At 57.9% G+C, this 41,860-nt stretch carries 36 protein-coding genes and 1 pseudogene; 34 read left to right on the forward strand and 3 right to left on the reverse strand.

The genetic code is table 11. From position 1 onward, the window contains the following. From AC33YF_RS04565 to AC33YF_RS04730, 34 genes and pseudogenes are all read left to right on the forward strand, one after another. Positions 1–192, forward strand: a pseudogene (locus AC33YF_RS04565) (NADH-quinone oxidoreductase subunit C); the annotation flags it as partial. Then, positions 189–638, forward strand: coding sequence for a thioesterase family protein (locus AC33YF_RS04570; protein WP_491776018.1), 450 nt, complete (start codon positions 189–191; stop codon positions 636–638). The pseudogene AC33YF_RS04565 and the gene AC33YF_RS04570, both read left to right, overlap by 4 nt. Next, a complete protein-coding gene (locus AC33YF_RS04575) occupies positions 638–1,906 on the forward strand; it encodes an NADH-quinone oxidoreductase subunit D (protein WP_491776019.1) in 1,269 nt (422 codons plus the stop codon). Before AC33YF_RS04570 ends, AC33YF_RS04575 begins: the two co-directional genes overlap by 1 nt. Positions 1,907–2,028: 122 nt before the next feature. Next, the gene (gene nuoE / locus AC33YF_RS04580) at positions 2,029–2,709 is read left to right on the forward strand and encodes an NADH-quinone oxidoreductase subunit NuoE (protein WP_491776020.1); all 681 of its coding nucleotides are present in this window, start codon (positions 2,029–2,031) and stop codon (positions 2,707–2,709) included. Further along, complete coding sequence (gene nuoF / locus AC33YF_RS04585) at positions 2,709–4,007, forward strand: NADH-quinone oxidoreductase subunit NuoF (RefSeq protein WP_491776021.1); 1,299 nt, start codon at positions 2,709–2,711, stop codon at positions 4,005–4,007. Before nuoE ends, nuoF begins: the two co-directional genes overlap by 1 nt. A gap of 7 nt (positions 4,008–4,014) precedes the next feature. After that, positions 4,015–6,120 (forward strand): NADH-quinone oxidoreductase subunit NuoG, encoded by a 2,106-nt coding sequence (gene nuoG, locus AC33YF_RS04590; protein ID WP_491776022.1) that lies wholly within the window; start codon positions 4,015–4,017, stop codon positions 6,118–6,120. Continuing rightward, positions 6,113–7,135 (forward strand): NADH-quinone oxidoreductase subunit NuoH, encoded by a 1,023-nt coding sequence (nuoH, locus tag AC33YF_RS04595; protein WP_491776023.1) that lies wholly within the window; start codon positions 6,113–6,115, stop codon positions 7,133–7,135. Before nuoG ends, nuoH begins: the two co-directional genes overlap by 8 nt. Before the next feature lie 13 nt (positions 7,136–7,148). After that, a complete protein-coding gene (nuoI, locus tag AC33YF_RS04600) occupies positions 7,149–7,640 on the forward strand; it encodes an NADH-quinone oxidoreductase subunit NuoI (protein ID WP_491776024.1) in 492 nt (163 codons plus the stop codon). A gap of 120 nt (positions 7,641–7,760) precedes the next feature. Beyond that, positions 7,761–8,369: an NADH-quinone oxidoreductase subunit J gene (locus AC33YF_RS04605; protein ID WP_491776025.1), complete on the forward strand. Its 609-nt coding sequence runs from the start codon at positions 7,761–7,763 to the stop codon at positions 8,367–8,369. Beyond that, positions 8,366–8,674 (forward strand): NADH-quinone oxidoreductase subunit NuoK, encoded by a 309-nt coding sequence (gene nuoK, locus AC33YF_RS04610; protein ID WP_491776026.1) that lies wholly within the window; start codon positions 8,366–8,368, stop codon positions 8,672–8,674. The genes AC33YF_RS04605 and nuoK overlap by 4 nt, the downstream gene beginning before the upstream one ends. A 12-nt stretch (positions 8,675–8,686) precedes the next feature. Then, positions 8,687–10,612 carry an NADH-quinone oxidoreductase subunit L gene (gene nuoL / locus AC33YF_RS04615; RefSeq protein ID WP_491776027.1) on the forward strand — a complete coding sequence of 642 codons (1,926 nt, stop codon included), beginning with the start codon at positions 8,687–8,689 and terminating at the stop codon, positions 10,610–10,612. Continuing rightward, a complete protein-coding gene (locus AC33YF_RS04620; protein WP_491776028.1) occupies positions 10,609–12,123 on the forward strand; it encodes an NADH-quinone oxidoreductase subunit M in 1,515 nt (504 codons plus the stop codon). The genes nuoL and AC33YF_RS04620 overlap by 4 nt, the downstream gene beginning before the upstream one ends. A gap of 11 nt (positions 12,124–12,134) precedes the next feature. Beyond that, a complete protein-coding gene (nuoN, locus tag AC33YF_RS04625) occupies positions 12,135–13,568 on the forward strand; it encodes an NADH-quinone oxidoreductase subunit NuoN (RefSeq protein WP_491776029.1) in 1,434 nt (477 codons plus the stop codon). A gap of 72 nt (positions 13,569–13,640) precedes the next feature. Beyond that, on the forward strand, positions 13,641–14,414 hold the full coding sequence (locus tag AC33YF_RS04630; RefSeq protein ID WP_491776030.1) for a biotin--[acetyl-CoA-carboxylase] ligase: 774 nt from the start codon (positions 13,641–13,643) through the stop codon (positions 14,412–14,414). A gap of 4 nt (positions 14,415–14,418) precedes the next feature. Continuing rightward, complete coding sequence (locus AC33YF_RS04635; RefSeq protein WP_491776031.1) at positions 14,419–16,107, forward strand: ribonuclease J; 1,689 nt, start codon at positions 14,419–14,421, stop codon at positions 16,105–16,107. Positions 16,108–16,186: 79 nt separating this feature from the next. After that, on the forward strand, positions 16,187–16,591 hold the full coding sequence (gene mce / locus AC33YF_RS04640) for a methylmalonyl-CoA epimerase (protein WP_491776032.1): 405 nt from the start codon (positions 16,187–16,189) through the stop codon (positions 16,589–16,591). Positions 16,592–16,594: 3 nt separating this feature from the next. Next, the gene (locus AC33YF_RS04645) at positions 16,595–16,882 is read left to right on the forward strand and encodes a DUF1467 family protein (protein WP_491776033.1); all 288 of its coding nucleotides are present in this window, start codon (positions 16,595–16,597) and stop codon (positions 16,880–16,882) included. Positions 16,883–17,582: 700 nt separating this feature from the next. After that, positions 17,583–18,932 (forward strand): proline--tRNA ligase, encoded by a 1,350-nt coding sequence (gene proS / locus AC33YF_RS04650; protein WP_491776034.1) that lies wholly within the window; start codon positions 17,583–17,585, stop codon positions 18,930–18,932. Further along, positions 18,929–20,230, forward strand: coding sequence for a lipoprotein-releasing ABC transporter permease subunit (locus AC33YF_RS04655; protein ID WP_491776035.1), 1,302 nt, complete (start codon positions 18,929–18,931; stop codon positions 20,228–20,230). The genes proS and AC33YF_RS04655 overlap by 4 nt, the downstream gene beginning before the upstream one ends. A 17-nt stretch (positions 20,231–20,247) precedes the next feature. Then, positions 20,248–20,958 carry an ABC transporter ATP-binding protein gene (locus AC33YF_RS04660; protein WP_491776052.1) on the forward strand — a complete coding sequence of 237 codons (711 nt, stop codon included), beginning with the start codon at positions 20,248–20,250 and terminating at the stop codon, positions 20,956–20,958. 80 nt (positions 20,959–21,038) lie between these two features. Then, positions 21,039–24,497 (forward strand): DNA polymerase III subunit alpha, encoded by a 3,459-nt coding sequence (dnaE, locus tag AC33YF_RS04665; protein ID WP_491776036.1) that lies wholly within the window; start codon positions 21,039–21,041, stop codon positions 24,495–24,497. Between the two features lie 209 nt (positions 24,498–24,706). Next, positions 24,707–25,522: a 30S ribosomal protein S2 gene (rpsB, locus tag AC33YF_RS04670; protein WP_491776037.1), complete on the forward strand. Its 816-nt coding sequence runs from the start codon at positions 24,707–24,709 to the stop codon at positions 25,520–25,522. Between the two features lie 52 nt (positions 25,523–25,574). Further along, positions 25,575–26,504 carry a translation elongation factor Ts gene (gene tsf / locus AC33YF_RS04675; RefSeq protein WP_491776038.1) on the forward strand — a complete coding sequence of 310 codons (930 nt, stop codon included), beginning with the start codon at positions 25,575–25,577 and terminating at the stop codon, positions 26,502–26,504. Between the two features lie 115 nt (positions 26,505–26,619). After that, positions 26,620–27,354, forward strand: coding sequence for a UMP kinase (gene pyrH / locus AC33YF_RS04680; RefSeq protein ID WP_491776039.1), 735 nt, complete (start codon positions 26,620–26,622; stop codon positions 27,352–27,354). A gap of 84 nt (positions 27,355–27,438) precedes the next feature. Then, entirely contained in the window at positions 27,439–27,996 is a 558-nt protein-coding gene (gene frr, locus AC33YF_RS04685; protein WP_491776040.1) for a ribosome recycling factor, read from the forward strand. A 50-nt stretch (positions 27,997–28,046) separates the two neighbouring features. Beyond that, positions 28,047–28,802 (forward strand): isoprenyl transferase, encoded by a 756-nt coding sequence (locus AC33YF_RS04690; RefSeq protein WP_491776041.1) that lies wholly within the window; start codon positions 28,047–28,049, stop codon positions 28,800–28,802. Further along, positions 28,799–29,668: a phosphatidate cytidylyltransferase gene (locus AC33YF_RS04695; protein ID WP_491776042.1), complete on the forward strand. Its 870-nt coding sequence runs from the start codon at positions 28,799–28,801 to the stop codon at positions 29,666–29,668. Before AC33YF_RS04690 ends, AC33YF_RS04695 begins: the two co-directional genes overlap by 4 nt. A 10-nt stretch (positions 29,669–29,678) precedes the next feature. After that, positions 29,679–30,914 (forward strand): 1-deoxy-D-xylulose-5-phosphate reductoisomerase, encoded by a 1,236-nt coding sequence (gene dxr / locus AC33YF_RS04700; RefSeq protein ID WP_491776053.1) that lies wholly within the window; start codon positions 29,679–29,681, stop codon positions 30,912–30,914. A 114-nt stretch (positions 30,915–31,028) separates the two neighbouring features. Beyond that, entirely contained in the window at positions 31,029–32,171 is a 1,143-nt protein-coding gene (gene rseP, locus AC33YF_RS04705) for an RIP metalloprotease RseP (protein WP_491776043.1), read from the forward strand. 155 nt (positions 32,172–32,326) lie between these two features. After that, a complete protein-coding gene (gene bamA, locus AC33YF_RS04710; protein WP_491776044.1) occupies positions 32,327–34,732 on the forward strand; it encodes an outer membrane protein assembly factor BamA in 2,406 nt (801 codons plus the stop codon). Positions 34,733–34,800: 68 nt separating this feature from the next. Further along, a complete protein-coding gene (gene lpxD / locus AC33YF_RS04715) occupies positions 34,801–35,871 on the forward strand; it encodes a UDP-3-O-(3-hydroxymyristoyl)glucosamine N-acyltransferase (protein ID WP_491776045.1) in 1,071 nt (356 codons plus the stop codon). A gap of 28 nt (positions 35,872–35,899) precedes the next feature. Further along, positions 35,900–36,379: a 3-hydroxyacyl-ACP dehydratase FabZ gene (fabZ, locus tag AC33YF_RS04720; RefSeq protein ID WP_491776046.1), complete on the forward strand. Its 480-nt coding sequence runs from the start codon at positions 35,900–35,902 to the stop codon at positions 36,377–36,379. Between the two features lie 7 nt (positions 36,380–36,386). Then, positions 36,387–37,193 carry an acyl-ACP--UDP-N-acetylglucosamine O-acyltransferase gene (gene lpxA, locus AC33YF_RS04725; protein ID WP_491776047.1) on the forward strand — a complete coding sequence of 269 codons (807 nt, stop codon included), beginning with the start codon at positions 36,387–36,389 and terminating at the stop codon, positions 37,191–37,193. Beyond that, positions 37,171–38,073 carry an LpxI family protein gene (locus tag AC33YF_RS04730; protein ID WP_491776048.1) on the forward strand — a complete coding sequence of 301 codons (903 nt, stop codon included), beginning with the start codon at positions 37,171–37,173 and terminating at the stop codon, positions 38,071–38,073. Before lpxA ends, AC33YF_RS04730 begins: the two co-directional genes overlap by 23 nt. 15 nt (positions 38,074–38,088) lie before the next feature. On the opposite strand, the gene gltA is transcribed toward AC33YF_RS04730, so the two are convergent. The 3 genes from gltA to lexA form a co-directional block, all read right to left on the reverse strand. Then, the gene (gene gltA / locus AC33YF_RS04735; RefSeq protein ID WP_491776049.1) at positions 38,089–39,405 is read right to left on the reverse strand and encodes a citrate synthase; all 1,317 of its coding nucleotides are present in this window, start codon (positions 39,403–39,405) and stop codon (positions 38,089–38,091) included. 160 nt (positions 39,406–39,565) lie between these two features. Further along, a complete protein-coding gene (gene gltX / locus AC33YF_RS04740; RefSeq protein ID WP_491776050.1) occupies positions 39,566–40,993 on the reverse strand; it encodes a glutamate--tRNA ligase in 1,428 nt (475 codons plus the stop codon). Between the two features lie 230 nt (positions 40,994–41,223). Then, a partial coding sequence (gene lexA, locus AC33YF_RS04745; protein WP_491776051.1) for a transcriptional repressor LexA occupies positions 41,224–41,860 on the reverse strand: 637 nt, incomplete at its 5' end.

Genomic DNA, 41,860 nt, shown 5'->3' on the forward strand with positions numbered 1-41,860 from the left:
AAGGACTTCCCGCTTACGGGATTTGTGGAACTCCGCTACGACGACGAGCAGAAGCGCGTCGTCTATGAGCCGGTGCAGCTCATGCAGGACTATCGCGACTTCGACTATCTCAGCCCCTGGGAGGGCATGGGAACGGCAATCCCCGGCGACGAGAAGGCCAGTGTCGTCGAAGAAGGGGAAGGTAAGTCGTGAAGTCCACTCTTCGCCCTGGCCTAAAGCACAGCTTCTCTTACACGGTGCCGTCCAATAAGACAGTGCCCTATGTGTATGAGGAATCGCCCGAGCTCCAGGTCATGCCTGAAGTCTTTGCGACAGCCTTCATGGTGGGGCTGATGGAGTGGACCTGCATGCAATTGCTTGAGCCACACCTGGAAGAGGACGAGGGAAGCCTTGGTGTCCATATCGACGTCTCTCATGTTTCGCCGACACCGCCGGGCCTTACGGTCACGGTCCAGGTGGAATGTATCGAAGTTAAGGGGCCTCGAGCCAATTTTCGGGTCCGCGCGCATGACGGCGTCGATGAGATCGGAGCGGGAAATCACAACCGCTTTATCGTGACGTGGGATCGGTTGGAGCGGGGGGTCGAGCAGAAGCGCACGAACACCCTCGACAACCCCTTGGAGGAGTCTCCCGCCTAATGGCCGACACCAAAACCGACGCCCACGCTGAAATCGTCCCGGACTTTGATCACAAACCGGCAGGTGGCAATCCGGACGCTGGAATTCCGCAGGACGGCGACCGAACCTTCACCATCAATTTTGGCCCGCAGCATCCTGCTGCTCACGGTGTGTTGCGTCTTGTTCTTGAGCTGGACGGCGAAGTCGTCGAACGCGTTGATCCGCATATTGGCCTGCTTCACCGCGGAACGGAAAAGCTGATCGAGCACAAAACCTACCTGCAGTCGGTGCCCTACTTCGATCGGCTGGACTACGTCGCACCCATGAACCAAGAGCATGCCTTCGCGCTTGCGGTTGAAAAGCTTCTTGGGATGACTGTGCCGAAGCGGGCGCAGCTAATCCGTGTTCTGTATTCTGAGATCGGCCGCCTCCTGTCTCATCTTCTGAACATCACGACACAGGCACTCGATGTCGGCGCGCTTACCCCGCCGCTATGGGGCTTCGAAGAACGCGAGAAGCTCATGGTCTTTTATGAGCGCGCGAGTGGCAGCCGTATGCATGCAGCATATGTCCGTCCCGGTGGCGTCCACCAAGACCTTCCGCCAGAACTCGTGGATGACATTTACGCGTTCTGCGATCCCTTCCTTCAAGTCTGCGACGACATCGAAGGGTTGCTCACCGACAATCGAATCTTCAAGCAGCGCAACGTGGATATTGGTGCTGTTAGCCAAGAGGACGGTTGGGCCTGGGGCATGAGCGGCGTGATGATCCGCAGCACGGGAGCGGCCTGGGATTTACGCAAGAGTCAGCCCTATGAGTGTTACGACGAACTCGAATTCGACGTCCCCATTGGCAAGAACGGCGACTGCTACGACCGGTATCTAATCCGCATGGAAGAGATGCGCCAGTCGATCCATCTGATGAAACAGTGCTGCGAACTGCTGACCGAGACGCCAGGTGAGGTTGCGGTCGACAACTACAAGATGGTGCCCCCTAAGCGGGCGAAGATGAAGGGCTCTATGGAGGCCCTTATTCATCACTTCAAACTCTACACCGAGGGCTATCATGTGCCGCCCGGCGAGGCCTACGCAGCCGTCGAAGCCCCAAAGGGCGAGTTCGGCGTTTATTTGGTGTCTGACGGTACGAACAAACCGTATCGCTGCAAGATCCGAGCGCCCAGTTTCGTGCATTTGTCGGCGCTCGAGTTTCTGACCAGGGGACATATGTTGGCGGACGTCTCGGCCGTACTGGGATCGATCGATGTGGTCTTTGGGGAGTGTGACCGATGACACATTGTGCAGTTGCGAAATCTGCTTAGATCGGCAAGACTCTAAGTGCTGGGGAAGTCAACGTGAGGCGGCTTGTCATTGCTCGTTGGGCAGGGCAGCCGCATCCAGAAAAGTAAGCTGAGATGAGCGTCCGACGCCTTGCTGCGGAACAGCCTGACGACTTTGTCTTCACGCCCGAAAACCTTGAATGGGCTCAGGCTACTGTTCAGAAATATCCGGAGGGGCGTCAGGCTTCAGCGGTGATTCCGCTTCTGTGGCGGGCGCAGGTACAAAATGGCGGCTGGGTTTCCGAGCCCGCACTGCGCTACGTCGCGGAGATGCTCGGTATGGCCTATATCCGCGTATACGAGATTGTCACGTTCTACACGATGTTCAATCTGCAGCCCGTGGGCCGCTACTACGTGCAGGTTTGTGGAACGACGCCTTGCATGTTGAACGGATCTGAGGACCTCAAAGAGGCATGCCGTAAACATATCGGGCCCAAGGATACCGTCAGCGATGATGGCAAGTTTTCCTGGACCGAGGTGGAGTGTCTTGGCGCATGCGTCAACGCACCAATGGTTCAGATCAACAAGTACTACTACGAAGACCTGACCGAAGAGTCGCTCGGCAAGATCATTGAACGTCTTCGCAAGGGCGAGAGCGTTCCGCCGGGTCCGCAGGATGGCCGCCAGGGCTGCGCTCCGAAGAGCGGTCCCAACACACTGATCGACTCTTCGATCTACGGTGCGGATAAGTCGGGTCCTGAACCGGGATATGCAGGCACGTCCGATTCCAAGGCGAAGATGCCGGGGCCTTACTAATGCTTCAGGACCAGGATCGCATCTTCAAGAACCTATACGGACTGCACGGCTGGCAGCTGCCGGCAGCCCGTGCGCGCGGCGCGTGGGATGGCACTAAGGACATTATCGCCCGCGGCCATGACGCGATCATCGAAGAGGTCAAGGCGTCGGGTCTGCGCGGGCGCGGTGGAGCCGGCTTTCCGACGGGCCTCAAGTGGTCCTTCATGCCCAAGGATGATCCCCGACCGAGCTATCTTGCGGTCAACGCTGACGAGTCGGAGCCTGGGACCTGCAAGGACCGTGAGATCATGCGTCACGACCCCCATCTGTTGATCGAGGGGGCGATGTTGGCCGCTTTCGCTATGCGAGCGCACGTGGCTTACATCTACATCCGCGGCGAATTTATCGCCGAGCGCGAGATCCTCGAAGCGGCAGTCGCCGAAGCCTACGAGGCAAGGCTTGTCGGCAAAAACAATCTCAACGGATGGGACTTCGATGTCTACGTCCACCACGGCGCCGGCGCGTATATCTGCGGTGAAGAGACCGCGATGTTGGAAAGCCTGGAAGGAAAGAAGGGACAGCCGCGCCTGAAACCGCCTTTCCCAGCGAATTGCGGCCTATACGGCGCGCCCACGACCGTCAATAACGTGGAGACCATTGCCTCGGTGCCAGACATCATGCGACGCGGCGCTTCGTGGTTTGCCGGTCTTGGAAAACCCAACAACACTGGGACCAAGCTTTACTGTATCTCAGGCCATGTGAACGAGCCTTGCACGGTTGAGGAAGAGATGGGCATTCCGTTGCGGGAGCTCCTCGAGAAATACGCCGGTGGTGTACGAGGCGGTTGGGACAAGCTTCTTTCCGTGATTCCCGGAGGTTCATCCGTACCGTGCCTAACGGCTCAGGAATGCGATGACGTCACAATGGACTTTGATGCCCTGAAGGCCCTTGGTTCCGGTCTTGGTACGGCGGGGATCATTGTCATGGACAAGTCCACGGACATCATCCGGGCCATTTCCCGCATATCCTATTTTTACAAGCACGAATCCTGCGGTCAGTGCACGCCTTGCCGTGAGGGGACGGGCTGGATGTGGCGCGTGCTGGAACGCATGGCCGACGGCAACGCCCAACGCCATGAGATCGACATGCTGTTCGAGGTCACAAAACAGGTCGAAGGGCACACGATCTGTGCTCTCGGCGATGCTGCCGCGTGGCCTATTCAGGGTCTGATCAAGAACTTCCGTCACATCATCGAAGAGAGAATCGATGCGCGCGCAACGGAGCCATTGTCGCCGTCTGTGCCGGAAGCGGCGGAGTAGAAACGTCATGCCGAAGCTCATAATCGACGGAAACGAGCACGACGTCCCAGACGGCATTACGTTGATCCAAGCGTGTGGGCTTGTAGGGGTGGAAATCCCGCGCTTCTGCTTTCACGAGCGGCTATCAATCGCCGGCAATTGCCGCATGTGTTTGGTCGAAGTCGTCGGCATGCCGAAACCCATCGCCTCGTGCGCCATGTCGGTGAGCGACTTGCGTCCTAGTCCGGATGGGATGCCGCCCACGATCAACACCAAGTCCGAAACGACACGCCGTGCGCAGGAAGGCACGATGGAGTTTCTGCTGGTCAACCATCCGCTGGACTGCCCGATCTGCGATCAGGGCGGGGAGTGCGACCTCCAGGACCAGGCCATGGCTTATGGCTTCAACGCGGGCCGTTTCAAGGACAATAAGCGCGCAGTTGAGGACAAGTATCTCGGGCCGCTGATCAAGACGGCCATGACCCGCTGCATTCACTGCACGCGCTGCGTCCGTTTCATGACTGAGGTCGCTGGTGTGCCTGAGCTTGGTCTAATTGGACGGGGCGAGGATGCCGAGATCACCTCATACCTTGAGCATGGTCTGCACTCGAATCTTTCGGCCAACGTCGTTGACCTGTGCCCAGTCGGTGCATTGACCTCGAAGCCCTATGCGTTTCAGGCACGGCCCTGGGAGCTCACCAAGACGCCGTCGATTGACATCATGGATGCCGTCGGCTCTGCGATCCGCGTCGACTCGCGCGGCAAAGAAGTGCTGCGAATCCTGCCGCGTATCAACGACGCAGTGAACGAGGAGTGGATTTCCGACAAGGCACGACATGTCTGGGACGGTCTCCGGTCGCAACGCCTGGATCGGCCGTATATCCGGAAAGACGGCAAGCTCTCGCCGTGTAGCTGGGACGAGGCAATCGCTGCTATCGCCGAGCGCGTAAAGGGCGCTGATGGGGCGAAGTTCGGCGCCATTGCAGGCGACCTCGCTGCAGCCGAGGAAATGTTCGCGCTGAAGACTCTGGCCGACCAGTTGGGCTCACCGAACATCGACTGCCGCCAAGACGGTTCGAAGTTCGATCCCGGGCTCGGGCGCGCCACTTACCTCTTCAATACGAGCATCAATAGAATCGAGGAGGCAGACGCTGTTCTTCTCGTTGGCAGCGACCCGAGAGTGGAAGCGCCAGTGTTGAATTCGCGCATTCGCAAGCGCTGGAAGCAATTGGACGGGAAATTGCCTGTTGGCCTCATCGGTTCGGACGTGGATCTGACGTATCCTTATGTAAGACTTGGCGCAGGCCCTGAGACCTTGGCTGATATCGCAAACGGCAAGCACGACTTTGCCAAGACGCTCACAGAGGCCAAGAAGCCCATGGTGATCTTGGGTCCGCCAGCCATGGCGCGCCCCGATGGCTATGAGATCCTTTCTTTGGCTGCGAAAGTCGCAACCGGGGTCGGCGCGCTCGACGACGGGTGGAACGGCTTCAATATTCTGCACGCGGCTGCGGCGCGCGTTGCTGGACTCGATCTCGGCTTCGTTCCCGGAAAGAATGGTCTCGGCACGACCGACATGATTGCAGCGGCAGGTCGTGGCGATCTCGATGTCCTATACCTTCTCGGTGCTGATGAAATAGACATGTCGGCCCTCGGGGAGACGTTTGTCATTTACCAGGGTAGCCACGGCGACAATGGCGCGCATCGCGCGGACGTTATCCTGCCAGGTGCGGCGTACACGGAAAAAGAGAGCACGTACGCCAACACAGAGGGTCGGGTGCAAATGACGGCCCGTGCAATCTTTCCCCCGGGCGATGCCCGCGAGGACTGGAGCATCGTAAAGGCCGTCTCTGACGCTATCGGCAAATCGCTTCCATTCGGAACGCTGCAAGAATTGCGCGGCAAGATGTATGCATCGGCGCCTCAGTTGGCGCAGCTAGATACGTTTGAAGCGGCTCAGGAAAGCTCAGTTGCCAAGATGGCGGAGCACGCCGCAAAGCCGTCTGATGAGCCCTTTGGGATCGCGATAGACGACTATTATCTCACCAATGCGATCGCTCGAGCCTCTGCCATCATGGCAAGCTTGAGTGCGATGGGCGCAGACGCCGAGAAAGCGACCGGGACTGATGGCTGAGTTTTGGACCAGCTATGGGTGGCCGACCACCCTGATCGTCATGCACAGCGTTGCAATCATGGTCGTGTTGCTGGTCTTCATCGCTTTTGCACTTTTGGCCGACCGCAAGATTTGGGCGGCCGTGCAGATGCGCCGCGGCCCCAACGTCGTGGGTCCATTCGGTCTCTGGCAGTCCTTTGCCGACCTTCTGAAGTTCTTCTTCAAGGAGTTCATCGTTCCCGCAGGGTCCAATAAGGGGCTTTTCGTTATTGCCCCGATCATCACGGCGGGTCTTGCAATATCGGCATGGGCCGTGATCCCCGTTTACGAGGGCTGGGCGGTTGCCGACATCAACGTGGGCATTCTCTACGTTTTCGCGATCGCCAGCTTAGAAGTTTACGGGGTCATCATTGCAGGCTGGGCGTCGAACTCGAAATACGCCTTTTTGTCTGCGCTGCGGTCCGCCGCCCAGATGGTGTCCTATGAGGTATCCATCGGTTTCGTGATCATCACTGTGCTTCTCTGTGCAGGCACCTTGAACCTTACCGAGATCGTCCTCGCGCAGGACAGGGGACTTGGCATGTTCGGCTGGTACTGGCTGCCGCTGTTCCCGATGTTCGTGATCTTCTTTATCTCGCTTCTGGCGGAGACCAACCGGCCGCCGTTCGATTTGCTGGAGGCGGAATCAGAACTCGTGGCCGGTTACATGGTCGAGTATTCGTCAACGCCGTACATGCTGTTCATGCTTGGTGAGTACGTCGCCATCATGCTGCTTTGCAGCCTCGGAACGATCCTGTTTCTTGGTGGCTGGCTGCCGCCAGCTCAGATCGCACCGTTTACCTGGATCCCGGGCGTTATTTGGTTCGTCCTCAAGGTCTGCTTTCTGTTTTTCCTGGTCTCAATGGTCAAGGCGTTCGTCCCGCGCTATCGCTATGATCAGCTGATGCGGCTTGGCTGGAAGGTCTTTCTTCCTATCTCTCTTGCAGCCGTCGTGATCGTTGCCGCTGTCCTGCGGGTCTGGCAGCACGGTATCTAGAAGGAGAAGACGCGTGACACGCTTCGCTCAAGCTGCCAAATCGCTTCTGCTGCTGGAGTTCGTGTCGGCCTTTTGGCTCGCAATGAAGTACTTCGTAAAACCGAAGGCCACGCTCAATTATCCTTATGAGAAGGGCCCACTGAGCCCGCGTTTCCGCGGTCAGCATGCTTTGCGTCGCTATCCAAATGGCGAGGAACGCTGTATCGCATGCAAGCTCTGTGAGGCGATCTGTCCAGCTCAGGCCATTACGATCGAGGCCGGCCCGCGCCGCAACGACGGCACGCGCCGCACGACACGCTACGACATCGACATGGTGAAGTGCATCTACTGTGGCTTCTGCCAGGAGGCCTGTCCGGTAGAGGCCATCGTCGAAGGACCGAATTTCGAATTCGCGACGGAAACGCGCGAAGAATTGTATTACGACAAGGCACGCCTGCTCTCGAATGGGGATCAGTGGGAGCGGGAAATAGCGAAGAACATCGAACTGGATTCGGCTTACCGCTAGGCCAATTTGGGATCAAGTTGGCCAGTTGAGTCATGTACTGGGGGCAGCGTCTTTGACTTGTGACGGGGAGTATGCGGGACAGCTTGAGGGCTGTCTCTCCATCATTGGGGAGACAAGCTGATGCTCGTTGCGCTTTTCTTCTATCTTTTCGCAACTGTGCTCATCGCCTCGTCCGTTATGGTCGTCTCGGCGAAGAATCCCGTGCATGCGGTCCTCTTCCTAATCCTCGCTTTCTTCAACGCCGCCGGATTGTTCGTCCTGCTCGGCGCCGAGTTTCTCGCGATGATCTTGGTGGTCGTTTACGTCGGCGCAGTGATGGTGCTGTTTCTCTTCGTCGTGATGATGCTCGACGTGAATTTTGCCGAGCTTCGCGCGGGCGTTCTGAGATATCTGCCTATCGGCCTGATTGTCGGCCTTATCCTGCTGTTCGAGCTGGTCTTCGTCGTTGGCGCCTGGGTTACGGCACCGCAGCTGGCCAGCGACGCACCCACGCCGCCGCCCTCTGAGGTTAGCAACACCGAAGCGTTGGGCCGGCTGCTTTACACCGACTACGTCTATTTGTTCCAAGCGGCCGGTCTTATCCTGCTCGTTGCCATGATTGGCGCGATCATCTTGACGCTGCACCACAGACGCGACGTGAAGCGCCAGAATATTAGCGATCAGGTTGCGCGCTCGCCGGAGACGGCCATCGAAGTCGTCAAGGTTGAGACGGGTAGGGGGCTGCAATGACCATCGGTCTGTCCCATTACCTGACCCTGGCTGCGGTGCTCTTCACCATCGGGGTGTTCGGCATATTCCTGAACCGCAAGAACGTGATCGTCATTCTGATGTCGATCGAACTCCTCTTGCTTGCGGTGAACATCAATCTTGTTGCTTTCTCCTCATTCCAGGGCGATCTCGTCGGCCAAATCTTCACCCTAATCGTCCTAACCGTCGCCGCGGCAGAAGCAGCCATCGGGCTTGCTATCGTCGTCGTGTATTTCCGCAATCGTGGCACGATCGATGTGGCCGACATCGATCACCTAAAGGGCTGAGGGCAGCATACGATGTATCATGCAATCCTCTTCCTTCCGCTTATAGGCGCGCTCTTCGCGGGGCTATTCGGCCGCTTCGTTGGCGCGCGCGCCTGCGAGATTGTCACGACCTCGCTGATGTTCGTCGCGGCATTCCTGTCCTGGATCGCATTCTATCAGGTGGCGATCGAAGGCAATGACATACGCATCGCGCTTATCGGCTTTATGCAGTCCGGGACCTTCGAGACATATTGGTCCATACGCGTCGATACACTTACCGCGGTAATGCTTGTCGTCGTCAATACGGTGTCATCGCTCGTGCATCTGTATTCCGTCGGCTATATGGATCACGATCCACATAGAGAGCGCTTCTTCTCCTATCTCTCCTTGTTCACCTTTGCCATGCTGGCGCTGGTGACGGCGGACGATCTGGTACAGCTCTTCTTCGGCTGGGAGGGCGTTGGCCTGGCATCTTATCTGCTGATCGGCTTTTGGTACAAGAAGCCCTCGGCCAATGCCGCCGCCATCAAGGCATTCGTGGTCAACCGTGTCGGCGACTTTGGCTTCCTGCTCGGCATCTTCACCGTCTTCTACGTCTTTGGCGCCGTTCAGTACGACACGATCTTCGCGGCGGCTGAGGGGAAGGTCGGCACCACGATTAAGTTCCTCTCCTGGGAGGTGCCCGCTCTTGAGCTGGCGTGTTTCCTGCTCTTCATGGGCGCGATGGGCAAGTCGGCTCAGTTCCTGCTCCATACGTGGTTGCCAGATGCCATGGAGGGCCCAACACCCGTCTCTGCTTTGATCCATGCAGCCACGATGGTGACCGCCGGCGTCTTTTTGGTTGCCCGGATGTCTCCGCTTTTCGATTTGGCGCCTTACGCTCTGGCGTTCGTGGCCATTATCGGAGCGACCAGTGCCTTCTTTGCAGCTACGGCCGCGGTCGTACAGACCGACATAAAACGCGTCATCGCTTATTCAACATGCTCGCAGCTCGGCTACATGTTTGCGGCCGAAGGGGTAGGCGCCTATGGGGCAGGCGTCTTCCATCTCTTCACCCACGCCTGCTTCAAGGCGCTATTGTTTCTGTGCGCAGGCGCCGTGATCCATACGCTTGCCGACAATCAGGACATGCGCCGCATGGGTGGCTTACGGAAGGTTATTCCGTTCACATGGGTGATGATGCTGATTGGCTCACTCGCCCTGACTGCTTTCCCGCTAACGTCCGGCTTTGTCTCTAAGGACTACATCATCGAGACAACGTGGTTCGACCACACGCCAGTCGGACAATACACCTATTGGATGGTGCTCATCGCCGCCTTCCTGACTTCGCTTTACACATGGCGCTTAATGTTCCTGACGTTTGAGGGCAATTTCCGTGGCCCAAAAGAAGTGCGCGACCACGCCCATGAACCGCCTTGGACGATGTCGGTCCCGCTTATCGTTCTCGCGGCAGGCGCACTGTTTGCCGGTTTCGGCTTCCGTCATCTTTTCATTGGCGCGGACAAGGCGAGCTTCTGGCGCGACTCAATCGTGGTGTCGTCAGTCGCACATCACGACGTCCCGCTCTGGCTACTGCTGTCGCCAACGATAGCGATGACGCTCGGCTTCCTTATCGCTTGGTACTGCTATATGTGGCGGCCTCTATTGCCCTTTGGGCTGCTCAAGCGTTTCCCGGCTGCAAACCAGTTCCTGTTCCACGCTTGGTACTTCGATGCACTCTATGATCGGATATTTGTGCGCCCGACCAAATGGCTCGGCAACTTCCTTTGGAAGGTGGGCGACGGGAAGATCATCGACGGCCTCGGACCCAATGGTATTGCGGCACGGGTGCTTGACATCACCAGAGGCGTGGTGAAGCTCCAGACGGGCTACATCTTCCACTACGCCTTCATCATGCTGATCGGCGTCGCGCTCTTGATCACCTACTTCATCGTGGCGGGGGGCGCGTTGCAGCCATGAGCTACGGGTGGCCCATCTTATCTACGGTGACGTTCTTGCCGCTGGTCGGCGCGCTTCTGATCTTTGCGCTCCGCGGCGACGACGAAAGTGCCGCTCGAAATGCGCGCTATATTGCGCTGTGGACAACGCTGATCACCTTCGCCATCTCGCTGCTTCTTTGGATCGACTTCGATTCAACCACACCGAAGTTTCAGTTCGTCGAGGAGCGGGCCTGGCTGGGTCCAATTAGATTCCATATGGGCATCGATGGCATTTCGATGCCATTCGTTATCCTCACAACGCTGTTGATGCCGCTTACGGTTCTATCGACCTATGGCGCGATAAAGACCCGCGTTCGCGAATTCATGATCGCGTTTCTGATGCTGGAAACGTTGATGCTGGGCGTGTTCTGTTCTCTCGACCTGGTGATGTTCTACCTCTTCTTCGAGGGCGGCCTCATTCCGATGTTTCTCATCATCGGCATCTGGGGCGGTTCGAACCGGGTCTATGCGAGCTTCAAGTTCTTTCTCTATACGCTTGCGGGTTCGCTCCTCATGTTGATCGCGATCCTTGCCATGTACTGGGAGGCGGGAACGACAAACATCCCTGAGCTTCTCGCCTATGACTTCCCGCCGGAAATGCAAACGTGGCTTTGGCTCGCATTCTTTGCATCGTTTGCGGTTAAGCTTCCGATGTGGCCTGTCCATACGTGGCTTCCGGACGCACATGTTCAGGCGCCTACGGCTGGCTCGGTGGTCCTGGCCGGCATTCTCTTGAAGCTCGGCGGCTACGGCTTTCTACGTTTCTCCATTCCAATGTTTCCTTTGGCGTCGGTTGACTTCGCGCCGCTTATTTTTGCGCTGTCGGTTATCGCGGTGATCTACACGTCGCTGGTGGCGTTCGCACAGGAAGACATGAAGAAACTCATAGCCTATTCATCGATAGCCCATATGGGTTTTGTGACGATCGGGATATTCACGCTTAACATGCAAGGCCTGCAGGGTGCCATCTTCCTGATGCTCTCGCACGGCATCGTCTCGGCCGGACTGTTCTTGTGCGTCGGCGTCCTCTACGACCGAATGCATACGCATGAGATCTCTATCTTTGGCGGGCTTGTGAACCGCATGCCGCTCTACGCCGCGGCGTTCATGATATTCACGATGGCCAATGTGGGCTTGCCCGGTACGTCCGGCTTTGTCGGTGAGTTCCTTAGCCTCTTGGGCGTCTATCAGGTGAATACGTGGGTGGCGTTACTCGCGGCGACCGGTGTCATTCTCTCGGCCTGTTATTCGTTGTGGCTCTATCGCCGCGTTATTTTCGGCGAAATCACAAATCCCGCTTTAAACCTTATCCAGGACCTTTCCTGGCGCGAAATCGTGGTGATAGCGCCGCTTATCCTTATGACTATCTTCTTCGGTTTCCACCCGAACCCGATCCTCGACGTCACGGCAACCTCCGTCGAGGCGCTCATAGCCGACTTCAACGCGAACCTAGCAGCTGCCGAGCAGGGCAGCCCGGCGCAGGCAGAGTGAGGGAGGCTGCAATGACCGAGCCACTGAATCTTCTGCCAGCTCTTCCTGAGATAACACTCGCGGTTGGCGCCATGGCGCTTCTCATGATTGGCGTAGGCGGCCGCAATGAAGAACGCGGCGAACTCGTGCTGTGGCTTTCTGTTGCTGTTCTCGCCCTAGCGGGCGTCTTCGTCACCATGGGTCAGGGCACGAGCATCATCTTTGCCAACGGTTTTATTGTCGATCCGTTCGCACGAATGCTGAAAGTTCTCGTCCTTACGGGCGCGGCCATTGCGCTAATCATGTCGCAGGACTTCTGGCGCCACGAAGGCGGGGTGAAATTCGAGTATCCGGTGCTCTTGCTGCTCGCGACCACAGGCATGCTGATGATGATCTCGGCCAACGATCTCATTGCGCTCTATGTCGGCCTCGAGCTGCAAAGCCTTGCGCTCTATGTGGTTGCCGCATTCAAGCGAGACTCCGTTCGCTCCTCGGAAGCCGGGATGAAGTACTTCGTCCTCGGTGCGTTGTCATCAGGTATGCTGCTCTACGGCGCTTCGCTCATATACGGGTTCACCGGATCCACCGTGTTCTCCGAAATAGCCAACGCGGCGCAGCCCTCGGGCGCCAATCTCGGCCTGATCTTTGGCATGGTCTTCCTGCTAACGGGGTTCGCTTTCAAGATTTCCGCGGTGCCGTTTCATATGTGGACGCCAGATGTCTACGAAGGCGCACCAACCCCCGTCACGGCCTTCTTTGCTGCCGCGCCGAAGATCGCGGCCATGGCCTTGTTCATCCGTGTCGTAGTTTCAGCATTCCCCGCCATAACCGACCAGTGGCAACAGATCGTGATCTTCCTATCGCTCGCTTCTATGGCGCTCGGTGCCTTTGCAGCAATCGGACAGCGAAACATCAAGCGGCTGATGGCTTACAGCTCGATTGGTCATATGGGTTTTGCGCTCGTAGGGCTCGCAGCGGGCACGGAGCAAGGCGTCCAAGGCGTGATTATCTATCTCGCAATCTATCTTGTGATGACGCTAGGCACATTCGCCGTCGTCCTATCGCTCCGCCGGGATGGCGTCATGGTCGAGGAAATCGATCAGCTCGCCGGGTTGTCTCGAACCAGTCCGCTAATGGCGCTCGCGCTGGCCATCTTGTTGTTCTCACTTGCAGGCATACCACCGCTCGCGGGCTTCTTTGCTAAGTTCTATGTCTTCCTTGCCGCAGTTGAAGCAGGCCTTTACGCGCTAGCGATCATCGGCGTTTTGCTCAGTGTGGTGGGCGCCTTCTACTATCTCCGCATTGTGAAGATCATGTATTTCGACGAACCTGCTCAGGAGTTTGAGCCGATGCCCCGGCTGTTGGCGGTCATTTTGGGCGCCGCTGGACTTCTCATCATGTTCTTTTTCGTCTATCCGTCGCCGCTTGTTGCGGCTGCCGACGCCGCAGCAAAGTCACTTTTCTAAACGCAGCACAATTCTCAGATGGCGCCCCGTTTCCGGCGCGCCGCCCATTTGATCCTGTAACCGCAACGACGCATGAAACAGTTCGCGCGTAACACGCCCAAGCTTCCTCCCGGCTACCGCCTGGTTCAGTTGGATACGGTGGACTCGACCAACGAAGAGGCCAAGCGCCGCGCGGATATGGGCGAACCAGGGCCATTGTGGATTTGGTCTGCGCGGCAGTCCAAAGGGCGAGGACGGGCGGGGCGCCAGTGGACATCGCAGGTGGGCAACCTCTTCGCCAGTATACTTCTTCGCCCAAACTGCACACACCAGACAGCGGGCCAACTCGCTCTTGTCGCCGGCATAATCACCTACGATACAATCTCAAAGTTGATTGCATATGAGGGCCGCTCAAGACTGCTCCTCAAATGGCCCAACGACGTTCTGCTGGCCGACGAGAAGGTCGCTGGGATGTTGCTTGAGAATCTCGGCATGGCTGAAGACGCACGTTCTGCTGTCGTCATCGGCACGGGCATTAACCTTGCGAATTATCCTGAGGACATCCCGCAGCCGGCGATCTGCCTTGAGGCTTATGGACTGACAATCACACCTGCACACGCGCTGGAAGTCCTGGCGGCAACAACGGATGAGTGGCTGAAACGCTGGAATGAGGGTGCTAGCTTTCCGTCCATCCGGCGCGCCTGGTTGGATCGTGCAGGGCCGGTGGGACGCAAGCTCGTCGTCCAGCTCGGCGACGAAACAATCGAAGGCAGCTATGCAGGCCTCGATCTGGGCGGCGCACTCCAGTTAAAGACAGAACACGGCACGCGCACCATCATGGCCGGCGATGTCTTCTTCGCGCCCTGACGCCATGGCCAAGAAGGAAGACAAAGCCAAGAACAAGTTCGTTTTCGTGCCGCTCGGTGGCGTGGGCGAGATCGGCATGAATCTGTATCTCTATGGCTATGGCAGAGACAACGCCTACACCTGGCTCGTCGTCGATATGGGAGTCACATTTGGCGGCGAGTATGAGCCAGGGATCGACGTCATCCTGCCCGACATTCGCTTTCTGGAGGAGGAACGGCGCAATATCGCCGGCCTCGTACTAACGCACGCACACGAAGACCACTATGGCGCTATCCCGGACCTATGGCCGTTGATCGGACGCGCGCCCATCTATGCCACGCGCTTCACCTCCGAGATGTTGCGCGGGAAGCTTAATGAGACGGCGCTGGAGGAGAGCGATCTGCCGCTGGAGGTCTTGCCGCTGGGTGCAGAACGCCAGATCGGTCCTTTCCACGTCGAGCTCGTATCCATGTCCCATTCAATTCCGGAGCCGACAGCGCTGGCAATCCGGACACCGCTAGGGACTGCGCTCCATACCGGGGACTGGAAGCTAGACGAGACACCACTGACCAGCCCGCCCACAGATGAAAATCGCTTGCGGGAACTTGGCGATCTCGGTGTCGATGCCGTGATCTGCGACTCAACAAACGCGATCCGGGAAGGCGTGTCACCGTCCGAGGCCGACGTGGCTAAAAACCTACTCAAGCTCATCAGACAAGCACCCAATTGCGTTGCGGTCACCACGTTTGCATCGAATGTGGCCCGGTTGATTTCAGTCGCGAATGCGGCAAGGGCTGCCGGGCGCGAACTCGTTGTCGTAGGGCGCGCCATGTACAGGGTCATAGAGGCAGCCCAGATTACGGGCTATATCGATCCCGACCTGCGTTTCCATCCAGAGACAGCGTTCTCCCAGTTCCCGCGCAACAAGGTGGTGGCGCTATGCACGGGGAGTCAGGGCGAACCGCGCGCCGCGATGTCTCGGATAGCAAGTGGTGAGCATCCTAATGTCACGCTCAAGAAGGGCGACTGGGTGATCTTCTCGTCGCGGACAATCCCGGGCAACGAGAAATCGGTAGGGCGCGTTCAGAACGACCTTTCCGACAACCGCATCGAAATCCTCACAGATCAGGATGCGTTGGTGCATGTCTCTGGCCACCCCCGCCGTGGAGAGCTTGAACAACTCTATGCTTGGGTCAAGCCAGACATCGCCGTGCCCATGCATGGTGAAGGCCGCCATCTGGAGGCGCATGCGGAACTAGCCGAGGACTTGGGTGTCGAGGAGGTCGTCCGTGCGCGCAATGGCACGATGGTGCAGCTTCTACCGAAGCCTGCCGCCATTATCGACGATGTACCTGTCGGCCGACTTTACCGTGACGGCTATCTGCTCACGTCCGCAGATGAGGGCCAAGTGCGCGATCGGCGTAAACTTGCCTTCGCCGGCATTGCGTCCGTTTCACTTGTCTTGACCACGAGAGGCGAGCTCGTCGCAGATCCTGAGGTATCGCTAACGGGACTGCCGGAGGAAGACTACGACGGGGTGCCTCTAGAGGAAATCGCGCGCGATGCAGCAATCGGGACAGTCGAGAGCATTCCGAGACCGCGCCGCAAAGATCCAAAGCTTGTGTCGGAAGCGGTACGCCGCGGCGTACGGGCGGCTCTCCGTCAAGCCTGGGGCAAGAAGCCTATCTGCACCGTATTGACGACCATACTCTAACCGCCTCAAAAAGAGCGTCTAACGCCTCATTTGCCATTTAGATTGTCCTCGAAGCGTTTTGAAACTGGAGCAGAAATTCATGATTGGCCGTTTGAACCATGTTGCCATCGTCGTACCGGACCTAACCGCGGCGACTGCTGTTTATCGCGATACGCTAGGCGCTAAGGTTTCTCCTGAAGAAGATCAACCCGAACACGGTGTGCGGACGGTCTTCATTGAACTGCCCAACACCAAAGTTGAACTCCTGGGCGTCCTTGGCGACGGCTCCCCAATCCAGGCCTTTCTTGAGCGCAACCCCAGCGGTGGCATTCACCACATCTGCTATGAGGTGCCAGACATCCTGGCCGCGCGCGATCAGCTGATGAAAGATGGCGCGCGCGTTCTCGGAGACGGAGAGCCCAAGATCGGCGCCCATGGTAAGCCCGTGCTCTTTCTGCACCCGAAAGACTTCTGCGGCACCCTGGTTGAGCTCGAAGAGGCGTAGGCCATGAGTCTCGCCTTCGGCATCGCCATCTACTTTGTGATCTGGTGGGTGTTGTTGTTTGCCATTCTTCCGTTCGGCGTCCGCACTTCAGAAGAAGCGGGCGAAAGCAGCAATCCTGGCTTCGCCGAGAGTGCTCCGCATAGGCCTAGGCTGCTGCCGAAGATTATCGCCACGACCATCATCTCGGGCATCGTCTTCGCATTCATCTATGCAATCCTGGAGCACAAAATATTCGGGCTCGACGACATTCCCTTCTTCCCGCGTTATGAGCAGGTGCAGCAGAAGCCGTAAGGCCCACGGGCTCCCGCGACGAAGTAACTAACAAAAAAAGCAAGGCCCCAAGGGACCTTGCTTTTAAAGTTATTGCTCCTTGTCATACCCGCCGGGACAGCTCGAAAAGAGAGCGGCGGGGACGCGGAAGCGCTTGTCCATCGGGTAGAACGCGCGCCTGAAGCCTTTCCTCCCAAGACTTGGACCGAATAGCCAACAGCGTGTTTTTGGTTGCTGACAGTGTCCAATCTCTAAACGCTTCACGTCACAAACCGCAAAGGGGTTCGAGCGCTCTTGCGTTGTGTCGGGACACTAGCTTGGCCGCGCCAAATTGTCACCATGATTGTGACGGGTCGACGCAGATTGGATCACTTTTATTGAATGGCCCATTGGCACTTCGCAACCAAACCGACGATCCTCGCGTTCAACTGGAGAAAACTGCCTTGCAGAAGGGCAGCGGGCCCCACTGATCAAATTTCATGCGTTTTTTCACCCGTTTTCATTGGTATGACCGCGCTGGCTCGCATATCCCGGGATTGCCGGAGAATCACGATACAAGTTTGATAAAGCTTAAGCCGGTCGTTTGCCTCACTGGGCGATCTTGGCTATTAGCCCAACCCAGGGTGCGTCCTGGTGCTATCGCCGCCGCCTACGGGCCCGAGATCAAACGCGGTCGGCCATTCTTGGAATTGGCCAAACCAATTGCCGACAGAGCCTCACGATGCGCCTCAGCCGTTTCTTTCTGCCGATGCTACGCGACGATCCCAAGGAAGCGGAGATCGTGTCTCACCGGCTCATGCTCCGCGCCGGCATGATCCGCCAGTCCAGTGCGGGCATCTATAGCTGGCTTCCCCTTGGATATCGCGTGTTGAGCAAGATCGAGCAGATCGTGCGGGAGGAGCAAGACCGCGCCGGGGCCCTGGAGCTATTGATGCCGACGATACAGTCGGCAGATCTCTGGCGCGAGAGCGGTCGCTATGACGACTACGGCAAGGAGATGCTGAGGATCCAGGACCGCCACGAGCGCGATCTACTTTTTGGTCCCACGAATGAGGAGCTGATCACGGCGATCTTTCGAGACGGCGTGAAATCGTACAAGGACCTGCCGCGCATCCTGTATCACATACAGTGGAAGTTCCGGGACGAGATCCGGCCGCGGTTTGGCGTCATGCGTGGACGCGAGTTTCTGATGAAGGATTCCTATTCCTTCGATCTCACCCAAGAAGAAGCGCGCCGATCCTACAATCGGATGTTTGTTTCGTATTTGCGCACTTTCGCACGTATGGGTCTGAAATCGATCCCCATGGCCGCTGAAACGGGACCGATCGGAGGCGACCTCTCTCATGAGTTCATCGTCCTTGCTGAGACCGGCGAAAGCGAGGTTTACTGCCACAGCGATTACCTTGCGATGCAGTCACCAGGCGAAGATCTGGACTACGACAGCGACCTCGCGCCGCTTGTGAAAACCTGGACGAGCCAATACGCAGCAACGGCGGAGATGCACGACGCAGCGCGTTTTGAGTCCGAAGTTGCGGAGGCAGAGCGGGTCACAGCGCGCGGAATCGAAGTCGGCCATATCTTTTTCTTCGGCACGAAGTACTCGGAGGCGATGGGCGCAAAAGTGCAGGGCCCTGATGGCGGACTGACACCTGTGGAGATGGGGTCGTATGGTATCGGCGTTTCCCGGCTGGTCGGTGCAATCATCGAAGCCTCACATGATGAGGCCGGTATTATCTGGCCGCAATCGGTGGCGCCATTTGATGTGGGTTTGATCAACTTGAAAGCCGGCGATGCCGAGACTGATGAGGCTTGCGAAGGTTTCTACACGCAGCTCCAAAACGCGGGTTTTGATGTGTTGTATGACGACCGTGAAGACCGCGCAGGCGCGAAATTCGCAGCCATGGACTTGATTGGTCTGCCATGGCAGCTGATCGTCGGACCCAAGAGCTTAAAGGCGGGGGAGGTCGAGTTGAAGGAGCGCGCGACGGGTGCCCGCCATAGTCTCACCTTCGAGTCAGCGTTGAATATGCTAACCAATGCCGGGGTTGGCGAAGTTGGGGTAGGTGCATGAGCGCGAGCGAGACCGTCGTTGAAGCTGCGGAGGAGACTGCTGCGCCGTCCACCCGCGCCTTCGCGCCCTTTGAATGGCTTGTTGCACTTCGCTATTTGCGCTCACGCCGAAAGGAAGGCTTTGTTTCGGTCATCGCCGGCTTCTCCTTCATCGGCATCATGCTCGGGGTTGCAACCCTCATTATCGTCATGGCGGTGATGAACGGCTTTCGGCAGGAGCTATTCGACAAGATGCTTGGGCTCAACGGCCATGTCGTGGTGCACAGCGTTGGGCAGTTCACGGACTATGACGACGTGGCCCAGCGTGTGCGCGATGTACAAAATGTGAAATACGCGCTCCCGCTCGTTGAAGGACAAGTTCTTGCCTCGACACCCCTCGGCTCGACCGGCGCACTGGTCCGTGGTCTCCGCGAGAATGACCTGAAGAGCCTCAAAGCTATTTCAAGCAAGGTTCGATTTGGTACGCTGGATGGCTTTGACGGCGATCCAGGCGTCGCCATAGGCAGCCGCATGGCTAATACACTCAGTGTCAAAGTCGGCGACAGCATCTCAATTCTGACACCACGCGGCGCGTCGACCCCCTTGGGTACGGCGCCCCGCATAAAACGATATCCGGTCGTTGCGATTTTCGAGATCGGCATGTCCGAGTACGATGCAAGTATTATGTTCATGCCGCTGAACGAGGCGCAGATCTACTTCAATCAACCGGACTCCGTGTCGGTCCTGGAGGTCGTCCTTGAGTCTCCCGATGAGGTTGCCACGCTCGCACCCAAGATTGTTGAAGCCGGCGGCGAGACCATTTACGTCACCGACTGGCGCCAACGGAACGCGACTTTCTTCTCGGCGCTCCAAGTCGAACGTAATGTCATGTTTTTGATCCTGACACTGATTGTTTTAGTGGCTGCGCTCAACATTATCTCCGGCCTCAAGATGCTCGTGAAGGACAAGGCGAGGGACATTGCCATTCTGCGCACGATGGGTGCAACGCGTGGCTCGGTCATGCGTATTTTCCTCATCGCCGGGGCCACGATTGGCGTCACGGGAACCTTGGCCGGGCTTATCCTTGGCGTCCTCGTTTGCGCGAACATCGATCACATCCGCTGGTTCGTGTCCTGGCTCACCGACACAGAGCTTTTCCCTGCGGAGCTCTACTATCTATCTGAATTACCAGCAAAAATGGACATGGGTGAAACCGTCTCCGTGGTGGTCATGGCCCTGACATTGTCGGTTCTTGCCTCCGTCTATCCCGCCTGGCGGGCCTCCCGTCTCGATCCAGTCGAAGCGCTCCGTTACGAGTAGGGGGGACCGTGGCCGCCATCGAAAGAACGCCAGCGCTGGAACTCGTCGATCTCGAACGGGGATTCACGCAAGGCGACCGCCGCATCGATGTCCTTAAGAAAGCCAGTGCGCGATTCCATTCGGGAGAGACCGTGGCGTTGCTCGGCCCATCGGGCGCCGGCAAGTCGACGCTTTTGCACATTGCGGGCCTACTCGAGAAACCCGACGCAGGTAGTGTGATGATCGGCGGAACCGACTGCGTGGCCTTGGGCGACAACGAGCGTACCCGGATCCGGCGAATGGAAGTCGGATTCGTCTATCAGTTCCACCACCTGCTCCCAGAGTTCTCGGCGTTGGAAAACGTTATGCTCCCTCAGCTTGTCTTGGGTTGCCCGAAAGAGTACGCGCGGGCCAGAGCCCAAGCGCTCTTGAACCCGTTGGGCCTTGAAGAAAGATGCGAACATCGGCCGGCAGAACTGTCGGGCGGCGAGCAGCAGCGTGTGGCGATTGCCCGCGCGCTGGCGAACAAGCCTCGCATATTGCTTGCCGACGAACCGACTGGGAACCTCGACCCGCACACCGCCGATAAGGTCTTCGACGAGATGATGCGGCTGGTGCGGGACGAAGGGGTTGCCGCTGTGATCGCGACCCACAATCTCGATCTCGCAGCCCGGATGGACCGGGTTCTGCGCCTCACCGAAGGATTGCTTGTGGAGGAAGAGGTCGCCGTGGTGGAAGCGGTGACCTGAGCGCCTTGCCAAAAGCGGGCAAAGGTCCACTATTCCGTCTAACAGCCAGGTGAGTCGACCACCTTCTCAGACGGACGATTATGAGCGAACAGCAGCCCTTCGTGCACCTGCGCGTACATTCCGCTTACTCCTTGCTGGAGGGGGCGCTCAAGATCCCCAAGCTCGTTGAGTTGGCAAAGGCGGATGCGGCGCCAGCGCTGGCGCTGACAGACTCCAACAATATGTTCGGCGCACTGGAGTTCTCCGAGGCCATGTCGGGCGCCGGAATACAGCCCATCATCGGCTGCACGCTGAATATAACCTTCGAAAAGCCTGGCAAACCCGGCACGGCAGACCCTCAGAGCCCAACGCCCGACGGGTCTATTGCGCTTCTCGCTAAGGATGAAGCTGGCTATCGAAATTTGATGGAATTGACGAGCCGCGCCTATGTGGTTGCGGCCGAGGTGGGGCAGGCTTTTGTCACTGTCGATGAACTAGAAGCGCACTCCAAGGGTCTGATCGCTCTCAGCGGCGGTCCTGAGGGCCTCGTAGACACCGCCTTCGCCGAAGGGAACACAGAACTTGCGCAAAGCCGTACCAAGGCCCTGCATTCAATCTTCGAAGACCGCTTTTACATAGAGCTCCAACGGCATGGCATTGCTCAAGAAAAGTCTGTTGAGCCTCATCTTCTGCAGCTAGCCTATGCGATGCAGATACCTCTCGTGGCAACGAACGAGCCGTTTTTCGCGGTGCCGGATGATTTCGAGGCCCATGACGCTCTGATCTGTATTGCTCAAGGCAGCTATGTCGCCATCGATGAGCGTCGGCGCCTCAGTCGGGAGCACTACTTCAAGTCAGCAGACGAAATGCGGGCACTTTTCGCTGACTTGCCTGAGGCAATTGAAAACACGGTTGAGATCGCGCGGCGTTGTGCATACCGCCCAAAGACGCGAAGCCCGATCCTCCCGGCTTTTCTGTCTGGCGGAGAGGCCAGCGCTGAACTCGCGCAAACGGAGGCCGACGAGCTGAATCGGCAAGCGGAGGCAGGTCTCGCCGCGCGTCTCGCTCGGCACGGCGTCGCCGCAGGTTTCGACGAAGCGGCCTATCGGGAGCGACTTGCCTCCGAGCTCGAAATTATCACACGCATGAACTACCAGGGCTACTTCCTGATCGTTTCCGACTTCATCAAGTGGACGAAGGGGCAGGGCATCCCCGTGGGGCCAGGCCGCGGCTCCGGCGCGGGCTCGCTGGTGGCCTACGCGCTGACGATTACAGATCTCGATCCCATCCGCTTCGGACTTCTCTTCGAGCGCTTCCTCAATCCCGAACGCGTGTCCATGCCCGACTTTGATATCGACTTTTGCCAGGATCGGCGCGACGAGGTCATCGCGTATGTCCGTGATCGGTACGGCGCCGATCGGGTCGCGCATATCATCACATTCGGAAAGTTGCAGGCACGAGCCGTCCTTCGCGACGTGGGACGCGTACTGCAAATGCCCTACGGCCAAGTGGACCGGCTTTGCAAACTTGTGCCCATGAACCCTGCAAACCCCGTGACATTACCCCAAGCCATTGCCGGCGAGCCCCGGCTGCAAGAGGAGCGCGACAAGGAGCCCATCGTCGCCAAATTGCTCGATATTGGGCAGCGCCTCGAAGGACTTTACCGACACGCATCGACCCATGCGGCAGGTGTTGTGATAGCGGACAGAACACTCACGGAGCTTGTGCCGCTTTACCGAGACGCGCGCGCGCAGCTGCCGGCGACCCAGTTCAATATGAAATGGGTTGAAGCTGCTGGCCTGGTCAAGTTCGACTTCCTCGGCCTCAAGACGCTCACGGTCATCGAAATGGTTCGGAGGCTTATTGCCCGCGACGGAACGAGCATGGATCCGTCCAAAATCCCACTCGATGACGCCAAAACATTTGAGCTCATTCAGCACGCGGAAACGGTCGGGGTCTTCCAGTTGGAAAGCCAGGGCATGCGCGACGCCTTGCGCAAGCTGAAGCCCGACCGGTTTGAAGACATAATCGCCATGGTCGCGCTCTACCGGCCAGGCCCGATGGACAACATCGAGACCTTCGTCAACCGCAAACACGGCAAGGAGAAGATCGAAACGCTTCATTCGATGATCGAGCCGATCCTCGCCGAGACCTACGGGGTCATCATCTACCAAGAGCAGGTTATGCAGATTGCCCAGGTGCTATCCGGCTACTCACTGGGCGAGGCCGACCTTCTGCGCCGGGCTATGGGCAAGAAGATTAAGGCGGAGATGGACAAGCAACGCGCGCGTTTCGTCGAAGGCGCCGTGGCTAACGGTGTTGAGAAGGGCCGGGCGGAGTACATATTCGAGCTGGTCGCAAAGTTTGCCGGCTATGGCTTCAACAAATCCCACGCGGCTGCGTATGCGCTCATAGCCTATCAAACGGCCTATCTCAAAGCGAACCACCCGACAGAGTTCTTGGCAGCGTCTATGACGCTCGATATGGGCAATGCCGACAAGCTGAATAGTTTCGCACAGGAGGCCCGGCGGCTCGGCATTCAGCTAGAGCAACCTTCGGTCAACTTTTCGGAAGTCGGCTTCCTGCCAGGTGGGAACGCAATTCGCTACTCCCTTGCCGCACTTAAGAATGTTGGCCAGCACGCCGTCGAATCTATCGTCGCTGAGCGGAATGCCAACGGCCTCTTTGGCGATATCTCGGACTTCGCGCGCAGGCTGAATCCGCGCCAAGTCAACAAACGGGCACTGGAGACCCTCGCAACGGCCGGCGCGTTTGACGAGCTTGGCATCGATCGAGCAACCGCACTGGAGAACGTCGATAGAATAGTTCTTGCCGGGAACAGCGCGCAGGAAGCCCGCGCCGGCGGTCAGAACGACCTCTTTTTCTCAAGCGGCAATCAAGCGCCACCGCCTATTGAGTTACGTAAGACGTCCCGTTGGCTGCCGACCGAACAACTGTCACACGAGTTCGAGGCCGTTGGCTTTTTCCTGACGGGCCATCCGCTCGATGAGTACAGCGAAGTCCTGAAATCGCTTGGTGTGGAGACTTGGACTGATTTCGCTGCGAAGGCGCAGAAGAAACGTGTGGTGGGCCGCCTCGCAGGCACCGTGCTGTCTTCCCGCGAGCGCAAAGGCAAGACGGGTAACCCCTATGCTTTCGTCGCCTTTTCGGATGCCACGGGGCAGTTCGAGGCGGTGATCTTCTCCGAGGCTCTAATCGCTGGCCGGCATCTTCTCGAGGCGGGTTCTGTCGTGCTTCTTGATGCCGAAGCCGAAGCGGATGGCGAAAACATTCGCGTCCGGGTTCAAGGACTCTCCTCGCTCGATAGCACCGCCGAGGAGCGGGTTGCCGGCATGAGCGTGACAGTGGACGATCCCAACGCGCTCACCGAGCTTGCCGCGGTCATCGGCGGGGAAGGAGGCCAGGGACGCCTCCAGCTCCGCCTTCGTGTCGAAGGCAAGGAAGTGGAGTTCGACCTGCCGCAGGGGGTCAATTCGACGCCCCGCCAGCGCAACACGCTTATGCTGCTGGATGGCGTTCGGGAGGTCACCGCACTTTAGGCCGGTACGGGCCCAATAGGGCCTTCTTTCTAAGGATCTTCCGGGCTTGCAAAGCGCGAAGCAGCCCCCTATAACCCGGCCCATCTCACACGCGGGGACTAAGCGTCACAAAGGCCATCTATAACCTTTGCGCTCGCTCCGGTGACCGGAAATTCCGGTCTCTCATCGCCCCGCGGCGGAAAAAACCGGAAAAAGGAGTCTGCAGTCCCATGGCACTGCCCGATATCTCTATGCGTCAGCTCTTGGAAGCTGGCGTTCACTTCGGTCACCAGACACATCGTTGGAACCCGAAAATGGCGCCGTTCATCTACGGCTCCCGGAACAACATCCACATCATTGACCTGACCCAGACAGTACCGCTGCTGCACCAGGCTCTAGTTGCGATATCCGACACGGTAGCCAAGGGGGGGCGTGTGTTGTTCGTAGGCACGAAGCGCCAAGCCACCGAAGCTATCGCTGAAGGCGCGCGCTCCTCGGCACAGTACTTCATCAATCACCGCTGGCTCGGCGGCACACTGACGAACTGGCGCACTATTTCGCATTCCATCAAACGCCTGAAGGCATTGGAGGAGCTTCTCGAGGGCGAACATCGCGGTCTCACTAAGAAGGAGCTGCTTCAGCTCACCCGCGAGAAAGATAAGCTCGAAATCTCGCTGGGCGGCATCAAGGACATGGGTGCTCCACCGGACGTCATCTTTGTCATCGACACCAACAAGGAATCCATCGCGATTGCGGAGGCCCGTAAGCTGAATATCCCCGTCGTTGCGATCGTTGATTCCAATTGCGATCCGGATGGCATCACCTTTCCCATTCCCGGTAACGACGACGCCGGCCGCGCCATTACGCTGTATTGCGATCTGATCGCCCGTGCAGCCATCGACGGTATCGAGCGTGGTCAGGGTTCGATGGGTGTTGATCTCGGCGAGGCTGAAGAGCCGATAGCCGAGCCGGCGATCGAGGAAGAGGCCGCGACTGAGGCTGCTCCAGCCGAGACCGCCGAGGCGGAGTCGAAGGAAAACGCGTAACCAAGCCGCTTAGTCAATGAGGCTCGGCGAAAGCTAAGAGATAGAGGAACGGATGGCGACGATCACGGCAGCCATGGTCAAAGAGCTCCGCGAGAAGACCGGCGCGGGCATGATGGATTGTAAAGCGGCGCTGAACGAGAACGACGGCGATATGGAAGCCGCCATTGATTGGCTCCGCGCAAAGGGCCTAGCCAAGGCCGCGAAGAAAGCTGGCCGCGTAGCCGCTGAAGGTCTCATCGGTTTGCACGAGACAGACACCGAGGCAGCGCTCGTCGAAGTTAACTCAGAGACGGATTTCGTGGCGCGGAACCCGAGCTTCCAGGAAATGGTCAACACGATCTCAAACTCGGCTATCAAGGCCAAGGGCGACATTGAAAAGCTTGGTGGAGAGACCTATGCCGACGGCGGAAACTCTGTCGCCGAGACGCTGAAGGAAATGGTCGGCTCCATCGGAGAGAACATGACCTTGCGCCGGACGGCTCATCTGGCCGCCGACAACGGCGTGGTGGCGAGTTACATGCATAACCAAGCGGCTCCGGGTCTCGGCAAGATCGGCGTCATCGTTGCACTGGAATCGACTGGCGACGCGGATGCTGTGAAGGGCTTCGGTAAGCAGGTCGCCATGCATATTGCCGCAACAAATCCGCAGGCTATCGATATCGACAGCCTCGACCAGGATCTCGTCGAGCGTGAACGCGCCGTTCTGACCGAACAAGCTAAAGAGTCGGGCAAACCCGACAACGTCATCGAGAAGATGGTTGAGGGACGCTTGCGGAAGTTTTACGAGGAAGTGGTCCTCCTCAAGCAACCGTTCGTCCACGACCCAGATAACACGGTCGCCAAGGCTATGGAGGCGGCTGGAAACAACGCGGGCGGACCGATCAAGATCATCGGATTCTATCGCTTCGCGTTGGGCGAAGGCATCGAGAAGGATGAGGGCGACTTCGCTGCCGAGGTTGCCGCGGCCGCCTCTGGCGCATAGGGTTCGGGCGGCGACTCCTGAGGCGTCGCCGGTCCAGGCCTAGAAGGACCGAGGCCGCATTGGTCGGGCCATTTGAGGGGTTCATCCTGTATAGGACAGCCGGAGCCAAACGTTGATGGACACACCGTCTGCCGCGAGATCGCGCTACACGCGCGTACTTGTCAAACTCTCCGGAGAGGCGCTCGCCGGGGACAAAGGCTACGGAATCGATCTCGACATTATCGAGCCGATTGCGAAGGATATTGCTGCGGCTGCGGCTACGGGCGTTGAGCTTTGTGTTGTCATCGGCGGAGGCAATATCTTTCGTGGCTTGATGGCGGCTGAGGGCGGGATCGATCGGGCGCGCGCCGACTATATGGGCATGCTGGCCACAGTGATGAACGCACTGGCTCTGCAGACAGCGATCGAACGGGCAGGACAAACCGCCCGCGTTCTGTCAGCCATTCCGATGCCAACGGTGTGCGAACCCTATATCCGCGATAAGGCACTCGACCACCTGTCGAAGGGACGCGTGGTAATATTTGCGGGCGGGACCGGCAACCCGTTTTTCACCACCGACACGGCGGCCGCCCTGCGCGCCGCGGAAATGGAATGCGAGGCTCTGTACAAGGCCACTCAAGTTGATGGCGTCTACAGCGCCGACCCCCAGAAGGTACCAGATGCAAAGCGTTATGAGCGCCTAAGCTATGCGGATGTCCTCAAGCAAGATCTTAGGATCATGGACGGGGCTGCAATCGCCCTTGCCCGAGACAACGGTATTCCGATAATTGTCTTTTCGATCAAGAACCATGGGAACTTAGCTCTTGAACTTCAGGGGCAGGGAGCCTCGACGACGATCGACGGCGGATAGGCGGTCCCACTTATTCGGAAGCTTTAAAGCAACGCGCCAAGTCCGGTATGGGATTTCCGGAGGATGGCCGCTAGGGAAAGCAAAATGTCTGACTTCGACTTGGATGAAATTGAACGGCGAATGCGCGGCGCGCTGACGGCCGTAAAGCATGAGTTCAGCGGACTTCGCACTGGCCGCGCCAGCGCTAGCCTCCTGGATCCGATCATGGTTTCAGCCTACGGAAGTCCTATGCCGCTGAACCAAGTGGCGACTGTAAACGTTCCGGAGGCACGGATGATTACTGTGCAGGTCTGGGACAAGAGTCAGGTTGCAGCGGTTGAAAAGGCCATCCGGGAGTCCGATCTAGGGTTGAATCCAGTTGTCGAGGGTCAGCTGTTGCGGCTCCCCATCCCAGAACTTAATGAGGAGCGGCGTCAGGAACTGGCGAAGGTTGCTCACAAATACGCGGAGCAGGGCCGCGTAGCGGTAAGGAATGTGCGCCGGGACGGCATGGAACATCTGAAGAAGGCTGAGAAGGACGGCGACATGGGCAAAGACGAGCACCATGCGCTGGCCAACAAGGTTCAGGACCTGACCGACAACGTCATCAAGGATATCGACGAGGCGCTGGCAACAAAAGAAGCGGAAATCATGCAGGTCTAATTGGGACCAGCGTATGGACGCATTTGAAGCTTGCTACGGAGAGGCTGGCCGTGACGCTCGTAGTGGACAACAAGTGGGGTGACGAGACTCGTCCGGGCCCTTCCCATGTGGCCATCATCATGGATGGCAACGGCCGATGGGCCGCGGAGAGACGCCTGCCGCGGGTCGAGGGACACCGGCGAGGCGTGGAAGCCGTTCGCAGGGTCGTCGAAGCATCGAGAGACCTCGGCGTCACGCACCTTACGCTCTTCAGCTTCTCCTCCGAGAATTGGTCGCGCCCAGCCAAGGAAATCAGTGATCTCTTTGGTCTTTTGAGGCGGTTTATTCGACGCGATCTCGCCGATCTGCACAAAAACGGTGTCCGCATACGTATCATTGGATCCCGCGGCGGCTTCGACGCCGACATTCAACGCATGTTGGATGACGCCGTGGAGCTCACGAAAGACAATGGAACGCTCCATCTCACTATTGCTTTCAACTACGGCTCTCGCAATGAGATCATGCGTGCTGCCGAGCGCTTTGCAGAAGACATCAAAGCAGGTGTGCGTGCTCCGGGGGATATGACAGAGGATCTGTTTGGAGCCTATCTCGACACAAACGAACTACCCGACCCAGACTTACTTATACGCACATCGGGAGAGTTGCGGTTGTCGAACTTTCTTCTGTGGCAACTGGCCTATGCCGAGTTCGTTTTTGTCGATACGTACTGGCCCGACTTCGATAAGGCTGACTACGAGGAGGCACTTGCTGAATTCCGGCGGCGAAACCGGCGTTTCGGTGGTCGCAGTGTGAGATCGATGGCGTGACGTCCCCAACGCCCTCCCACGACACGTCCTCCCAGCCTCAGCGCGAACAACCGCCCGAATTGTGGCGCCGCATCGGATCAGCCGTATTCCTTGCGGCTTTGGCGCTTGTAGCACTTGTCGCTAGCCCTTGGAGTTTTCTACTGCTGGTGATTGCATCGGCGACCATTCTCTTCTGGGAGTGGGGAGCCGCTACACGCTCAACAGGCGGCGATGCCACCACAATAATTCATGTAGCGTGCATGACAGCGGTAGTGATTTTCGTAGCGGTACATAAGTTCGAGCTGGCAGCGATCATCTTCGCGGCAACGGTAGCCACGCTCTTCATCTCCGGCTACCGAAAGAGGACCCCTCGAGAGGCACAGCTCGATGCAGGCGGTCTGGTCTACGTCCTGCTTCCCGCAGCGGCTCTCATCTGGCTTCGCAGCGACCCAACTTACGGCCTGTCAGCAGTTTTGTTCGTACTCGTCGTGAGTTGGACTACAGATACGGCGTCTTATGTTGGTGGCCGTACGTTCGGTGGTCCGAAGTTTGCGCCGACAATATCGCCAAAAAAAACATGGAGCGGCTTCTTCGTTGGCGTCGCGACGCCCATCGCGGTTGGTATTCTATTTGCCCTGTATCTCGGCAACACCTCACCGGTAGTCTTAGCGCTTGTGGCATTAGTGCTTGCCTTCTCTTGCCAGATGGGTGACTTGCTTGAGAGCGCGGTGAAGCGAAACTTGGGCATAAAGGATATGAGCCAGCTCATACCTGGGCATGGAGGCTTTTTCGACCGAATCGACAGTCTGCTGATGGCGGCTGTGGTCGCAGCGCTGATCGCCATGCGGAATCCAAGCGCACCGGGCACGGCGCTACTTATTTGGTGAGGTGCGTAAGCTGACACCGGTAGAAAAAGAGACAGCCTCCAGGCCGCGCGCAAGCGTCAAGCAGCCGAAGCGGATTAGCGTGCTCGGGGCGACAGGGTCTATCGGAGAAAGCACGCTCGATCTCGTTGGGCGCAACCCGAACGACTACGATGTTGTGGCGCTGACCGGCAACAAGAACGTGGAGCGTCTGGCCGAGCTCGCTGTGAAGCATCGAGCCAAGCTCGCTGTTGTCGCAGACGCCGCGAGCTACAAGGACCTCTTGCTGGCATTGGCGGGCACCAATATTGAAGTCGCCGCTGGCCCCAAAGCTCTCCTAGACGCCGCGTCTCGACCCGCCGATTGGGTTATGGCAGCCATCGTCGGCGTCGCAGGCCTGCGCCCCACCTTGCGCGCTGTGAAGCAGGGTACCGCGGTTGCGCTTGCCAACAAGGAGTGCCTCGTCTCCGGCGGTGAGATCTTCATGCGCGAGGTCGCGCGGCACAACGCGACCCTCTTGCCTGTGGACTCGGAGCACTCTGCAGCGCTCCAAGCTATGACAGGGACGGAGCCAGAGAAAATCGAAACTGTATGCCTGACGGCATCTGGCGGCCCATTTCGGACCTGGAGCGTTGACCAAATGGCGTCGGCCGGCCCCGAGGAAGCGCTGAAACATCCAAATTGGTCTATGGGCGCAAAGGTCACGATCGACTCTGCTTCCCTGATGAACAAGGGATTGGAGCTCATCGAAGCCCATCATCTCTTCGCACTGCCACCTGAGAAGCTGGACGTGCTTGTACATCCCCAGTCGATCGTTCATTGCCTTGTGCAAATGACCGATGGGGCTGTTCTGGCGCAACTTAGCTGCCCAGACATGCGGACTCCCATTGCCTACAGCCTTGCTTGGCCGGAGCGTATGCATGTTCCCAACGAGCGCATCGATCTCGCAGCCCTCGGGTCGCTGACATTCGAAAAACCCGACCCCGAGCGGTTCCCTGCACTCCGCTTGTCCAAAGAGGTGCTCGAAACAGGCGGCAGCGCTGGCGCGGTCCTCAACGCCGCTAACGAAGTTGCGGTTGCGGCATTCCTCGAGAAGCGTCTAGGATTCCTAGGTATCGCCGGGCTGGTGGAGACGACGCTGGCCGATTGTGCTGATTTGATCGCTCTTCCGCTAGAAACCGCAGAGGACATTTACGAGATTGACGCGGAAGCCCGTCGGCGCGCGCGAGACCGGCTCCCCCGCTGGGCGGCAGCGGAGGCAGGGAAATAAACTAGCGATCAACAAATTCTATTCGGGCGACACCGAGCAAACCGAAGGCGGCCTGAGCGCGCTGGCGCTCATGTGCTGACTAAGAAGGGCCCAATTCTCTAGGTAACTCAACTCATGGACATATTCTCATATCTCACCGGCTTCGGCGGGAACTTTCTAGGCTACCTCATTCCGTTTTTGTTTATTCTGACAATCGTGGTCTTCGTCCACGAGATGGGCCACTTCCTTGTGGCGCGATGGTGTGGCGTTGGCGTCAAGGCGTTTTCCATCGGTTTCGGTCCAGAGATTTTCGGCTTCGAAGACCGGCAAGGTACGCGCTGGCGCGTCGCGTGGATTCCGCTTGGCGGCTATGTGAAGTTCATCGATGACGAAAATGCCGCCAGCGCAGGGCAAAAAGACTTGGAGTCGTTGCCCGAGGCGGATCGGGACAAGACGTTTCAGGGAAAACCGCTGGGTCAGCGCGCCGCAATTGTCGCTGCAGGCCCCATTGCGAACTTCATTTTCGCAATTCTCATATTCGCCGCGATCTTCACTATTTTTGGTGAGCGCATCACAGCTCCGAAGGTGGACTCTATCAATCCGGGCAGTGCAGCGGAGCGGGCGGGATTCAAGGCGGGCGATCTCGTTACCAGCATTGATGGCACCAAGATCGTGAATTTCTCGGAGATGCAGCGGATCGTAGCGACCAGCCCTGGCCGAGAACTGGATTTCTTGGTCGACCGGGATGGCAAATCCGTCGCTCTGACGGCGACGCCAGAACGGAAAGAAATCACAGATCGCTTTGGAAACACGTTCAAAATTGGTCTTCTGGGGATCCAACGCAGCGCGTCGCCGGACGATTGGACCTTAGAGCGTCACGATCCGGCCACGGCCTTCGTAATGGGTGTCAAGGAATGCTACTTTGTCGTGTCCCGGTCACTAGGCTACCTCTACGATGTGATTGTGGGGCGGGAGGATGCCGATCAGCTCGGTGGCCCACTCAGAATTGCGCAAGTATCGGGGCAAGTTGCTTCGGTCGGATTTCTTGCACTTCTTAACCTCGCCGCCATCATCTCAGTGAGTATTGGGCTTATAAACCTTTTCCCAATACCTATGCTGGATGGTGGTCATCTTTTGTTCTACGGAATTGAAGCTGTAAGAGGGAAGCCGCTGAGCGAAACGACGCAGGAAATCGGTTTTCGGATTGGCCTTGCCCTGGTCCTCATGCTAATGATTTTTGCGACCTGGAACGATCTGATTCATTTGAAGTTTCTGTGATAATGGCAGTGGCGGCTAGGGAACGAATCGAGCCGCTGAAATACATTCAAGAAGAGAGCAGGCGCATCTAAAATCGGCCACAAACAGATGGCCAGCTAGCAGGAACAACCGCATACCTAAGAGGGGTTTGGGGTTAACGGGGGATTACACCAGAAATGGTGCGGTGGACGTTGGAAAGAGGGCTCTACGCAGTCCTCCTGGTTCTTTGTAGCGTCCCGCTCTCGCTGGGTCTCAGCGTGGGCTCGGGCAGCCTTACAGCCGCTGCCCAAAGCGGCACCATCAGCTCGGTCATCGTCCAGGGCAATCAGCGCGTCGAAGCCGAAACCATCCGGTCCTATCTCACCTTTTCTGCGGGAGACCCCTATGACCCCGGTGAGATCAACCAATCTCTAAAGACGCTTTTCGCGACCGGACTTTTCAAGGACGTTCGCATTCGGCGCCAATACGCCAACGTCGTGGTTGTCGTCGTCGAAAACCCAGTCGTGGCTCGCGTTCGGTTCGAGGGGAACCAAGACGTTGACAGCGATACACTTCGCGCCGAGGTGCAGCTAAAGCCGCGCTCGGTTTACACGCAAGCCCGCGTGCAGGCGGACGAGCAGCGAATTCGGGACGTCCTCGCACGCCAAGGGCTCTACGACGCCCAAGTAAGCGCCCAAGTGATCCCACTTGGCGGCAACAGGGTTGAAGTCGTTTTTCAGATCGGAGAAGGGATAAAGACCAAGGTCAAGGCGATCAGGTTTGTCGGCAACGACTCATTCAGCTCTTCCCAACTGCGTTTTGTGATTACGACCAAACGCACAGGCTGGCTGAGCTTTCTCAAGAACGACAATATTTACGACCCCGATCGTCTTGCTTTGGACCGTGAACTTCTCCGGCAATTCTATCTCAAGAATGGCTATGCGGACGTCCAAATTCTCTCGTCGAACGCTGACATAGAACCGGGCGGGGGTGGCCTCTTTAATCGCGACAAGAGCGGCTTTGTGATCACTTTTGAGATCTACGAAGGACCGCGTTACAGATTTGGCTTCATCGATATCGAAAGCGCGTTGCCGTCGCTGGATGTCGGTGCGCTCAGCAGTGCGCTGCTTACAAAACCAGGCAAACGCTACGACATCGAGAAGATACAGAAAACGATCGAAGCCTTGACCGTCAAGGTATCCGAGCAAGGCTATGCCTTCGGGCAGGTTCGGCCCCGATTCGATCGCGACCCGACAACGCAGACCATCAACGTTACCTATGTCATTGACGAGGGGCCGCGGGTCTATATCGAGCGGATCAACATTGTCGGCAACTATCGGACTGAAGATCAGGTCATTCGCCGCCAATTCCGTCTGGCCGAAGGCGATGCCTACAATCGCCTCTTGATCGAGGCAGCTCGAAAGCGCCTGCGCGCTCTGGGCTTCTTCAAGACGGTTGACATCGAGACAGAGCCTGGAAGCGCACCCGATCGCGTTGTCATTAACGTCGTTGTAGTGGAACAGCCGACGGGTGAGTTCTCCTTTGGTGTGGGTTACTCCACCGTCGAGGGCGTCATCGGCGATGTCAGCATCTCAGAGAGAAACCTAATGGGCCGCGGCCAGTATGTCCGTCTCGGATTGGCCGGCAGTCTCGAGCGCTTTCAGATTGATTTTAGCTTCACTGAACCTGCGTTTCTTGGGCGCAACATCGCGGCTGGCTTTGACCTCTTCCACAAAGAAGTCGACCTGACCAATGTGGCTTCGTTCAAACAGCGCGACACGGGCGGCAATCTGAGAATCGGTTTTCCGGTGGCCAACAACACACAGCTTGGATTGCGTTACCGGTTGAACCGTGAGGAAATCTATGACGCAGCGAGAAATGCCTCTCTCGCCGTCAAGCAAGCGGCGGACGAAGGAGCCGTGATCGTGTCGTCGCTCGGATATACGCTGGCGTATGACACGCGCAACTTGCCCCAGCAGCCGACGAGCGGCATCTTCGCGTCAATCTCTCAGGACTTCGCGGGCGTCGGCGGCGACGTGCAGTACAATCGACTCATCCTTGATACCCGCGGGTACTATCCTGTGACCAATAAGATCACCCTTGTGGGTCGGGTGCAGGGCGGCATTATCGACCCTTGGGGAGGCGAGGATCTGCGCCTCACTGATCTATTCTTTAAAGGCGGCGAGACAATCCGCGGCTTCGAACGCGCAGGCTATGGACCCCGCGATGCCTGCCGCGACCCCGCAACCGGCGAAAGAGTGCCGAACTGCCGCCAGGACGCATTAGGGGGCAAATACTTCTGGGCCTCGACCGCCGAGGTGCGCTTCCCGATTCCACTCGTGCCGGAGAACCTCGGCCTGCAAGGGGCTGTGTTCGTCGACGCCGGCTCGCTCTGGGAACCGGGTGAGGCCGCCATCCAGGCAGTCAATGTCGACGAGGGAAGTTTCATTGAGGATACCGCAGATGTCCGGCTTTCAACGGGTGTCAGCTTGATTTGGCAGTCTCCGCTCGGGCCCCTCCGCGCAGATCTCGCCGAGGCCTTGCTCAAGGCAGACTTTGATAAGACCGAACTCTTCCGCTTCGGCGCATCGACCCAGTTTTAGGGGTTGCCGCTCTTGGTCGCAGCGTTTCATTATCGCGAGCGCTTGAGCGCGACCCGCCAGGAGACTCCATGGAACATCCGGGATTTTTCAATCGCGCCGGTCCGTTCTCTTTAGGCCTGGTTTCGGAGACTGTGGGCGCAGAGGTCGGGGCTAATGCTTCGCTCGATACACAGGTCATCGACGTTCGCCCACTTGATGATGCGGGCGATGGCGACTTGTCTTTCATAGATAACGCCAAGTACTTGCCGGCGCTAGAAAAAACCAGTGCCGCCGCATGCATTATTGCCCCAAAGTTCGTCCGTAAACTTCCCTCGGAGACGGCTGCTCTGACAATGCGCGAACCCTACCGGGGTTTTGCAAGGGCGATTGCTCTGTTCTATCCGGAGTCGCTCCGGCCGAAGACGGCCGGACCCGCTGGGCAAGCGGTGTCAGAAGGCGTTCATCCCTCAGCCGTGCTTGAGGACAACGTGATTGTGGAACCAGGGGCTATCGTCGGCTCCGAAGCTCATATCGGATGCGGTACGACAATCGCGGCAGGGGCTGTCGTCGGCTATCGCGTCTATATCGGCCGTGACAGCTATATCGGCCCGAATGCGTCTGTAACCCATGCCTTGATCGGAAACAACGTCGTTATCCATGCTGGTGTGGCCATCGGTCAGGACGGTTTCGGCTTCGCAATGGGCCGCAACGGCCATATGAAGGTGCCTCAGATCGGTCGTGTTGTGATTCAGGATGATGTAGAGATCGGAGCGAATTCCACCGTTGATCGCGGGGCGCTTCGGGACACGATCATCGGAGAAGGCACGAAAATTGATAATCTTGTCCAAATCGGGCACAACGTGGTCGTCGGAAGGCATTGCATTATCGTGTCACAGACGGGTATCTCGGGCAGCTCGGAACTCGGTGATTTCGTGGCTCTTGGTGGACAGGTTGGCGTAGTCGGCCACCTGAAAATTGGCGCTGGGGCACAAATCGCCGGAAGCAGCAACGTCCGGGGCGATGTGCCAGCAGGGGCGCGTTGGGGCGGTACGCCAGCTAAACCTGTCCGGCTCTGGTTCAGAGAGCTGACGCTGCTGCGGCAGCTCGCCGAACGTAAGGATGTGAAGATTGACAAAGAAGAGGGCGGGGACGGCGCGTAGCCGAACCGCATCCAAGGAGCCGGTCCGAATGAACGAGAGCGGAGAAGTCCAGAGGCCCGATCGGGTAGAAGCCGCCGATATCATGAAGCTTCTGCCCCATCGCTACCCATTCCTGCTTGTCGACCGAATTGTTGATATGGATGGCGATCGGGCCGCGACCGGCATTAAGAACGTGACGGCGAATGAACCCTATTTTCAGGGCCACTTTCCTGGAAACCCGGTTATGCCCGGCGTCCTGTTGGTCGAGGGTATGGCACAAACGGCCGGTGCTTTATGCATGCGGTTCCTGGACGAATTTGACGAGCCTCCGCTCGTCTATTTCATGGCAATTGATAAAGCGCGCTTCCGCCGCCCCGTGATCCCAGGAGATACGGTTCTCTACCACGTGGAAAAGATGCGCAGCCGTGGCAAGGTCTGGCGCTTCAAGGCAAGGGCGGTCGTCGACGGAAACTTGGTCGCTGAGGCGGAAGTCAGTGCAGTGATCGTGGATACGATCGAGGCAGAGTAAGAGTTCAATGTCCAATATTCATGCGACCGCGCATGTCGACCCGAGCGCAAAACTTGGGTCAAACGTGGAGATCGGCCCGTTTTGCGTTATCGGCCCAAATGTTGAGATCGGCGACGATGTGATCTTGCGACCCCATGTGGTGGTCGACGGACACACGACAATCGGAGCCGGATGCAAGGTTTTCCCTTTCGTTTCGATTGGACTCGAGCCGCAAGACGTGAAGTACAAAGACGATCCGAGTACGGTAACAATCGGGGAGAACACCGTACTGCGCGAGAATGTCACCGTCCACAGAGGCACGACCACGGGCCAAATGGCGACCCGTGTCGGCTCTGACTGTTTTATCATGATTGGCGCGCACATAGCGCACGACTGTCAGATCGGAGACAATGTCACGCTGGTGAACAGCGTTGCGCTGGGCGGGCATGTCACCGTTGGTGACGGCGCGATCATTGGTGGACTCTCGGCAGTTCACCAATTCGTCCGTATCGGTGCCTATGCCTTCGTCGGCGGCATGTCGGGTGTAGCAGCCGACCTCATCCCCTACGGGATGGCGGTCGGGAACCGTGCCAATCTCAACGGCTTGAACATCATCGGTCTTAAGCGCCGAGGTTTCCCGCGCGAGCAGATCCATGAGGTGCGCAAAGCCTACCGCATGTTATTCTCAAGCGAAGGAACTATGAAGGAGCAGCTCGAGGACGTCGAAGCGATGTTTTCGACCAATGAACTCGCCCGTCAAATCATCGACTTCATCAAGAGCGATACGGATCGCCAATTCTGCATCCCTAGCAATGTCGCAACGCCAAGCCGTTGAGAGTGAGCAAACCAACTTGCTCAAGACAACAAACGTCACCGGACCGCTCGGCATCATAGCCGGGCGCGGTTCCTTGCCCACCTTTATTGCGGATGCCGCAGAAGCAGACGACTTGCCCGTACACATTGTCGGGATCGAAGGCGAAGCCGACCCTGAAATCGAACGCTTTCCGCACACCTGGATCAAGTGGGGTGAGGTGGGGAAAGTCTTCACAGCATTGGAATCAAACAACTGCAATGATCTCGTGATTATCGGTGGCGTCAGCCGCCCGGACCTCAGGAATATCCGGATCGATCTCGGTGCGCTGAAAGCATTGCCGTTTCTCCTCAGCCTTCGCAAGGGCGGCGACGACCATGTGCTGTCGCGGATAGTCCAGTTCTTCGAACAGAAGGGCTACCGGGTGCACGGTGCAGGAGATGTTCTGCCCGAGCTTCTCGTACCCGAGGGAGCTCTCAGTCGACGTTCGCCCTCAGCCGAAGACGAGGTGGACATGGCGATTGCTTTTGATGTCGTCCGTACACTGGGTACGTTGGATATCGGCCAGGCGGCAGTTGTATCGGGCGGTTACGTCTTGGCTGTGGAAGCAGCCGAGGGCACAGACGCAATGCTTGAGCGCTGTGCGGAAATCAAGCGCCGCGGCCGCAGTCATGGGACTGGGAAAGGCGTGCTGGTGAAAGCGCCGAAGCCCGGCCAAGAAGAGCGCGTCGACATGCCAACGATTGGTCCACAAACCATGGTGAAGGCCGCTGAGGCTGGACTCTCGGGCATTGCCGTAGCAGCGCAACACGTGCTCATTGCCGAATACAATCGTACGATCGAGATTGCCAACGAACGGAAAATCTTTCTCTACGGCGCTCCCTGGGATGAGAGCGACACGTAGTCCTTCGACCGATCTCTAGCGATTACACATCGGCACAAAGGCGCGCTCCATAGCGCCCGTGTACAGCTGCCTCGGACGGCCGATCCGCTGAGAAGGATCCTCAACCATTTCTTTCCACTGCGCGATCCAACCGACAGTTCGTGCAAGCGCGAATAGCACCGTGAACATTTCAGTCGGGAACCCGAGGGCCTTTAGCGTGATGCCGGAATAAAAGTCGATATTTGGATACAGTTTCTTCTCAATGAAATAGTCGTCAGAGAGAGCGATCTTCTCAAGCTCCATAGCAACTTTCAGGATTGGATCATCTTCGTGACCCACGGCGCCGAGGACCTCATGACAGGTCTTCTGCATGATTTTGGCTCTCGGATCGTAGTTCTTGTAGACCCGATGCCCGAATCCCATCAAGCGGAAGGGGTCGTCCTTGTCCTTGGCGCGCTGCACATACTCGGGAATTCGGTCGACCGATCCAATTTCCTGAAGCATCATGAGCGCCGCCTCGTTCGCGCCACCATGGGCCGGACCCCACAAGCACGCGATACCGGCTGAGATACAAGCGAACGGATTGGCGCCGGACGAACCGGCGAGGCGGACCGTGGATGTAGATGCGTTCTGCTCATGATCCGCATGTAGAATAAAGATGCGGCGCATCGCTCGGGTCAGAACGGGATCAACCTTATACTCCTCGCACGGCACCGCAAAGCACATCCGCATGAAATTGGCCGAATAGTCCAAATCGTTCTTCGGATAGATGAACGGCTGGCCAATCGAATATTTGTAGGCCATGGCAGCGATGGTCGGCATCTTTGCAATCATGCGGATGCTCGCCATCTCACGCTGCCAAGGATCATGGATGTTTAGTGAGTCGTGGTAGAAGGCCGACAACGCGCCAACAACACCCACCATGATCGCCATGGGATGCGCATCCCGGCGGAAGCCGGAGAAGAAACGATTCATCTGTTCATGAAGCATCGTGTGGCGCGTGATGCGGATCGTGAAGTCTTCGTATTGTTCCCTGGTGGGGAGCTCGCCGTAGAGCAACAGATACGCCGTTTCCAGGAAAGTCGTGTTCTCCGCAAGCTCGTCGATCGGGTAGCCCCGATACAGGAGGACCCCTTTATCGCCATCGATGAAGGTGATCTTGGATTCGCAGCTTGCCGTGGACGTAAAGCCGGGATCGTAGGTGAAACACCCCGTGCGCCCATATAGAGACGTGATATCGATCACATCGGGACCCAGCGTACCGGATCGCACAGGCATCGCGTGCTCGCTACCGCGGAGAGAGATAGCCGCTTCGTCCACATCGTTGGAGTCAAGCTTTTCTGCGATACTCATCTCAAAACCTCCTGGACATAACGGACCGGCGGATAAGGCGCATGGTCGAATAGAACCACTGACGCCACCGTAGGGCAGACACTCAAAATTTTGCGTTGCCGCATTTTTGCGCTGATTCTATCGCAGTGCAACACGGCGCGCTGCATAAATGTGACGCATTTCACGAGTGTTTGGTTTGGTCCACAATGCGAGCCACTGCCTCTTCGCGCCCTAGCACATCGAGCACATCAAAGATACCGGGGGATGTGGTACGCCCCGTCAGCGCTGCACGTAAGGGTTGCGCGACTTTACCGAGCTTTCGGTCTGTCCGTTCGGCGAACGCCCGAAGGCAATTCTCAACTTCTGTCACGTTCCAAGGGTCGACGGACTGCAACTCCGGAAGCAGCTGCGCCAAGGTCTCCTGACCATCGCGATCAAGAAGTTTGGATGCCTTTTCATCGGGCGCGAGTGGACGCTTTAAGAAGAGGTACTCAGCACTCTCCAGAAGATCGACGAGGGTCTTGGCACGTTCCTTCAAGCCCGGCATCGCGCGTTCGAGTTGGTCCCAGCCCTCATCGCCAATCCGATCTAGCAGGTCGTCCGCGTTCGGAAGATGAGGCACCAGCGCCTTCAAATGACTCACAATCTCCTCGTCTGACATAGCACGCAGGTAGTGGCGATTGAGACTCTCCAATTTTGTGAAATCAAACCGGGCAGGGGACCGCCCGATGGCTTCTAGATTGAACCAGGAGATCATTTCGTCGGTGGAAATGATCTCCGCGTTGCCGTGGCTCCAGCCAAGCCGCACGAGGTAATTACGCAGCGCTACGGGCAGGTAGCCCATCTCGCGATACGCTTCAACACCAAGGGCGCCGTGGCGTTTGGACAGCTTGGCGCCATCAGGACCGTGGATAAGCGGAACATGAGCATAGATCGGCGCCTGCCAATCGAGTGCCTCAAAAAGCTGGGTCTGTCGAGCGGCGTTTGTGAGGTGGTCGTCGCCTCGGACGACGTGGGTGATACCCATGTCGTGGTCGTCGACCACGACGGACAGCATGTAGGTCGGGGAGCCATCGCTGCGCAAGATGACGAAATCATCCAGATCCTTATTCGCAAATGTCACGCGGCCTTGCACACGATCTTCGATAATCGTCTCGCCTTCGCATGGTGCCTTGAAGCGAATTGCAGGCGCTATGCCGTCCGGTGCGAGGGCAGGATCCCGATCGCGCCAAGTCCCGTCGTAGCCCGGCGAGTTACCCTCGGCGCGCGCCTTATCTCGCATAGCCTGCAACTCTTCAGGGGTCGCATAGCAGCGATAGGCTTTGCCGTCGGCTAGGAGCTTGTCGGCAACGTCCCGGTGGCGCTCCGCACGAGCGAACTGGTAGACGGGCTCACCCTCCCAGTCGAGCTCCAGCCAACGTAGGCCGTCCAAAATGGCCTGGATGGCTTCTTCGGTGGATCGAGCGCGGTCCGTGTCCTCGATACGAAGCAGCATCTTGCCGCCATGAGCCTTAGCGAACAGCCAGTTAAAGAGCGCGGTGCGCGCACCGCCAATATGGAGGAAGCCCGTCGGTGACGGCGCAAATCGCGTGATAACGGTCTCGGTCATCGGTGAAGTATTGAGCCGAATGGGATGGCAGAGAAATGGAGAAGTAAAGCCCTAGCGCGACGGTGTAGCATAAGCGTTCGACATGGGTAAGCGCGGGGGGCATGCCATACGCAAGAAACAGCTCGGACTGGCGGCCCGATGACGGGCAGCCGATCCGAACCGAGACGGTCGCCGAGCGCCGCGGGAGGCGTCCGTGATCAGAACCCGCCCAAGACTAGGCGCAGAAACCGCTAGTAACGACGGATGAGGCCAACGAGCCGCCCTTGGACGCGCACCCGGTCAGGTCCAAAGATCCGGGTTTCATAAGCGGGATTGGCCGCTTCTAGCGCAATGGAATTGCCCCGTCGGCGCAGCCGCTTGAGCGTGGCTTCCTCCTCGTCCACGAGGGCGACAACAATGTCACCAGTGCTGGCTTCGTCGCACTGACGAACGATGATCGTGTCGCCTTCCAGAATGCCGGCCTCGATCATAGAGTCGCCCTTGACCTCAAGCGCATAGTGTTCGCCTTTCGCGAGAAGTTCTGGCGGCACCTCAATCGTATCGAGCTTGGTTTGAATGGCCTCGACAGGCACGCCGGCGGCAATTCGGCCCATGATTGGCAACGCGACAGTCTGCCCGTCCGGGGCCGCGTCTCCCGCGGGCATGCCCGATCGACCGAGACTTCCTTCAATCACGCTCGGCGAGAAGCCGCGCTCACGCGCCGCAACGCTTTGCGGAACCGATTCGGGAAGCTTGATAATCTCCATAGCGCGCGCCCTGTGAGGCAGGCGACGCAGGAAACCTCTCTCTTCAAGCGCCGTAATGAGCCGATGAATGCCCGATTTGGACCGAAGATCCAAAGCATCCTTCATTTCGTCGAATGATGGC

The organism is Methyloceanibacter sp., assembly GCF_058506495.1.

Excerpts from the sequence above, each read along its gene's own strand:
- AC33YF_RS04575 (WP_491776019.1), top strand. The coding sequence starts at position 638 with ATGGCCGACACCAAAACCGACGCCCACGCTGAAATCGTCCCGGACTTT.
- nuoE (WP_491776020.1), top strand. The coding sequence starts at position 2,029 with ATGAGCGTCCGACGCCTTGCTGCGGAACAGCCTGACGACTTTGTCTTC.
- nuoF (WP_491776021.1), top strand. The coding sequence starts at position 2,709 with ATGCTTCAGGACCAGGATCGCATCTTCAAGAACCTATACGGACTGCAC.
- nuoG (WP_491776022.1), top strand. The coding sequence starts at position 4,015 with ATGCCGAAGCTCATAATCGACGGAAACGAGCACGACGTCCCAGACGGC.
- nuoH (WP_491776023.1), top strand. The coding sequence starts at position 6,113 with ATGGCTGAGTTTTGGACCAGCTATGGGTGGCCGACCACCCTGATCGTC.
- AC33YF_RS04605 (WP_491776025.1), top strand. The coding sequence starts at position 7,761 with ATGCTCGTTGCGCTTTTCTTCTATCTTTTCGCAACTGTGCTCATCGCC.
- nuoK (WP_491776026.1), top strand. The coding sequence starts at position 8,366 with ATGACCATCGGTCTGTCCCATTACCTGACCCTGGCTGCGGTGCTCTTC.
- nuoL (WP_491776027.1), top strand. The coding sequence starts at position 8,687 with ATGTATCATGCAATCCTCTTCCTTCCGCTTATAGGCGCGCTCTTCGCG.
- AC33YF_RS04620 (WP_491776028.1), top strand. The coding sequence starts at position 10,609 with ATGAGCTACGGGTGGCCCATCTTATCTACGGTGACGTTCTTGCCGCTG.
- nuoN (WP_491776029.1), top strand. The coding sequence starts at position 12,135 with ATGACCGAGCCACTGAATCTTCTGCCAGCTCTTCCTGAGATAACACTC.
- AC33YF_RS04630 (WP_491776030.1), top strand. The coding sequence starts at position 13,641 with ATGAAACAGTTCGCGCGTAACACGCCCAAGCTTCCTCCCGGCTACCGC.
- AC33YF_RS04635 (WP_491776031.1), top strand. The coding sequence starts at position 14,419 with ATGGCCAAGAAGGAAGACAAAGCCAAGAACAAGTTCGTTTTCGTGCCG.
- mce (WP_491776032.1), top strand. The coding sequence starts at position 16,187 with ATGATTGGCCGTTTGAACCATGTTGCCATCGTCGTACCGGACCTAACC.
- AC33YF_RS04645 (WP_491776033.1), top strand. The coding sequence starts at position 16,595 with ATGAGTCTCGCCTTCGGCATCGCCATCTACTTTGTGATCTGGTGGGTG.
- proS (WP_491776034.1), top strand. The coding sequence starts at position 17,583 with ATGCGCCTCAGCCGTTTCTTTCTGCCGATGCTACGCGACGATCCCAAG.
- AC33YF_RS04655 (WP_491776035.1), top strand. The coding sequence starts at position 18,929 with ATGAGCGCGAGCGAGACCGTCGTTGAAGCTGCGGAGGAGACTGCTGCG.
- dnaE (WP_491776036.1), top strand. The coding sequence starts at position 21,039 with ATGAGCGAACAGCAGCCCTTCGTGCACCTGCGCGTACATTCCGCTTAC.
- rpsB (WP_491776037.1), top strand. The coding sequence starts at position 24,707 with ATGGCACTGCCCGATATCTCTATGCGTCAGCTCTTGGAAGCTGGCGTT.
- tsf (WP_491776038.1), top strand. The coding sequence starts at position 25,575 with ATGGCGACGATCACGGCAGCCATGGTCAAAGAGCTCCGCGAGAAGACC.
- pyrH (WP_491776039.1), top strand. The coding sequence starts at position 26,620 with ATGGACACACCGTCTGCCGCGAGATCGCGCTACACGCGCGTACTTGTC.
- frr (WP_491776040.1), top strand. The coding sequence starts at position 27,439 with ATGTCTGACTTCGACTTGGATGAAATTGAACGGCGAATGCGCGGCGCG.
- rseP (WP_491776043.1), top strand. The coding sequence starts at position 31,029 with ATGGACATATTCTCATATCTCACCGGCTTCGGCGGGAACTTTCTAGGC.
- bamA (WP_491776044.1), top strand. The coding sequence starts at position 32,327 with ATGGTGCGGTGGACGTTGGAAAGAGGGCTCTACGCAGTCCTCCTGGTT.
- lpxD (WP_491776045.1), top strand. The coding sequence starts at position 34,801 with ATGGAACATCCGGGATTTTTCAATCGCGCCGGTCCGTTCTCTTTAGGC.
- fabZ (WP_491776046.1), top strand. The coding sequence starts at position 35,900 with ATGAACGAGAGCGGAGAAGTCCAGAGGCCCGATCGGGTAGAAGCCGCC.
- lpxA (WP_491776047.1), top strand. The coding sequence starts at position 36,387 with ATGTCCAATATTCATGCGACCGCGCATGTCGACCCGAGCGCAAAACTT.
- AC33YF_RS04730 (WP_491776048.1), top strand. The coding sequence starts at position 37,171 with ATGTCGCAACGCCAAGCCGTTGAGAGTGAGCAAACCAACTTGCTCAAG.
- gltA (WP_491776049.1), bottom strand. The coding sequence starts at position 39,405 with ATGAGTATCGCAGAAAAGCTTGACTCCAACGATGTGGACGAAGCGGCT.
- gltX (WP_491776050.1), bottom strand. The coding sequence starts at position 40,993 with ATGACCGAGACCGTTATCACGCGATTTGCGCCGTCACCGACGGGCTTC.